Below are 57,671 nucleotides of genomic sequence, written 5' to 3'. Positions count from 1 at the left end.
TCTAACATTAAAGCTATTTACGATGATAAGCCTATAGAACTTTATATTAAACACGCGCCACAATTGGACCGCACCATTGTTTCTGACCCCTTCCGAATTAAACAAGTGCTCTACAATTTAATTGGAAATGCCTATAAATTCACGGAGGACGGAAGTATCACCATCAGCACACACTTACATTCTAAAAACAATGTCCATACGGTGAGTATCAGTGTCTCCGATACGGGAATTGGCATCAGCAAAGAGAAACAGGAAGATATCTTTAACGCTTTTACCCAAGTGAATCAAACTAAGGCATCAAAACATTCCGGTTTCGGGCTTGGGCTTGCAATTTCTAAAAAGTTAATGCATATCTTAAAAGGAACCTTGTCTCTAGAAAGCGCCCCCGGACGTGGTAGTAAGTTTATCATCTCATTCCCCGTAAAACTTTCTGATGCGGTCTTGGAAACTACGCCTAACATTGTAGAAACTTCGCACTTAAAACTTAAAGCCGTTATTGTAGATGATGATGTGTCTTTACGCCAATTATTGACGGATGTTTTAGGGCAACACCACATCACAACCTATACCTTTGAAGATGCTAAAGCAGCCCTTGCCGCCATGGAAACTCTTAAATTTGACGTGGTGATTACGGATATTCAACTCCCTAAAATGAATGGTTTTCATTTTATGGAAACCTTTAAGAAGCAGCCTTTCTACAAGCAACAGCCCATTATAGCAATGACTGGAAGAACGGATATTGCCACTGAAAATTATATTGAAAGTGGTTTTTCAAAAGTTGTTTTTAAACCGTTTGCTTCGCACATTTGGTTTGACATGTTGCGAGAATTATTTCCGGAGCGAATTACCAAGCCTCATGAAAGTAAAAAGAAAACTTCGTATAGTTGCGACTATTTTGACACCAATTCCATTGCTGGTTTTTTGAATTATGATGAAGAAGCACTCAAATCACTGTTAGAAATATTTTTGAAGGACACCAAAAAACATATGTCCGAATTGAAAGTAGCTCAAGCACAAAATGATCTTCAAACCATCACCGATTTGAGCCATCGAATGCTCACGATGTTTAAACAGTTGGGAGCGCATACCATTGTGCCGCATTTATCAAAATTAGAACACACGAAAGTGGTGCATACTGAACTTTTGAATGCTTTGGATGCTGAACTTGAACCGTTCTGCGAAGCCATGGAAGCCTATATCAATCTAAATTATACTCCTTGAGCTTGTTATAAAGGGTTTTTCGAGAGAAATTAAGCAATTGTGCGGCCTTGGTTTTATTATTGTTGACCTCTTGTAGGGCTTTTACAATCAATTCCTTTTCATTGTCTTTTGTAGAGAATGAGCGCGTCATAGCTTCTTTGCTCGGCGCTGACAATTCTTGAGGCAATACCTCTTTTTGGATCAGCTCGCCGTTGGTCAATAACGTAGCGCGTTTGATGACGTTGGAGAGTTCCCGTAAATTTCCTGGCCAAGAGTAGGTTTGGAAGATTTTAAGGACCTCAGGAGAAAATCCGATAATCGATTTATTCAATTGCTGATTGGCATTGTCGAGAAAAAATTCGGCATAAAGGATGAGATCATCACGACGCTCCTGAAGACTTGGAACTTTAATGGAAAATTCATTCAAACGGTGGTACAGATCTTCTCTAAAATCGCCTTGTTCTACGGCATTCAATAAATCTTCATTGGTAGCGGTCAACAACCGGATATCAACTTCAATTTCTTCGTTAGATCCAATAGGTTTAATTCGGCGTTCCTGGAGCGCACGTAAGAGCTGAATTTGATTTTCATAAGTTAAATTCCCAACCTCATCCAAAAAGAGTGTCCCGTGATTAGCAGCTTCAAAATGGCCCTTTTTATCGTTAATAGCCCCCGTAAACGAGCCTTTTTTATGTCCGAAAAATTCGCTAGCCGCAATTTCTTTTGGGATGGCGCCACAATCCACCGCAATAAAAGGTTGTTGTTTTCTTGAACTGCTTAGATGAATGGCTTTGGCAACCACTTCTTTTCCGGTACCACTTTCGCCAGAAATTAACACTGACATATCCGTTGGGGCCACCAAGTTTACATGATCATACAATACTTTAGAGGCGCCACTAATTCCTTTAACCAAATTGGTAGGTAATTTCGAAGACTCTGAAGGTACAAGCGGTGTCTGAATAGTAGGCTTGTCTTCTGTGCTTGGTTTTTGAAGGGCGTTTTTAACCACTTGCAGCACTTCTTCCGGATTGAAAGGCTTTGAAATATAATCGAAAGCGCCTTCTTTCATGGCTTTAACTGCGGTGGATACTTCAGCGTATCCCGTCATTAACACCACCGGAATGGAGGCATCTTTAGCTTTAATATGATTTAAGAGTGAAATTCCATCGCCATCAGGAAGTCTAAGATCAGCAAAAACCAAATCGAACGTACTCTCCTTTACTTTTAGTTTAGCATCTTCGAGGGTATAAGACAAAATAACAGCATGGTGGTGACGTTCTAAAAAACGTTTCAACATTTCAGAAAAGCTCACATCGTCTTCAACCAAAAGAATGGTACTCATGGATTCCTCATTTGTACAAAAATATCAAGTTAATTTCAGTAAACCCTTTAAAAAAAACATAAAAAAAGGACGTTTTAAAAAAACGTCCTTTTCCTGCTCTAAAGTGGATACCTTATTATTTCTCGATCCAGTTTCCATCTTTGTCAGCATATACTGTTGATGCCGCTCCATCAACTGTAAGTTCTAACTTATATTCAAGCTTAGCGTTAACATAAGCTTTATCTAGAGTGGCGGTCTGAAAATCGGCAGCTAGTGCATCTTTCACCGCTTGTGGAAGCTCTTCTGCTTTGATCTCTTTGTACTCCTCTTGAGTTGTCATTACAACTTCATCACTTTGAGAGGTTGCTATTGCAGGAGCTGCAAATGATGACAATCCTCCTAATACTATTGCTGCTGATAAAATTACTTTTTTCATAATATTTTATTTTTAATAGTGTGTTTTAAATCTGTGTGCTCGTTAAATCTTAGAATAAAAACTTATTCTTTCTCAATCCAATTCCCATCTTTGTCAGCATATACTGTGGTTGCTGTTTCTTCAATCGTAAGCTCTAATTTATACTCAAGCTTCTCATTCACATAGGCTTTATCAAGTGTAGCAGTTTGAAAATCGGCCGCTAAAGCATCTTTCACCGCTTGTGGAAGATCTTCCGCTTTAATTTCTTTATACTCCTTTTGCGCTATCATAACAACTGCATCAGTTTGGGGTTTTGTGAATGCAGGAGTGGCAAATGATGATAATCCTCCCAATACTATTGCTACTGATAAAATTACTTTTTTCATAATATATGTATTTTAAAGTTTGTATTTAATACTGGTGTTCTCCTAGTCTAAAATGAAATAAACATGCCAGTACCCCTCAATACACGTCCAAATAATACAAGTTTATAATTTTCAATGCTTTATATGATATATCAGCTTAAGTGGAACATATCAAACTGTATAAACTGCACAGTTTTTAGCCTAGGTTCGTGTAAATGTTACCCAAACTATAAATTTTGACAATTTGAATATCACCATCTTATATAATTGACCACATTCATTCCTAGATATTCCATTTCCTTCAGAAAAAAACTTTGTATTTTTGCAGTTAAATCAAACAACAATGGCTGAAAAGATTCTAATTATTGGTGCCTGTGGTCAAATTGGCTCTGAGTTAACATATAAGTTGCGTAGTATTCACGGAAATGACAATGTCATTGCCTCAGATATTAATTACAGCAATTTAGACGTGGTCAATTCGGGTATTTTTGAAATTGTTGATGCACAAGATTACGGTTCGATTCTCCTTTGTGTTGAAAAGCACCGCATAGACACCATCTATTTAATGGCGGCTATGTTGAGCGCTACTGGAGAAAAGTATCCAATGAAAGCGTGGGATTTAAACATGAGTTCACTTTTTCATGTATTGAACTTAGCCAAGGCCAAATTTATCAGTAAAATATTTTGGCCATCGAGTATCGCCGTTTACGGACCAACAACACCTAAGGACCATACACCACAACATACCATTATGGAACCGAGCACAGTGTACGGCATCACTAAACAAGTGGGTGAGCGTTGGTGCGAGTATTACTTCGATAAATATGATGTTGATGTGCGTAGCATGCGTTACCCGGGAATTATCAGTTGGAAAACGATGCCAGGAGGCGGCACTACAGATTACGCAGTAGAGATTTATCATAAAGCCATTACGGATGGACACTATGAAAGTTTCCTTTCCGAAGAGACAGAATTGCCAATGATGTTTATGGATGATGCTATTGATGCCACCATTCAAATTATGAATGCGCCTGCGGAACAATTATCGATACGCTCTTCATATAACTTAGCGGCCATCAGTTTTACGCCTAAAGATATTGCTGAGGAAATTCAAAAGCATATCCAAGATTTTAAAATAACCTACAAACCGGATTTCAGACAGGACATTGCCGATACTTGGCCAAGATCTATTGACGATAGCGTGGCCCAAAAGGATTGGAACTGGACCCCTAAGTTTGACCTCACAAAAATGACGGACGAAATGCTCACCGAACTAGGCAAAAAATACGCCACTGAAAAATAAATAATTCACCTTAATATATAGAGAAGCACTTAAAATTTATTTGAAGTGCTTTTTTAATGCAATGTCAAGAGGCGATCTTTAAAAAAAAATAGATCATATAGGGTCCACCCATTCAAATCGCATGGGAGAGAAAGATAACTCCTATAGGATCGTAACAGCTTCATTAACATTCTTTAAGAGAATTTGATGAAATTGTTAATCCTATCCTAAATAAGAATTCTTTAAGAAAATCTCGGCTTTATATTTGTAATTTAGGTATCAACTTAAAAAACAAAAATTATGAAAACCTCATTAGAAGAAGCCAGAGAACAATCACATAAAGATACCGTTAACGTATTACAAAACATCATCGAGAAAAACTACGATGCTGAAAAAGGATATAAAAAAGCGATGCAGGATGCCAAAACACCAGCATTAAAGAATTTTCTAAAAGAACAAGCCGTCCAACGCAGTCATTTTGCTACTGCTATTGACCAAGAATTACGTCAAATGGGAGAAAAGCCAAAAGATAGTGGAAGCGTTACCGGAACCTTACATCGTGCGTGGATTGACATAAAAAGCTCCGTAGCAGGCAATGATGATGAAGCTGTACTGGAAGAAGTGATTCGTGGCGAAAAAGCAAGTGTGGATGAGTATGAAGATGTGATGAAAAATAACACCTTAGCACCAAATGTAAACACGCTCCTGCAATCTCAATTAAGAGATATTCAAGGCACCTTAAACCGGGTGAAAACCTTGGAAGATATTCAGGGCTAATAAAGTAATTGGTCTCTATATAATTTAATTTAAAACCCCGTATGATAATACGGGGTTTTCGTGATTTTAGGCGTTACATGTTCTGCATCTAAAACGTCACAATTAAAGGAAATCCGCTAAAAAAAAGTGTCTTGCAAGTCAGGGAAATAATGTATTTTTAACATCTCGCAGAACCATACCAAAACCCCAATATCTTAACGCAGCATTTAAAATCTCGAGTCAATTATATCTCATGGAATTACAAAAATTACACTTGATGCTTGCTGATGATGATAGTGATGACTGTGAGTTTTTCCAAGAAGCGGTAGATGAAATTTCTGAAAAATGTAATCTGACCATTGTCAATAATGGCGTAGAACTCATGAAATTTTTGGAATCTGAAACTGCAAATCTTCCACATATTATATTTCTTGATCTCAATATGCCTCGAAAATCAGGCATGGAATGTATGGCAGAAATTAAAGCCTCAGCCCGGTTAGACCACATTCCAATCATTGTGTATTCAACTTCGCTAGATCAGGCGGTGGTCAATGAATTGTACCAATTAGGGGCGCTTCATTACATCCAAAAACCTGCCGAATTTACGAGCATCAAAAAAGTTATTGAAAAAGCTTTAATTCTATTTAAGGACGCTAAATTACCATCGCGATCTAAAGAACATTTTATTATACAACCTTAATCAGTGCATGGGTATTACAAATACGACACATAAATTTTTAAACGGTGGTGGTGAAATGGGGAAACTCATTAGAGCCAAAGACTGGAGTACTACTCTATTAGGAATGCCAGAACAGTGGCCGGAAAGTTTAAAAACTATGGTGAGTGTCATGCTCGACAATCCTTTTGCAATGTACATTGCATGGGGCAAAGACTACACCCAAATATATAATGACGGCTACCGCCCTATTCTGGGTTCTACCAAGCATCCAAACGCTTTAGGTATTGGCACAAGAGATACTTTTTCAGAAATATGGCATATTATAGGCGATATGTTTGAAGGCGTTATGCAGGGTAACGCCATTGGCTATCAGGATTTGATGTTGCCTTTAAACCGCAATGGCTATATGGAAGAATGTTATTTCGATTTTGCGTATAGCCCTATAAGAATGGCATCAGGAGAAGTTGGCGGCGTTTTAGTAACCGTTATTGAAACAACTGATAAAATGAAAGCGGCCGCTGAACTAAAGCAACATAAAAATGAAATAGATTTTGTTATTGAGAACACCCAATTAGGCACATTTGATTACAATCCTTTAAACAATAAATTTTCTTGCAATACCCGATTAAAAGAATGGTTTGGTTTGCCTGCAGACGCTGATATAGAACTGTATCATGCCATCAATGCAGTTACAGAATCTGATAAAACAAGGGTTATTGATGCTATTAGTGAAGTTTTAAATCCCAATTCCAAACGCAGTTACGATATAGAATATACTATTAAAAACCCCCTTTCAAACAAACAAATCATCGTGCATGCCAAAGGTAGAGCCTGGTTTAATGAAGCCAACCAAGCTTACCGTATGAGCGGGACTTTAGAGAATGTTACCGAGCGTGTATTATCCAGGAAAAAAACAGAAGAAAGTGAGCGTAATTTAAGACTAATGGTGCTCCAGGCACCTGTAGCTATTGCGATCATGCGAGGTGACCATTACCAAGTGGAAATTGCGAATAAATTAGCTCTCAATATTTGGGGACGCACCGAAGAACAGATTCTTAATAAGCCACTTTTTGAGGCTATGCCGGAACTTGAATCTCAAGGTATTAAATCTTTTATAGACGAGGTTGCCACCACTGGCAAACGTTTTGAAACTATTGAAATGCCTTTAACTTTCACTGCAAATAATGAACATATCACCGTTTATATCAATTTTTCGTTTGAAGCGTTATTCGATATTGACGGCAACATTAATGGCGTTATGGCTATTGGCATTGATGTTACCCCACAAGTGCAAGCTCGGAAGAAAATAGAAGAGAGCGAACAACATATGCGCGCCTTGGTTGAGAGTGCGCCTTTCCCCATTGGAGTTTTTGTAGGCGAAGAGATGCGAATTTCCTTAGCCAATCAGTCCATAATGGATGCATGGGGCAAAGGACATCATGTAGTTGGAAAAAGGTATTCAGATATTTTACCAGAATTGGGTAATCAAGATGTTTTTAGCCAAATTAGGAACGTGCTCCATACCGGAATCCCGTTTCATGCAAAAAACCAACAGATCGATCTTATAACTGACGGAAAATTAAATGAATATTATTACAACTATAGCTTTACACCTTTATTTGACACCACAGGCAATGTACATGCTGTAATGAATACTGCTGCTGATGTAACTGAGCTTCATCTCGCCAAACAAAAAGTAGAAGATAGTGAGAAGAAGTTTCGCGACTCGGTAATGCAGGCCCCGCTGGGTATTGTTATTTTCAGAGGTGCAGATAATGTTATTGAAATGGCCAATGAAAATTATTTGCAGTTAATAAATCAAAGTAACAAAGAATTTGTGGGTCGGCCACTTTTTGAGTCTTTACCGGATGTAAAAGATACGATGGCTCCAATAATTGCTGAGGTCTATGAAACGGGCAATGCCTTTTATGGTTATGAATTTGCCATTATATTAAATCGTAATGACAGTCTTGATACAGGGTACTACAATTTTGTTTACCATCCGTTAAAGGAAAACAATATTATTACAGGCATCATGGTAGTAGCGACTGACGTTACGGCAACGGTGAAAGCCAAACACCTCATTGAAGAAAATGAAGAAAAATTAGAATTGATTATTGAGGCAAGTGATTTGGGTGTATTTGATGTTAATATGAAAACTGAAGAAGTCATTGTCTCAGACCGTTGTTATGAAATTTTAGGCTTTCCTATTAAAAATCATTTATCCCGACAGGATCTTATTTCCCATCATCATCCAGATGATCTCAGTTTAAGAACTAAAGCCTTTGACGACGCTTTTAAAACTGGAACCCTTCATTATCAAACTAGAGTCATCTATGACGATAAGTCACTCCATTGGATTGATGCAAAAGGTAAGGTATATTACGATGACAAAAATCAACCTGAACGTATTCTTGGCACCGTAAGGGACATTACGGAAGAACGCTCTTTTCAACAGCAATTATTGGAGCGGGAAGAGAAATTTAGACTTTTGGCTGATTCCATGCCCCAGCACATCTGGACCTCAGATCCACAAGGTAATATGAATTATTTTAATAAATCAGTATTCCATTACTCTGGTCTCACTTCAGAGCAGTTAGATAACCAAGGCTGGATTCAAATTGTGCATCCGGATGAACGCGAAGAAAACCTCAAGGAATGGACCAAAGCTGTGAGAGCAGGACATAATTTTTTAATGGAACATCGGTTCCGAAAGCATGATGGTGAGTACCGTTGGCAACTCAGTCTGGCGATACCTCAAAAGGACAAAGATGGAAATATAAAAATGTGGGTGGGGAGCAGTACGGATATTCAAGAACAAAAAATATTCACTACCGAGTTGGAAAACAAAGTGCAATCAAGAACCCGGGAGTTGCAACAGAAGAATCTCGATCTCGAAAAGATGAATAAGGAGCTGCAGTCATTTGTTTATATCTCAAGTCATGACTTACAAGAGCCCCTTCGTAAAATACAGACGTTTTCATCGCGGATTTTAGAAACGGAGCATGAGCGTTTGTCAGATACTGCCAAAAGACATTTTTCTCGAATGCAAAAGTCGGCGCAACGTATGCAAAATTTAATTCAAGATTTGATTGCTTATTCTAAAACCACGGTAGAAGAATCGAAATTTGAAGAGACAGATTTGCAAGAGGTTATTGATGAAATTAAGGAAACCCTTAGTGAGGAGCTGGAACAAAACGACGTCACTTTAAAGCTCCGTAACATTTGCGACATAAAAATTATTCCGGTTCAATTTAAGCAAGTTGTGCACAATCTCATAAGTAACTCGATTAAATTTGCCAGACTGAACCATCCGATTGTCATTGAAATAAATTGTGATGAAGTTGATGGTAAATCGGCGGGAATTGATGGACTAGATCCTGATCGGCATTATTCACATATTCAGTTTGTCGATAATGGGATTGGTTTTGAACCTGCCTACAAGGAAAAAATATTTGAAGTGTTTCAGCGTCTGCACAGTAAGGACGCTTATACCGGAACTGGCATAGGTCTTGCTATCGTTAAACGAATTATTGAAAATCATGAAGGTTTAATTTTAGCGGACGGGCGTTTAAATGAAGGGGCTACATTTAACATCTATATTCCAGCTTAATGCCAGAATAAAGAGTATTTTAAACGGCAAACCACTTGCAATCCAGATCAGAAGCTTAAAATTATTGATCTATTGATTATGTAATTATATTATGAAAATTTTTATAAAATTTGATTTTACCCAATTCTGTTCGAGAATCCTCGACGAGAAGTTGGATGAACTGAACATTAAATACCGAATGTTAAATTTTGGCGAGATTGAGTTTTTAGAAATTGTCTCTCCAGAAAAATTGAAAGCTTTTGATTTGATCCTAAAACAATATGGCATTGAAAAAATAGAGAACCAAAAAGTTATTTTAGTTCAGAAGATTAAAGATAGTTTAATTGATATGGTTTTTAACGCTGACGATACTAATAATGTTAAAAGTTCCGTCTATTTATCAGAAAAACTTGGGCATAGTTATGGGTATTTAGCGAACCTCTTTTCTGAAGTAACCTATACATCCATTGAAAATTTTGTTATTCTGCAACGCATTGAATACGCTAAATCCCTTATTACAAATACAGATTTTTCCCTGACTGAAATTGCGTTCAAATTACAATATTCCAGTGTGGCGCATTTAAGTACCCAATTTAAGAATACAACGGGAATCACCCCAACTACATTTCAGCGCATTATTGCAAAAAGAAGATCATTAAAAAACACTAAAGAATAATAAGCAAAACCATGCGAGAAGATTACACCTATGTTGTACTGGCAGATGACGATGAAGATGACCGTCTATTTTTTATAGAGGCCTTTGAGGAGCTCAAAATACAAACAAAAGTTGAAGTTTATAAAGACGGTATTGAGCTGATGTGTGCCTTAAACCAACCGGAAGCTGTGTTGCCAAATATTCTTTTTTTAGATTTAAATATGCCAAAAAAATCGGGATTGGAATGTCTAATAGAAATCAAGGAAAATAATCGGTTTAAAGATATTGCCATTGCCATTTACTCCACTTCTGCTTCAGAGGAAGATATTGAAAACACTTTTGTGCAGGGCGCCAATATTTACATTAAAAAACCAAGTGCGTTTAATGATCTTAAAAAAATTCTATCAGATGTGGTTACCATTAACTGGCAATATCACACCAACGGATTGAATAAAGACAATTTTTTATTACGCTTATAATTATGCCATTTAAATTCATTTCAAATTCTGAACGCTTTCTAAAAATTATTTTTGGGGTCAGTTTGTTTGTGGTTTTAGTTATGGGCGGGGTGGCTTATAGATATATCAAGGAACTATCCAATTCCATCAATGATGTGCAACACAATTATCAGGTGCATATTGAATTGGAAAAAATGCTATCAGCGCTTAAGGATGCTGAAAGTGGAAAAAGAGGGTTTATTATCTCACAGGATAGCACCTTTTTACTCCCGTTGTTGTCCAGTAATCAGCAAATAGAAAACAGTTTAGAAGAACTAAAGAAACTCACCTTAAAAGACCCTCAACAACAAGAGAACATCGCTGAACTGAAAGAGAAAATAGACAAAAGCTTGGCCATCTTTGAGAAGACCCTACAACTTTCAATCGCTAATAACCCTGATTCTCGAGAATTTATAGCAGGATTTAGAGAGGGCAGACAAACTATGAATAGTGTGCGGTTTAAAATTAATGAAATGACCGCGCACGAAAATGATGTTCTGGGATTGGCAAAGGAAAAAAGTGTAAGACGTCTTTCTAATGCCCCAATGTTATTGTACTATGTACTCATTCTGTCACTTTTAATTTTATTGTTGACCTATCTTCAAATCAGTAAGAATTTAAAAGTTTTAAAGGTAAAAAACGAACTTTTGGAAACCTTTAAAAAATCAACCACCCAATCAGAAGTGATCAGCAAACACGGCAACTGGATTTGGCATGTAGAGGAAGACGTTTATGAGTATTCAGATAATTTATTTCGCTTATTAGGTGAAGAGCCTCAGTCTTTTGAACCTAACCTGGAAAATTATTTGAGTTTCGTCCATCCGGATGATGTGGAAAAATTGTCAGAGCATGTGTCTCAAATGATTGAACATGAAGACTTGCCTTTCATTCATTATAGAATCATTCAAAAGAATGGCAGTATCAAGCATTTTAAGGCATATGCCAAAATTCTGGTCGATGCTGACGGATATAAAAGATTATTGGGGACCACTGCCGATATTACAGACGAGATTGAAAATTACCGTCTTATTGAGAAGAGAAACCTCGAATTGGAACGTAGTAATAAAGAATTGTCCTCTTTTAATTATGTGGCCAGCCACGATTTACAAGAACCTCTGCGCAAAATTCAAACCTTCTTATCCCGATTGGAAGATAAGGAGAAAGATAATCTATCAAACAGTGGAAAACTATACATTGAGCGCATTAAAGCCTCCTCTTCACGAATGCGTTCTTTAATTGACGATTTACTTCAATTTTCGCGAACCAATAAATCAGAAGAAGCATTAGAAGATTCCAACATTAATATCTTAATTGAAGCTGCTAAGACTGACTTGGCTGAAATAATCGCGGACAAAAAGGCGCGTATTATTGTAGATGACATTCCGTCCATGCGCGCTATTCCCTTTCAAATAAAACAATTGTTTTTAAACCTGCTCAGCAATTCCTTAAAATATAGCCGCGAAAATACCTCTCCATTCATAACCGTAAGTTACTCAAAAACCAATGCTTCAGATGTACCAAAAGTAAGTCACACCAAATATAATGTCTTTCATACTATTACTATAATGGATAAAGGTATCGGATTTGATCAGGATTATGCCGAAAAGATATTTGTACTCTTTAACAGACTCCATAATAAAAATGAATATTCTGGTACGGGCATCGGCTTATCTATTTGTAAGAAAATTGTCGAAAATCATAATGGGTACATTATAGCCAAGGGAGAGGTGGGGGTGGGCGCAACCTTCACCATATATCTCCCCATTACCTAACGTGATTGCCACATTGCCGCATAAACCACCCAAAATCATGAATTTAGGGTGGTTTTTTTATGCTTTTATGGGAATTGTATAACCGATTCTGAAAATGATGTAAAAGAAAACCCTCGGGATAGAGGCATCTTTGTATTGTACTTGATAAGTAACTAATATGCACGAGGAATTTAAAATGAAGACGTTCTTTTATACAGTATCTGTTCTCATGATTATTGGATGGGCCTTAAGCTACTTTGTATACTCTTTACAACCTTCAGTCCACCTCTTACTGCTTTTAGCTATTGTGGCGGGATATATAGGAATGAAAAGAAAAGATTGAAGTTATAAGATACTAATACATATCATAATACCCACCAAAGACCAACTCATATGAAAACCAATCAAGAATCTGAATTAAAACAGTATGCAAGAGTAGCACGTGTTTTTCCAAAAATCAATATGAATGCTACCAATGCAAAAATTAGAGTTTTGGCCAAAGCCGAGCCTCAAATTTAAGACCAACACAAAACACAATAATTAACCACTAAAACCATCACATCATGATTAATATAGCATCTAAAGTCAACGATTTATATTCCTTTTTCGAAGCACTCAAAAATGAAATTGGTGGTACGCTAGCGCAAGCCAACAGCGAGTGCAAACTAAATATAAACAACGATATAGCACGTGGTAGCATACGCTCCATTGCTTTAGAAGACGGTCTAACGGTATTAGAATTTGATATTACCGCATTTGAGAATATCCAACTTACTATTGACACCCTAGTAGGATCAAATGTCAATTTTATGTACTGTTCAAAAGGGAAACTTTCACATACTTTTGAAGAGTCGACTACTACGACAACTGTTGACGCTTTTCAAACCAGCATCATCGCTAACATTATTTCGGGTCAAAACATCATTTTATTAGAAAAAGATATTGAAACGGTAGCGACACTTATCTCTGTTAATACTTCTCACGAAGGAAATAGCAGCTCTCAATGGGGCAGCAGTTTAAGAGATGCATTTATCTCTAACAAAACTGAAGATTATGTGTATGTTGGATCATACAACCTTAAGATTGCCGAAAACATTAAACAACTACAATGCATCAAGCAAGATGGTTTAGTGCGTCAGTTGTTGACTAAAGGTATCGTTAATGTCATTTTAGCGCTAGAGATCGATCACCATAACAAGGATATCGAAAACTTAGATATGGAACCAACGTCGTTGACTAAAATGGAAATCGGCTTAATTGCAAAACTTACAGAATACATTAATGAGTTTCCAGATTTAGACCATAAAGTCGAAAACTTAAGTGATAGAGTTGGTTTATCTGCCGCTAAATTACAAGAAGGCTTTAAGTTTCAGCACGGGTTGACTATTTGTGAATACATTCGTTCTGTAAGATTGACAAAATCTGAAGAATTAATTATTAATACTGATTTGAATATTTCAGAAATTGTTTACAGTGTTGGCTTTACCAGCAGAAGTTATTTCTCAAAAATCTTTAAAGAACGTTACGACTGTACACCAAGCGATTACAAAAAAAGTAAGTTAGCTGTTTCAGCATAATATATATCAAGTAGTACTTAAAAGAATTTAAGTACTAATTAAGAAAAGCTCTAATGAAAATTAGGGCTTTTTTGTGTTTATAATACTTGGGGCTTTATGTTTTAGTCGTGGTGTAAAAAAAAAATAAATGGGAGAATACTGAAACGGCAGTAAACTGTGTGCCATGACTACTTCCATAACTGTTTCATTCATAATGCACTTCAACATTATAACAAGGAATTTATGGAGATTGCAACAAACTGTGGAATCAATAAATCAATCAGTAGTTATCTCGCTGAACATAGTTTTGCAAACTGCTTAAAACAAAGAGGAATCGCTATATACATCATCAGTGAATCTATGTGACATCAATATCTTGCTGTCACGCAATCTTATCTCAAAGAATTTTGACAATTCCTTTTTTGGATGATGCAATCAAAATATTGGTGTGAGAATAAATTATATTATTAAATTCATCTTATCTCGTTTAGCATCGAAATCATTGTAGAATAATGTCACTATCAATATTCAACTTTTGATGTAGAGCTTTGGCCACATTCAATGTGATTTCCCTTTTACCATTCAAGTATTCACTTACTCTTGATGCACTGGTGTTCAAAAGCGTGGCGAGATCCTTTCTTTTTAAGCCCATTTCAAACATGCGCAATTCAATCATTTCTTTTAAGGTTGGAAGACCTATAGAAAAATGCATTTCTTCATAGTGTTCAATAATATCACTGACCTCTAAAAGCTCTATAATACGAGGATCATCTTCAGGTGCATCATTTCCAACCTCTTTCAATAGTGCCTCTAACCGAATATTAGCTGCAATGTATTCTTTATGTGTAACTGATTTCATGATTTTTATAGTTTATCGATATTCTTTATTTTGTCGTAATCTTTATGACTACCTACCCAACGTATATAGACGCGTTTAATTTTAAACATAACTATTCCGACAATCCTGTAATGGTTTCCTTTGACATTAAAAACATATCTGTCATTTCCAACAGCATCAGCCGAGTTAAATGTGTTTTTTAAATCCGCAAAATTATTCCATTCAGCTTTCTTCGTTATCTTATACCAATCTCGCAATGCTGTTGCAGCATTGGTGTCTTTCGAGAAATAGTCTCTTAACTTCTTGAAGGAAATGATATGCATGTAGAAATGCAACTAATTATAAACCAACAAAGATAAAATAAATATTACATATTTGGTAATTTACTTACATTTATTGTAATTTAATACTATGGTTCAATGGCTTGATAAACAAAAATCACTTTAAGTTCAATGCGTATTAATCACTCTAAATAGTCACATCAAAGATTAATATACCGGCTGCAATAAGCTACATCATTTTTTAATATGAATAAGGGGTTTACTTAAAACTCAATGTTATTCTAAATATCATCTCGTTACATCTAAAAAACTGGAATTCGTTGTGCATTGAAGAATAAAAAAAAGGCGAGTTTGATGAATTAAGAATTACAGAGAGCACTTTAGAAGTCCTAAAATGGAGGTTTTATAGGTATGATTTAAAAGGGCAATGGCAATTATCAAAGCCAAAGATTCGGAACCACCCCAAAACAAAAAAGAGCTACATTTTCATGTAACTCTTTGTTTGCTCCTCCTCTTGGGCTCGAACCAAGGACTGGTATAAAATGAATTACAACAACTTCAGCTTTAATTTGTTCTATTGGTATCCGAATTGTATGCCTTTTATTTGTTTTTATTAATTATTAATAAAAGAGTTCTCTATTATTTCGGCATAGGCACTTCCATAGCCAACCCTACCTTCCTTCTTCTTCTCAACTTTATGCACTTTAAGAAAATCTTCTAAATTTTTATCCCTAGTACTCCCTGACAAATGCATAAATGGCAAAACGGGAATTTCATTAAATTCTTCCAAATATGTTTTATTGTAATCAATTCCATTACCTAATTTTACATATTTTTTTGAAGTTAATTTTAAAAAAGCTATACTACCAAATGTAATGATAACATCAGGTTTTAAGAAATCGATTTCTTTTATTAAAATAGATCTTTGATTCTCCACTGATCCTTGTTGTTTTGGATAGTAATTATAACTTCTTGTCATTTTAGGATTATCCACGTAAAAGAAGGATTTATAAATATCTGTGAGATACACAAAATGATTGGCACTTAAAGATTCCACAAATGCCCAATAAGCTTTTGTTATTCCATTACGAGCCGTTTCAGAATGGAGTGCATAAGGTGTGCTAATTAAAACATTTTGATGAATATTAGCCTTCTTAAAATCAGTTTTGTTTCTTAATGGATCTACACCAACAATCATGATCCTTTTTATGTTGGCTTTTAAATCTCCAAACCAAAACGGAAAATCAACCCCTAGCAAATAGCTGTTGTGGGGAACGCACTGTAATGATTGCATTAGACTCCTATCAAAAACACTATTACTCGCTTTTTCATTGTTTTGCCATTTCTTATAAATATCATTTAAATCATTCTTAGGAATATCAATGACATTCTCACGAATCGTTTGCTTTACAAAATTTTCAATTTCATTGTCAGTCATATTCAGATTGTTCTTTTACAGTGTTTATCAAATTGAATCTATCAAAACTTGGATAGATATTTATTAAAAAATATTAAATACTGTTAGCGGCAATTTATTCAAAGGATATGTAATTCTAAAAAATGAGGCGAATTGCCAATATGCCAACTTTTTTGATAGCATTTTGAGATTAACCTATATTTTCATTAACAGTGTCAATGAGGGATACTATTTTCCGCACATCATCATCTTCAAATAACCCAATTACACCACTATCATTGGCTTCGTTGAAGGGAGGTTTGGTAAGTAGCTTTTTATCAAGTGTGCCATTGACGTTTAAATAGTTAATCAGTGTTTGAATAAAAGTAATCTGAACTGGTTTTAAATTTTTGTCATCAATAAAGTTGGCAAATAGGCTATTTACTGTTTCAATATCCAACCCAACAACAGATCTTATAAATTTACCTAAGGGCTCCTCTCCATATTCTTTAATATACTCTTCCTTGGATCCTAACTCGTCATTAAATAAAAATGATTCCAACAATTCAAGCTCCTTAGGAGTGATTGCAATGTTCTTGTGTAATTTATCAATTACTAAATGTGATTTATTCTTTCTAATAAATGATTCCACTCTGTCCCGATAACTCTTCAATCTTGTGTAAGCAGGCATGATATCATGTTCTGTAACTCTATCTTCATGTAAAACATCCTTAAAATTGGTGTAAATAATTTTGACCTCTTCTTTTTCAATAAATTTCAATAAGTCACGAATTTCAATACGTATATCTTCAACAGCCTTGACATTGATATTTACCCAAAATTCCTCGTCTTGAATTTGATTTATTGTAGATAATTTTTCCTTAATCTTTGGAATATTTCTTTTCCTGTAAAGACTTTTACCTATTCCATATATGTTTTTTATATAGCGATCTTGCAAACTCATATTCCCAACAAGCATTGCTAATTGTAGATTTAAAATGAGTAAATCAAAACGCTTTGCACGTTCATTTACATCATTTGTATAGGATGGTAATAATGACAAATTATTCGAAATATCTGCATTATCAGTTAATGACAAGTTATCCCATCGAGTTCGACTTTGAAACTCCTTTACTAACCTCCAGTGTTTTCTCACTTCAAAACGTTCTTCATCTAAATCTGCAATTAAAGTGTAAAGCTGGTTCGTGTAATTCTGAGCCAACTCATCCTCTTCAATTGTTGCATCTGAATTATCCCTAATGGTAGTAATAATATTCAGTTTAAGGTCAAAAACTTGCTGTGATAAGGCTTTAGAACTACTCGCATTAATACCATCAGGATGCTCACCAAAAAAGGAAAAATTATCACAGATATCAAAAATTATAAAATGCTCTTTATCTATGCCTGGACCAAACAAATCTGGTCTTAATCGTGTTCCTCTGCCAATCATTTGCCAGAATTTAGAATAAGATCTTACTTGTTTAAAGAAAACTAAGTTGACAACACGAGGTGCATCTACACCTGTATCTAACATATCTACAGACACCGCAATTTGGGGTTCTAATTCTATTTTATCTTGACAAAAATTTTCTAATAAATCCTGTGCTTTACTTTCGTAATTATCAATAACTCTTAGAAACTTGCCTGAATATTCTGGATAATTCTTATTAAAGCGTTCTTCAATAAAAATTGCATGTTTATGGTTTTTTGCAAAAATGATTGTTTTACCTAATTTATCGCCCCCCTCAACTTTTATTCCATTGTTCATTAGGTAATCCAATACCTTATCTATGGTATCAGCGTTAAATAAGAACTTATTAATTTGCGATTTTTCTATGACATAATCTTCCTCTTCGTTTAGATCAACGTCATCGAAGGTGTCCTCAAATTTCGCCTTATCATCTTCGGAGAGCTCTTTGTATTTTATACCTTCATATATGAACTTGACAGGAACTTCTATTGCCCTAGGAGGCACAAGAAATTTATCTTTTACAGCTTGATTTAACTCATATGCGAATGTGGGATTATCATCTTCAATTTTAAATAAGGAATAGGTATTAATATCAATATCTTTCTTAGGCGTAGCAGTTAACCCAATTAAAAGACCATCAAAATAATCGAAAATGGCTCCGTATTTTTTATAAACAGAGCGATGCGCTTCATCAATAATTATCAAATCAAAATGTCCCACGCCATAAAATCTGCCGTCTTCATTTTTATGACTATCTATACGATTCATTATGGTCGGATAAGTTGAAAACACCACACGCGTGCCATTATCTTCTTTTTCTTTAGTCAAGTCTATAGCACTCAAATGAGGTAAGTGCTCTTTAAAGGCATTTTTAGCTTGTGTAACCAACGCATTTCTATCTGCTAAGAACAGAACACGTTTTACCCAATTGGTTTTGGTAAGCATATCTACAATAGACGCTGATATTCTGGTCTTTCCACTTCCTGTTGCCATCACTAAAAGTGCTTCTCTGGACTTACCTTTTAATTCTCCCTGGCACGTTGTAACCAATGCTTCGCTAACACGTTTAATAGCTTCTAATTGATAAGGTCTACCAGTAATATCAAGATTGACTTGAAAGTTTCTTAAGTCAGTTCTTGTTTCTCTTCTGGCAATTAGATATTGCAATTCGTCTTTTGTATAAAAACCGCTTACTTCTCGTTCTGGATAAAAAGTGTCATCCCATAAATGTGTTTCAAATCCATTACTGTAGAAGATTACAGGACGTTGCCCTGTCGTTTCTTCCAAACAATTTGCATATAAAAAAGCTTGATGCTTTCCTTGTTTAGAGCTACTCATGGTCTTTTTTGCTTCTATTACAGCTAATGGCTTTCCATCATCACCCCAAAGCACGTAATCAACATATCCTTTCCCTGAAGTATTGGTCGAAATTGGCATTCCAATCACTGGAAATTCATTTTCTATGCCTTTACGCAGATTCTTCCAACCAGCTTCCTGCAATAAAACATCAATTAACAGCTTTCTTGTTTCCTGCTCTGAATTCAATTCAGGAATAGCCTCTTCAAATTTGATGGCTTCTTGACGCTTGTGTTTACGTTGCTTAAATTCTTTTTGTTGCTGCTTTAATTGAAGTTTTAAAAGTTCATTTTCATTTTGGAGAGACTCTTGCCTTTCTAATTGCTCTTTAGACTCTAAAATAAGTCTATCAATTTTATCTGATTTTGCCTGAAGAGCCTTTGATGATAAATCATTGGTATCTCCTTTCTTGATTAAATCCTCATTAAACATCGGAATTTCAAGATTCCCTGCACTGTAGTATTTACTAACATATGACAGAAACCTAAAAATGCTCCGCAAAGACACCAAAGCTTGGTTTTGCGTTACTTTATTTCCGTGAGCAGCCATATTACCTGATTTTCTTATCAAGTTAAGCTCCGTAAACATGGTTGGTTTTATACCATTTCTAAATTCAGGATGATGCAAGAGTGCTGATAAAGTATTATCGTAAGGTCTTACTAATTCGGGATCATTATCAAAAAGCCAGTTGATTGCAAGTTCTAACACAATCCTGCACTGCAACGCAGCATATTTAGGTGCAGTTATTGCAAACTTTTCAGCCTCAATAGATTGGACATATAACTCCGGAAATTCATCCTTTATAAATTCAAAATTACTCATAGACTTGATTTAATCACAAACTTTAAATGTAGGAAATATTGACTTATGAAAATCCTTAATGAATGTCAATCTCTAATTTTCAAACTCTTGTTTATTTTTGCTCGTTATTCTGAGGACTTTTAGAAGTTGATATTATCATAAGCTTTACAATACAACATTACAATCAATGTGTGCAAACAACCCACACATATCCATATTATCTAATTAATTTATATGAAGAGATTAGCATTTAAAGGGTTTCCATGAAAATCAATGTGTTTTAAATTTATTGAATTTAGTTTTTAGAAGTCCTGCTATGGCAACTTCATGAAAATATAATTCGTAATTGCTTTCCACTGGGTACAAGGCTACTTTAAAATTCCTGACTCTTTCTCTTTCCATGCTTAAAAGGTCAGTTGGCAGTTGCGCTCTACCTAAATTAAATTTACTTTCGAAATTTTCATGATTGGCCAGAATATAGGCCAAAGTACACTCATTATGTTTTTTTCCAAAACCATGTTGTCTCAACCTCCTATAGATTGTTCTAGAGATTCCAAGATACATGGGCAAGACACTATCTTCAGACTTTTCACCAAAGACATACAAGCCTTTGAACTCATTTAAAATGTCCTTATTTGGATACAAACGACTGTTTGGTAAATATCCAAATTCATTAAATAATTTTTTTTGAATATGATATCTTGAATTCTTTTCAAGATAAAGCTCATTTATTGTTGGACAGTCAATAGCATTTAATCGCGTTTTAAGCTTTATAGAAATGCTTTTACTTTCTTCAAGAAGGTCATTAAGACTTTCAGTATAAGGATCTTCCCAAACATTCATATATTGATTTTTAATATACTTTTAAACTATTCAATTGCGATTCTATTAACATTCTATCAACATCCTATCAACATTTCATTATTTATTTCACGGCTTTATGTTGATAGAATAGGTTGTCCATCTCTTTTCTCCAGATTTTAGAATCAAATCATTTTCAATCATTTCGTCTAATTTGGATTTAAGAGTTCTTTGTTTAATCTCTTCCCCTATTCTCTTATGTATTTCACTAATAGGGCTTTCTGGATAATTTTTTAAGTCTTCATAAATCAGTTCTTGAAGACGGTGTGGCTCTATTCTTTTCAGATTGGTTTTTTCTACAAAATCTGTAGTTCTTAAAAATTCAGGATTTACATAATAAAATGTTCCCTTAGTTTTACCCTTTGTGAGTATCAATTCAAACTCTAGCAAACGCCCTAGCCATTGCTGTAAACCATTAGGTTTATTAACATTCAAATCTTTTGACAGCTCAACCGCAAAAACACCATCATTCTGAGCAATTAATCCTAATACTATTACTTCGCGTTGCCTTAACTGTAATTCTTTTGAAGCTCTGTCCATTAATTTTAGAACGTCCTTACTTATAATTTGTTTTTTTACCGTCACAACTACTCTATCCTCTCCTTCAATAACTTCCGGCACTTCCTTTCCATTCCCTAATAATACCTCATAAACTTTATCATAGCCACTGCCTTCCTTTTCCATAAGTTTTAAATCATAAAACAATTTGGCAAGTAATTGGTTTCGCTGCACGGATTTTGTCAAAATGTTGCTTGGGGTTACTCCTAAAGGCAACAAACCAGGACTATGTATCTCCAATCTATCGTGATGCAGATTTATAAAAATATCGCCACGCATTGTATAGTTTCTATGGGCAAAGGCATTTGCAATGAGCTCTCTAATTACCTCTGGAGGATAATTGTAAATATTTTTTCTAAAAATACCATCCGATACTTCTGTAAATTCATTCCAATCTGGTATTTGCGTTAAAATATCAGAAATGAGCTCTTTGGGATTTTGCGAAAAATCATCCCAAACTTTTTTATAGATTTTATTCTCTTCTTCGTTATATTTAATAAACTGTATAGAGGGCGCATAATGTAAAATGGCTCTATCTCTACGTTTACCGATCCACAGCACACCTAAATTGGTCAAAAATCCATTATGAGTTAAAAAATAATAATCTGTAATTTCTTCTGTCGTCATCTCTTTCACAAAAGCACTAACACGTTCTGAAGACTTGATATCTTTTAAAAAAGCGGTAAACTTTTCGATATCACAATCCCCAACAGGAATCTTTCGTACTGTTTTTTCTTCCCAAACGAATGCACTTTTCTCTGAAAACAAACGCTCTATTTGATCTGGAAGCACGGGCCTACACTCGTCCGAAACTCTCATATAATAACGACCATCAGTAGTACTTGCAACAGACTGCGTACTTCTAAATACTGACAACTCTATATATTGACCCCCATTTTCTGCGGTTATAATTATAGGGGAAATGCCAACCTGCAATGTTAAAGATGGGATACGCTTATTAATTTGCTCAATTAAAGATTTTGAGACTATTTGAGTTGCATTTGGTAATTCTTCATGATCCTCAATTCCAATTAATATCTTGCCTCCGTGAGCATTTGCAAAACAAACACAATCCTTGGCCAATTCTTTCCAATCTGCATTTTTACCAGAGATTATACTCAAAGATTTTTTATCTAAACCGCTATTTTCTTTCATCAAATAAAATTAAATAATTTTCCACTTTTGAGTTTATTTTATTTTAGACAGATAATGGTCTAAATTCAATCATTTTAAATGCTATTTTCAGATGTTATGAATTACTCATTATTTCCATATTCTACAAAGTTCTAATTTGCGTTAAGCATGGTTCCAAAGTTAAAACATGTAAAGCAGCTCTCTGCTTTATTCCTATTCTGGTGTCTTCAAATGAATTCTTATTTAATTGGATACATACTAAGCTTTTCTCATAAATCTTGTATTCCATATGATTACTCAGAGATTTAAATTTTGTGGTTAGGTCTTTATTTAAATTTGGCCGAGAGTTTAAAAAGGTTTTGTCAAAGCCTATAAAAATTTGATCTTTCGAAAGTCGAACAACAATTCCTTTATTGGCCCCTTCTTTAAACACTACCTTTCCAATATTCGTTGATGCGCTTGGATATAGTAATTGCAAAAGCCTACTTCTCTCCGATTTATAATGAGAAATCCGTTGAAAGGATTTATTTGGTTGCAGAAAGATTTTTGTTACCATTCATCTTATTTTATCAACCTTATTTAGATTAAATCATTATAACTTTCACTTAATCCCAACCATTAAATTTTCTATACTCCTTTAAGTATTCCAATCTACGCTTAATTTCCTGTCCTTGAGCAGCATAAGTTTCTGCATCTTTTTGTGTGATTTTAATCTCATCATCCGCAACTCTTCTAAAATTTTCAACCATTTCGTCAAGTTGATATTCTAATTCTTCAATACTCTTGTCGTTTTTTAAAATTTCATCAAATTCTTTTAGGGTTCTCATTTTATACATTTTATTTAATTAACTCCCCTTTAAATGCTTTTTGCAATAAGCTATTGAACAATTCTTCTGATTTTACAAGGCTTTGTTGTAACTGTTTCTTTTGAGCTGTTATAGCTTGTATTCTTTCTGCAAATTGGTTTTGGAGATTTATCGGAGGTACTAATAACTCAATCGCATTCAACCCTTTGTTGTTGATACCTGATATAGTAGATCTTGTAACATGTTTCAATACATACCTCTGTCTAGCTCTTTGATTATTTAAAAAATAAAAAAGAAAAGTTGTATTGATAATATCCAGATCTGGTCTTAACCTGATTAAAGAGGATTCATATATCAATGGCTCGTCATATTCAGGAACTAGACAAGGCTGTGCAGCTCCTTCGTAATTTAATGATCTTCTTGACAAAATTAAGTCTTTAGATTTTATTTCATATTTCAGAATAAGCCTTTCATCGGCTTTTACTCGTTTTAAGTTTCCAGGTTTCACAATTTGATAAAAAGCATCAGACATATGAATCATTTGAATACCATCTCTGATGTAATCCTGTCTTGGCGCATAGTGACCATTTTGAGATTTAGTCTCTAATATCTTTTCAATAGTTGAAAGTCTCCAACCCATAGAGTTTGTAGCAGGATCTCCAAACATATCCAAAAACAACGATTGCGTAAGAGCATCATAATTTTCAATGAGCTGTTTGTCTAATTGTTGCAGTTTGTCTGCTTCATCTAAAATTCTAGTTATCTTCTTTTGCGTTTCGAGGGGAGGGAGTGGGATTTTCAGGGTTTTCAAGTACTTAAAATGTCTGCTATAACCTGCGTTAGGAACATTTATACTCAAAAAGAAATAATATAGAAATTTCGAATTACAGTTGCTTTTCTTAGGTTGTAATATTTTAGTCCCATCAGCACCCATTATGAATGGAAAATCAATATATTTAAATGCTCTAGTGTGGTCACCGAACACGACATAAGGCGGCTTAGCTTTAACCATAAAATCAGGGTCACTGTAATATCCCGCAATGAGATCTTTTCCTTGATCCACTATTGCAATATCACCCTCATCTAAAAAATTAGATTTAGCTAGTTTTTTATTTCCCCCAGAATTATCGGCAACTACATCACTAAAATTTTTAACAGCCCATGATGAGGGTAATAATTTAAGATTATTTAAATTCTGAAGTAAATTAGATTTATTCATTTCAACATCTCTTTTAACGCAAATAAAGCTTGATTTCTTTCTATGTCTAGTTCTTCTATCTCTTTAATAATACAAGCTGGTAACTCAAATTCAATCTCTTTGTAAATAATTTCCTTATAACTATTTATAGATAAGTCCCAGTCATTAATTTTAATCGCCTCAAAAGGAACCATAAAACTTTGGTCAGTGCGCGCTCTCTCGGCCTCAGCATCTAAACTGTAATATCGCTTTAAGATGTCTGGAATATCGTTCTCTTTTACCGCATTACGCTTATCGTCTAAACTATATCCATCAGCTTTCATGTCGTAAAACCACACGTTATCTGTACCCCCGGAATTGGTTTTAGTAAAGAATAAAATAGCTGTACTGACACCTGCATAAGGTTTAAAAACTCCACTTGGCATAGAAATAACTGCATCTAGCTTTTGATTCTCTACAATTTCTTTACGGATACTTTTGTGCGCATTAGAACTTCCAAATAAGACGCCGTCTGGTACAATAACAGCCGCGCGTCCTCCTACTTTTAAAGTACGTAATATGAGGGATAAAAAGAGTAATTCTGTTTTTTTAGTTTTCGTAGTTTGCAATAAGCTACTTTCTACTTCGTCATAATCTAAACTCCCTTTAAATGGTGGGTTTGCCAGAATAAGGGTATAAGCATCCACCACGTTACCGTTGGCTTCACTTAAAGCATCAGTACCTGTCAATGCAGGGGTTTCCATACCATGCAACTGCAAGTTCATAGCTGCAATACGCAACATGGACGGGTCAAATTCAGTCCCATGAAACATATTACTATTAAAATGCTCACGAAAGGTTTTGTCGTTAAACCAATCGTTATGATTATCAAAAACATACTCGCCTGCACTTACCAAAAAACCTGCTGTTCCACAGGCTGGATCACAGATAATATCATCTTGCTTAGGTTGCGCCATGGCAACCATCATGTTGATGATATGACGTGGCGTACGAAACTGTCCGTTTGTACCTGCCTCTGCTATTTTAGAAAGCATGTATTCGTATAGGTCACCTTTAGTATCACGATTACCCAATGGTAATTGGTCTATTTGTTGCACTACCTTATCCAAAAGCTTTGGGGACTGAATCATGAAGATGGCACCTTTCATAAACTTGGCAAATTCGCCACCTTTAGCACCAATAGTTTTCATGAAATCGAAAGCTGTAATATCATCCAATTCACGTTTTGGTCTTGTAAATAGATCAAACATGGTTTCAGGATCTTTATGCTTGAAACTGCTCCAGCGTAAAGGTTTTTGCTTTTCAGTATATATTGGTTTTTCAAGTGGAAGACCCAATAAGGAGGCTTCCTTTTCTTGTTGAATCTGCTTGTCGTCTAATTGTTTTATAAATATTAGAAATGTGAACTGCTCAATAACTGTTAGTGGATTGGATATACCACCTGTCCAGAAATCATCCCAGATTTTATCTACTTTACTTTTAATTTCTCCTGTAATCATTTGTAATTTCCTTTATTTTTAATGGGCTTGTAAATATAATTTTAATGTGTGTGGTCTAGGCTTAAAAGTCCTGTAGAGTATTATTTGTTTTCATGATAGGTCTTTCTAAACCACAACAAAATTTCTAATAACCCTTGTCTTAAAGATTCTATGGTATAATTTGAAATCATATAACCACCATAGTTTTGATTATCCAAATAATGAATATACGAACCACAAGTTTTATAAATATAACTTTGCAACAATTCTATTTCGTGACTTTGATATATTGTAGACTTAGGCTCATACTTTCTCAAAGTGGAATTCCAAGTCATATTTCCAGATAAATGTTTTAATTCATCTGTAAATCGCGATAGGTTTGATGGAATAACATTAATACCTTTTAGTTTATTAAAACAACTCTCTTGAATACTACGAATGTTAGTCAACATACCTTTAAATTCTGTATTATTCTGTGGAAGTGACTGTATTAAAAGCTGTAAAACATTATCCTCTACATTTGATGATAAGTAACCATCTTTGAAAATCATGAAAATTTCGAGATTATCGTGTCTTGCTTGAGTAATAGGCTGGTTATTAACCGCTTTTTTTATCTCATTACATAATTCTGGAAAATCTTCATCTTTATTTTTATTAAAGATTTTTCCGTTTGCAAAAGCTTGGTCTTTAAATAAATTAACCAAAACATTATTGTCTTTAACAAAATTTGGTTGTCCTGAGTAAATAAACCAGGGTATTATGATGTTGCGTTCTTTTATTAAACCTAATGTTTTAGCAACTTCTCCGAAAGCCTCGTCAGTGACATCATCCTTTGATTGATCTTCATTTTTCAAAAACAGCCCATCTAACAAAATAGCATCATAGAGCTTAGGATCCTCATTTAAAGCTTTTAAACCTTCCCGTGCATTGGAATACCCAATCAGCTGGATATCGTTTAATAAAGCCTCCTGCTTAATTAATTCCAACGTTTCGTGCTCATCGTCAAACCATAAAACTTTATACATCATCTTATTTATTTATTTCAAATGGAAAAGATAACTCAATTGCTGTAGCCCATTCATTATTAATTCCTTCAGCACCTGTCTCATCACTGAAACTAAGTTTTCCTCCATGTTTTTTCATTATTTCATTCATTAACCAACCCCCATAACCTTCACCTCCATTTGCCCCATGTTTACTCCCCTTTCTGGTAAAGGATTCCCAAGAATAATTTTCTGGCAAGGGAATACCTGTATTGGTAAAGTCCACTTGAACCTCTAGGTCTTTAAAATCATATATGAATAGAATCTCGTTTTTGTTCAAGTGAGATATTGTATTATTAAAACCATGCTTTTCTGCATTATCTAAAATATTATCAAAGAGCCGTCTCAACAATTCCTTATCACCATTAATGTAGATTTCTTTGATTTGGTTTTCAATTAAAGCATTTTGATCAACATTTAAGTCAATTTTGAATATATTAGACGTCCTACTCTTAATTTCTTGTACATATTTAGTTGTAAACTGAATCAATCCTATGCGTTCGACATTGATATTAGAGAAATCAATGGCTTCATTCGAAATATTTACTGATTGATTTATACTATTTAAATCCCTCTCTAAAATCTGCATATAATCACCTAATTTAATATTTAAAGCATCATTTATTTTTAAATTGTACAATTCTGGAATTCGAGAAAGGATTTCATTTTCAAAAATCGATTTTATAGATTTAAAAGCCCCTCTTGCATTTTTTAAACGTCCCGCTATTTGATGACGTAAAAAACTGTTTTCATCTGCAACATCAATTCCATATGAGTGCATTAACTCCTTAACTTCACTTTTCTTTTCTTGAATTACAAAATCTTTAAAGAGATATGTTTTTTGCTTCTGTTCAGCTGGGGATGGAACTACAATCTCAATTGATAATAGCTCCTTTACTCGAATTTTTGACATTACAGTACCATCTCTTAAACGGTTCAATTGATTTTTCACATAATCTTTATGCAATTCAATTATAAGGTAATCAACATCAATAATTTCAGTTTTTACTGTGCAAGCAAACGTTAATAAATATGGGTAATATATGTTTTCATCACTGTACTTATTATAAAATGTCGGCCTAATATCATTAGAAACCAATGATAATAACAGAGACTGATTTGGGAGTAAATTGGCATTACCTCTTAAATCCCTATTTAGTAAGTTTTCGAAAGACTTTGTATAATTAATTTCATCATTAGATAAGTCGCTCATTCTCAAAAATTTCCCAGATTTCTCCTGAATCTTTTGTCTAGTTACAGGTATAACCAATTCCGATAATGGTTGTAGTTGAAGTTCTTCCTCGGGATTTAAATTGAGTTCCTCGTAAACATATCTGTGAACAGAGAGGTCATATCCATTTTCAATTATTTGTTCGACCTTAATTTCCTTTTTTAAATGAGAACTAATACTATTTAAAACATTCTTTACTTGATCTGTATCGATAATTTGAACTTTACTTGATTCTTTTTTTATGCAAGTTGTAGCATCAACAAAAATGGTACTTCCTACTTCTGATTTTGACAGAATGAGCAAATTAGCAGATACTCCTGAAAAGACGAAAATCCTTTTTGGTAGGGAAATTATAGATTTTATATGATGATTATCCACTAAATACTTCTTTAAAGCTAATTCATTTTTTTGCTTACTGAATAAAAAACCATTAGGTACTAATAAGACCATTAAACCATCATTATTGAGTTTTTTAAAACATTCTGAGATAATTAGAGAATTGGCGTTTCTTTGAGAACCATATTCGCTTACATGCAAAAAATGATTATATGCTTCATCTAATTTTAAATTAAATGGAGGATTAAAAGCAATGTGGTCATACCGTTTTTCAGACCCAACTGACCAGTTTTCAATACTGTTTGTGTGTTTAAGTAAGAAATGTTTTGGGCAGTTATACATTATCATCCTTAAGGAACCCAACATACAACTTAACTCTTCTAATTCTTCTCCATAATAAGACACATTTTGTGGGAGATTTAAAGCCAATGAAGCCAAGCCAGCAAAAGGATTGTAGTAATCTATAACTTTATCTTTATCCAAAAAATAATTGAATAACTCTGTCAACTCTTGAGGTTGAATAGCGTCACTGTTTCTTTTCCCTACGCTATTGAAGTATCCATTTAACTGATTGTCAAACAAATCTTTACCATTTTTCATCAAGTATTCGTCGCTTAGGTTAGCGTATGCATTAACTGTAGAAAACAAATAATGTCGACGTACTTTATTCAATATTGGAACCAACCAGGTATTATAAACTTTAAGTAAACTTTGATTTTGTGTTGATTCCGTAATTAATTTGATTTCATTCTTGAAATCATTTAAATTATTTGCTTCAATATTCGATACCAACAGCTTTTCTTTTCTTAAAACCAAAAGGAAACTTTGAAGAATCATCACTTCCTTCTCATCCAAGTTACTTTTGTAAAGCGCCTCGGCAGTAACTAGTGATGCTATAACATTTAGGTTAATTTTCTTCATTTAATTTTAAAATTTTTGATTTTGATAATACCAATTACTATTTTCTAATTGATTTCGGAGCAAACTTAAATTGAATGTGTGCATTCAATCTGCATTAATTATAATTATTTAGATTCTGTTGAATTCTATGTGTCAATAGTTCTTTAAAATCAATGGGGGAAATAACTCTAATATTTTCACCAAACCCCAAAATAACGCTTTCCAATTCACGATTAAGAAAAACCTCGATTGAAAATGTGTAACCTTTATCATCTTCTATAATGGTCTTTTGAGATCCATGCAGTGGTTTGGTCTTTATATAAGGTGCCAAACCAGGATTAGCAATTAATTCAATTTTCGTGATGCTATTGTCTTCTGGTATCGTTACTCCAATTACATCATCAAAATATTCTTCAAAATCCACAATTGAATTAGGCACAAATTTCTCGCCTGCTTGCTCAATTGAATCTATTCGATCCAATGCCAAATTAGTTAAATTTTCAAAATGTTGGTTTTTACCAAATAAAAACCAACGCTTATTATATTGCTTTAAATGATAGGGATGGAATATGACACTGTTGGGCTGTTCACTCTTGAAAGAGTGGTATTGAATAAGTAAAGTTTTGTTATATATGATAGCATTGAATAATTCTGATAGATGTTCAATCCCTTTTAAATACTCATTATTGTCGAAACTCATGACTTTTTCAGACTGTTTGGACAGGCTAAAAGTTTGATCCAATTTTGGCAATAACTCTTCAATCCACTCAAATTGTGGCAAGCCTTTAAATCGACCTAAAACCATCATTGCAGATTTGAGTTGCTCTGCCTCCATTTGATTCAAGGGTTGGTTATTGATTGAGAAATTTAAATCATCATATTGATAATAAACAGTTCTACCTCGCTTTGTTTTCACAATAGGAACTGACCAACCATGTTCTGATTGCATAAAATTAATATCTTCATACAATTGTCGTTTTTGTATACCATTGGTTTTAGGATCAAATTCTGATAATGCATCATTACATTCTTCCAATAAATCCTCAATGTTATATTGTTTTCCTGGATTTCTAAAGCATCTATCAAGTACCTGATAGCGAATAATGGCATGTTTGGTTATAGACATTGATATTAATTTTCAATAAATGTATCAAAATATGTGCATACCAACTGCAAACATGCATAAATAACTTTTGCTGAAGTTCGTTAGCCAAGTAATGCTGTTGTCAAAAGAAAGGTGCCGAAGCACCTTATCTTACTTGTATTTCCATATAAAACCTCCGCTTTTCTCACGTTCATTCCTACATACCCGACTTATAGATGTTTTAGATAGCCCTGTCAACTTACTTGCATCCGATACGGAATTAAACTCATTTATTAATTTCCCAGAATGAGAATATTGTAAGACTTTTTTCTTTCTTAAATCATCTGTTGGATTGAAAGGCACGCTAAAATTATAACTCCAATGATAGCCTTTACAGGTTTTATTTTGACCCATACATGCATTTCCAATACTTGTTTTAGCTGCGTTAACTGCATCTGCGGCTTCACTTAATGTTGGATAAGTATTTACTAGACTTCCATCATTAATTTTATATTGATATACAGTTTTTTTAATGCCACCTCCCGAATCCGAATTAAAGCCATTATTCTTGGAATCAAAATTTGCAATGTATTCCTTTTCCATTCTGGCAAGATTATCAGTTGTGTTAGCAGTGTCTGTTTGACTCCATTCAAAGGCATCAGGTCCATGTGTTGAAATAGCCTCATAAAATCTTCCCTTTTCGCCTCGTTTCGCACGTTCTGTATGATCCAATTCTCTTTGATGAATAGAGCCTGTTGTTGCTCCTACATAAAATTCACCTGTGATTTTACATTCTACTGTATAGATGATACCGGCTGATTTTTTATTCTTCTTCATCGCTCAACTCCTCTTTAATAGATTTTAAATAAAATTCATATCTCTCTCCAACTTTCCGATCCTCATATATAATTCCGTTATGTTTTGCATACGCTTTCATCCATTTGGTCATTTTATGGGGAGACATATTATTCCAATATATAAATTCTTCTATAAATAATTTTAAAACTATATCCTTACTAATCCATTGGTTCAATTCTACAAGACCCATTTCCATAAACATGACGAAATCCTCTGAAGTTATATTAATCAACCCATTCTTTTTAAGATTTATAGGTTTTGCATGTATTAGCCCATTGCGCAAATATATTTGTACACAATGCATCATAAATGCATAGAAATTATTCCATTCTTGATCATCCCAGCCTTCAAAAAAATAATTACCAAAATCATCTGCGGGAGTATAGGATTCACTATAATGATTAGACACTTCAAACTCACACCTCCTTCTAATATCGGTACTACCTCCTGTACCACCTACTATATGATTACTAGAAATACATATTTTAGGAGCATCACTAGGAGAAATATATACTTCTGCTTGATATTTTTTCTCAACAGTAATCCCTGTTGTAATCATAGAATATAAAGTCTCCAATGAGAAATCTTTATTTACATCATCATAAAATATCACATCTGTTGTGCGGTTTATACGTTGATTCTTAAACCAGCTATTTGATTTTATATTTTTACCATCCATAACAGAAACTTCCCTACATTTCCCAATGGCGCTTAGCAATAAACTTTTCCCTGTTCCACCATTCGCAGTACCATCAAATGAGATGTTTTCATCAATAAAAATTATAGCTCTAGCATTTCCTGGATCCTGATTCCGATGAAGTAAATATCCTACCAATGTTTTCAAAGCCAAAAACCTATCCTTGTTCTTTCCTGATAGATTATAGCAGAAGATTTGAAACTGTGAAGGGTGTTGTGCAAGCAATGGAAAACATTCCCGTTGTATAATTCGGGATTCCCAAATTTTACCTTCGATATCCTCGCGTAATATGCTTCTAGTAGATTTTTTGCCAACTTGACAACTTAAATTCTGAAAATGAAACCAACTACTGTCAAATTCATCTTTATCGTTTACCATTTCTACAGTATTCAAAAAACGAAGTTTAGCCTTTGAAATGTAACCTGAAGATCCTCTTATGAATGCCTCGTAAACATCAAGCATTTTTATTTTAATTAAATATGCCTTTACAAAATCTACAATTGCATGATCCGCAATCTCTCTAACAGTATTGCTTGATTGTTGCACCAACAGATAGTCAGTGCTTGAGGTTTCTGCCTTTGCAAAACCAGATTTTGAAATAAACTCTATGAGTTTACTTTGAATAATAGTGACTTTTCCCTTGTCATCTATGGTCCAGAACTTTAGATTGTCGCTTGTTTTTACTTCTTTTAACATTATGCTTGATTTTTAAATATTAAACATGACTTCCAACAATTGAGTCTAGGATGCATAATGCGACTCAATTATTCGTCATGCAAATATTTAAAAATCAAGCATAAACCGAGTATAGATTATGGTGCAGGGAATTGCACCTACTTGCTATCAATGCTTTAAATGTTCTAGTAATTCATTTATCTCTTGTTTTGAGGTTACATTCCAGTTAGATCTTTTTTGATAGTGAGTAAGTCTATTTCGAAAACTAGATGTTAAAGGTTTATTTTTAACAAGAAAATGCTTATTCATGAATCTTGCTAGCTCCTGCATTGTAATTGCGCTTATTTTATTTTCATTATGTAAGGTGGAGAATAATCGCGCCAAATTTTCTCGACTAATATTAAAAGACAGTTTTGCGGAGTATTTATCATTTATTTCAGCAACCTTGTCAACAATATGATCTCTTATTTCCAGGGATGCTTCATTGAGATGGTTCTTGAGTTTCTCGACTAAATGTTCTGTCTTAAAAATCGCTTTTTGAAAATCAATTAACTCTTCCTCTAATTCATCATAAAAACTTATTTTTTCTTCCAAAGTATAACGCTGCTCATTCTTACGTCTAATTTCGACTTCTCCAATAGCCTTCAACTTGGCGTCATTGATTGCCTTAAATAAGTAATCTTTATAAAAATTTAAGGATTTCAATTTTTCTTTATTATAAATTAACAATTGAGAATCGACACCAGTATATTTATAAGAATCCGGGTAATTAGTAAACTCAAAATCGAAAACTTCAATGTTCTCAAGCTCTTTCCAAATAGTACCATCTAAATTATTACCATTATGAAGTTTAATAAACTTCAATTTAATTTGGTTAAATTTTTGTTCATCCAATAAATCGTGAAGTTTCAAATTTGGTATTTCTAAAATAATCATAGTTGTAGTTTAATGGTAGTGAAAAAGGTATCTCTAGACACCTTCGCCACCCCCCAAATTCATTTTCAGTGGTTTTCTTTAAAGGCTAAACCATCTCAAAAGAACGATAATTTCATAAATAAAATTAGAAATTTCAAACAAAATACAGCATAAAGCCAATCTATAGATGTTACTTTTAGCTATTACATTATAGCAAATGGGTTAAAATATCAAAATGGTAATAGTAATAAGCCTTATTATTTATTATAAAGACTGTAACACTAGTATCAGATAGCTTTATTGCATCAACCTTAACCAGATTACCAATGGACAGGTTGCCAACATCATTCTTGACTTTTACAGTGATTGGGCAATACAACGTTTTAAGTTTTCCATACCATGTAATTACCATTATACTTCTGGGCGAACAGTATTTGAACAGTTCTGCCAATTCTTCATTTTTCATAATTTTATAATAAAGGCTCATACGAAATGAGCCTTTTAGCTATGGTTAATTAATTTAAATACCAAACAGATGTTCTGTTATTGAGTGAATTTGACAGCGCTTGAGTTATCTCGTGCGCATTGAGGCTTCTATCTAAAAAAGTGTCGATATAACTGCTTTTATTGGAACTTGTTAATAAATTGAAAAAATTCCACAGTGTGATGTCTCCATTATCTTCTCTACAAAAACTATCATCCTCGTAATACGCTCTGGCAACATTGTTAATTTGACCATCGTTTAATAAAAACGGCAAAATCTCGACTTTTTCCTTTTTGGGCAAGTAATTATAAAGCCTACATCTACCTATCAATTGTGCAAACTGCCTTTCAGAAAGCTTATGCTTTGTAAGTGCCTTCATGCTCTCTAAATGATATTGCATTTGATAAGAACCAATTGCTTCCAAAATTTGCTTTTTTAGATCTTCTAAAGACCCTACTCTCATTTCTCCAACGTATCCATCAGAAGTCACACACATGTTGCAACAGACCATATTTTGAAAGCCAATAAAAAACTTAAATTTCTCAAAAGTCTTCTTGCTGTAAAGATTTTCTTGATTGTACGCCCTTACACCCCCTAAAGTCAATTTTACTAAATTTCCATTTATCATTTCATAAACATCGGGTATTTCAATTTTAAACATCATACGCTCATAATAGATGGTCTTTTCGTGTTCTTTTAATTCCTTGACGGGTTTACCAATAGCCGAAGGTATTCTGCCCTTTACTATGTGACTTACCCTTACTTCTGGCATACTGACTGCATAATCACTAAAAATGCTCTTGGCACAATCATACGCCGTACCTATAAATTCTTGATGTGATATTGTACATTCATTATCCTTTGAAAAAACTGGAATTGTACAATCAGTTTTAAGATGAGAGAGGCTAACCTCTAAAGTGTTAGCCTCAATAAATGCTTTATTAGTGCCTACTACAATTTCTTCTTGTGGCACAATAATGCTATGCCTATTTTGCGTTTGTAATAATTCCATTTTCTTTAAGTTTTTCTGGTTCAATAATTTCTGAATTTGGGACAATTTCATAATGTACGTTTTCAATGAAGTCTTTACGTTCCATAAAATCTGACATTAATACCGTTTGATGGTTCGGGTATTTTGAATAAATATGTCGCAATCCCTCTATGGTCTCACACTCATTTATTTCTTTACGTGCTGTATCCAAGTCTGTTCCGTTATTACACCAATCCATCAGCTTTCTGCCTGTGGCTGCATTCATGATAAACTCTGGTTTATTCATAAACAAACCAGTCCTGTCCTTTGAAGATCTAACTAAATGATTTTCATTGATCAATTCAAAATTTACAGTTAATTCATACTCCCAACCTTCACGTGTAATCTCTTTTAGACCATGTTTTGTGACTTTAGTCTTTCCACTGCTATCTTTATCCATTGAGTAATCAACCTTTGTTCTGGCGGTTGTAATGACGTGACAACTGGATTCTAATATTTTATTGACAAAACCTTGATGTCTTTTAGTTACAGGAGCCCAATTTCCCGCCTAATTGATCATGAATTTCTAAGCACCCTCCTGCTCCTGTCCATTCATGTGTGATACTATCAATAATGATAACTTCCATTTTGGCTTTTTCACAAATTTCAATGGCTGCGATATATTTTTCAGGTGAAAAAGGTGCCTGTAATGTAATGGTATTGTAACGTCCCAAGTGTGAATAAAGGCTGGCAGAACCATTTTCTGTATCTATGACTGCTATTTTTGTGTAGTCATTAGTAATACCTTTAGCAAGTAATAAAGCAGAATATGTTTTGCCAAAACCTGAAGGACCTGAAAGACCAATTCTCAATTTAACTTGCTGTCTTTGTGCTTGTTGTAATTGCATAATTAATAAGTTTTATGGATTAAACCAAATGTTGGTTATGAAATATAATTGCATAAAAAAAGAGCCACTAATGGCTCTTTTGCGTTGACTGTACTGACTTTACAGCACTTCGGAATCTTCTAATACATTGGCAAGATCATGTGTCAATGCACTGTCCTGGTACTCCCATCGATGCTCTAGCTCAATGATCTCTCCTGTCTCAGGAATGGCATATTCGTAAGGATCTGTTTTAATCTTCACAATCTCTCCTGGAAATTGCTGACCAATGATCTGCTTACACGTCTCTTCATCAAAAGTTGATGGAACAGTACAGGTTTTTGCTGTAAAATACATGCGTCCAGTTTTTCTACTTTGCACTGGTGCTATTCCACCTTGCAAAACCAAAACAAAAAATGCATCCCCTGTCTTGGTTTCTCTTTTCTTAAAATCTTTAATTGTTACCATGATATGTTATTTAAATAAACAATGGCGAGGCACTATGCCCAGCTCCAACTTAGGGAGGGGTGTTCGTTTAATTAACAATCACTCGTGACTTTATAAAAATTTAAAAAAATTAAAATTATTTTACTTTAAGACTTGATTATGCAAAAATCTAGGACAGGCTGGTTATTTAGGATATTCATCAGTTCTAATAGCTGAACTCCAATGAGGCGCTATAGTGCAGATATCTATTCTGGCAATCTTATTATTGTTTTCCTCAATTAAAATTAGGGCTCCTTTATTATCTTTATTTCCCTGAGATAGAATAATACACGGGTCCTGACTATTTTCAGATAAAAAGCCAATTTCAGCATGAACAAGATTATTACTTACACGAATAGCATCAAATTTCGCTCTTAAATAGTCCATAACGTTAGCTTTACCTACAACAGGATCTAGCACATTTTGACTTTCATAAATTATATTGTCTTCCAGAATGGAATCTAATAAATCATGATCTAGCTTGTTGTAAGATTTGGCAAGTGCCCTAATTGAATCTGTCATATTTAAAGTTAATTTTCTTAGATATAGGAAGACCTAAACAATATTATCTCTCATTTTTATAGATTAAATTTAAGTTTAGAACGGTAAATTTTCTTTCACATTTCTTCCATAATTTTGATTCAATATCCTTTTCTTTTTTAATCAAATAATAATCAAATAATTACTTAATATTTTTAAATAATTGAATCTATATTGAATACGAACCATAAAGAAATTGATTCTATATCTCATTTTTATATTAAATTATTTATCATAAGTAATCAATTCAACTCCTGATTGTCCATTAATCTTAGTGTAGTTTATTCTAGTTGGGTATTTGTTCTCGTCATATTGGTAGCTAGCAGAATATAATAATTTTCCGTCTTCATACACTTTTGTCACATTATTTTGAAAAAGGTTATTCCCCATGTCATCTGCTTGTAAAACATCTAAACCAGTACAGGTATTTAAATTAATGAGACCATAACTCTGAGCCAATAAATTTAAGGGATTAGGGTTTTCATCATATTCAAATGTATAAGTTACTAAGCCCTCAGATGAATTAGATGGATAAAATCTCTTTTTACTAATGCTGCTTATTTTTCCTTCTACATATTTAAATATCAATTTTTCCGTTAAATCAGAATTCTGAATTACACATTCAATACTTTCCACCTTATTATCAGCATTATATATGAAATTATAATCTGAAAAACCTCTATTATGTTGCATTTTTACAAGTTTCTTATTCGAATACACATAATCGAAATAATTAGTGTGTATATTTTGCTTATAAGATTCTAAATCAAAAGTTTCTGGATTAAAATTATCTCCCGTTAAATTCGTACTCCCTTCATAACCTCTTGAAATTCTTCCATCATTATTATATTCATAATATAGCAATTGACCACTACAATCATCTAAATAAATATAAGTCAGCTTCCCATTTTTATAAAAAAATTGAGCACCCTTTTGATAATCCTTTGGATTTTGATGTTCTATCTTTTTAATGTACTGTTTTATTTCAATCAACGGTTTATCATCAATATCAGAAGTTTCTTTATCCGTACTACATGACATCATTAAAAATGACACTAATATTAATAAAATGCTGAAATTTAAAATTTGGTTTTTCATTCTCTAAAGTTTAAGTTAGTCTATTTGGCGATTTATAAGTGTTCTATGCGTTATAAAGTTAACACTTGAGGGTTTCCTTATTTTGTTTTCCTCAATCTAATATGTTATTTTTCTTACGAAAATATAAAATTTGATGACAGGTGCACAATTAAATTGATTTATATCTAATCTGTCTATTTTGATCCATTCCAGTATAAATAAATTAACTTCAATATTTGGACAAATCAGCAATGATTGGGTAGTGCAGAAAGTAGTTCTTATAGACTACTAGCTCATTAAGGTTTTACATTTTTTCTCAATTAGGTAAAATAAAACAGCCAAGTCTAACACATTCTACTGATTATTTTAACTTAGAGAAACTTGACATGTTTATTTACCTATTTTATTCGATTTATAATAAGAATGATGGTAATTAAATGATTTGCTTCTATTGCAAATTCTTTTTCAACTTTTCAATTTCTATACTTATTTTCCTCTGTACAATCTTACCATAACTGTCTTGAGTAATCTTCATATTGGAATGCCCAAGTAGCTCACTTACTATTTCCATTGGCACATCATTATATAACAATACTGTTGAAGCGAAGGTTTTTCTGGCAGTATGTGTGGTTAGATTTTTATCTATTCCAGTGAGCGCGGCAATTTCTTTTAAATATGTATTATAACGCTGATTGCTAATTTTAGGGAATATCCTACCAATACAATTCTGGTAAATATTTAGCACCTCTATAGCTTTTGGTAAAAGTGGCACCGAAAAAGGTTTTGATGTCTTTTCCCTCATCATCTCAATCCACAAATTACCATCAAATCCTTTAATAATGTGTTTGCTTTCTAAATTTGCAATTTCATGATACGCCAACCCCGTATAACATGAGAAAATAAAGAGGTTTTTAACCAGCTGTAATTTTGGATGATCAAACACCTTAAATTCTAAACGGCTTAATTCATCAGTATCTAAAAAAACTACAATAGGTTTTACTGTTTTCGCTTTATACAACAGAAATGGATCTTTTTCTAAGAAACCTTCTGCGATAGCAATTTTAATAGGCTTCCTGAATCTTTGAAGAGACTTGTTTATAGTGATTTGCTTTTGGTTCTTTTCAACCATTAGATAATATTGAAAATCGTACAAGAATTGCAACTGCAAACTTTTTAAAGGATAGTCACTTACTTTGAACTTCCATTTTATAAAAGATTGGACATCATTTTTTACATAATCAAACTTCTTCCATGTTACAAATTTGATTTCTTTACCAATCAGCTTTTCCTGAGACGTTAGAAACTCCTGGAAAAATTGTACCGTGTCATATTCCTTTTGAATGGTCTCGCCTTTATATTGCTTATAAACATCGCGAACGGTAAATTCATTTTGATTGATTTGAAGTTCCAAAAAAGATTGATTCAATTTCAAAGCGATCAATTGCAACTGCTTGTTTAAATAATCATGTTGGCTTGATGTTGAAAGCACCTGTTGGTTCTTAGAAACCCAGAATTTAGGGTTTACGAAAAGTCCAGTATTAAAAGCATGTCTTTTCTCTAGATATGTCAATCTACAGGACAGTGGACACTTATTGTTCTTGTTGATTTTTGCTTTGACAATAACAAAGCGAATAGATAATTTGTTTTTATTCATGACCAAAAGTTTTAGTTAAACGATTGGCATACATTTAGGACACTTAAAAAGTGGTAACCTTTTCTTATTTTATGGTAACCTAATAGGTAACCTTTTATATAGAAAAAGTTGGCAAGTTGTCATTTGATCAAATTATCTTAATAGTCCTATTGAACCTTACAAACACTGATAAAAATTGAAAACCTACCAAAAACAAAAAAGAGCTACATTTTCATGTAACTCTTTGTTTGCTCCTCCTCTTGGGCTCGAACCAAGGACCCTCTGATTAACAGTCAGATGCTCTAACCAACTGAGCTAAGGAGGAAGGTTAATTAATATAATTTAGCTTTCTTGATTTATCATGATTTTTTCAATTCCTGATTACAATGCGGCTTTTATTTATCTCTTAAAGAACGTTTCCAAAAGTTCTATCTGAACTAGGGAATAAGGTTTAATACCTTATTTTGAGGTTGCAAATATATTGCTATTTTTGACTTGAACAAAACAATTTTGAAAAATTTTTAGTCTGTTACTGCTTTAAAAATATCATTCCCATTGGCGAATAATACTAACATGATGATAATCACGAATCCGACCAATTGTGCACGCTCTAAAAACTTTTCTGAAGGTGCACGACCTGAAATCATTTCGTAAAGTAAAAACATGACATGTCCACCGTCTAGTGCAGGAATTGGCAACAAGTTCAACACCCCCAACATGATGGAAAGGAACGCTGTAATGGACCAAAAATACTCCCAACTCCATGAGCTCGGAAACACATCAAAGATGGCTTTAAAACCGCCTACACCTTTATAAGCGCCAGTACTCGGACTGAAAATCATTTTTAATTGGGTGAAATATCCGGTAATTTGGCTTGTGAATTTGTTAAAGCCAATGCCCAAACTTTCCCCAAGCGAGTATTCATTCCTTACAATATCAAAATAACCCAACTTTGCCCAATCATCCGGTGAGCCCCCAATGACAACTCCTAATTTACCCGACTCATCAACCTGTAGATCCAAACGTTTGGTTTGACCATCTCTTAAAATTTCTGCAGTAACAGTTTCCTCTTTAAATTCTTTTAAAACGTCTTCGGCTTGATCAAAATATTCCACTGATTTACCATTGATAGACTTCACCAAATCCCCTTTCTTAAGATCTGCCGATTTATTTAAAGAAGTATCGCTCACAGCCTCTACTAAAAATGGTCTCCTTAAAGTGAATAGCCCACCTTCGTGCTTATTTGTTGTGAGCTGACCTAAAAAGTCTTCTGGCAAGCTGATGGTTTGCTCCGCACCATCACGTTCAAGAGTTACCGTTTCAGCACCAATCAGATTGGTATTGATATCTGAATACTTGACTACCTTATTACCCCCAACGCTCATGATTCTATCGCCAGTTTTGAAACCTAAATCTGTTAATAATGGGTTATCAATTAAATACCCGCCCTTGATGCTTGCTACAGAAATATCAGTATCGCCATAAGTAAACGCCATCACAATATAAATCAGTAAGGCCAATACAAAGTTGACCGCAACTCCACCTAACATAATAATCAGACGCTGCCAAGCGGGCTTAGCACGAAATTCCCAAGGTTGTGGTGGTAATGCCATCTGCTCCTTGTCCATACTTTCATCTATCATTCCAGCAATTTTTACATAGCCTCCAAGGGGCAACCATCCAATTCCGTAGACGGTATCGCCAATCTTTTTCTTAAATAGACTGTATTTGATATCAAAAAACAAGTAGAATTTTTCTACGCGTGTTTTGAATAGTCGTGCTGGTATAAAATGTCCAAGCTCGTGTAATACGATAAGCAGGGACAAACTCAATAAAAATTGAGAAATTTTAATAATAAACTCCATTGATAGTATGTCAGAAAAAATTATAAGGCACAAAAGTAATCTTTTAAGTGCAGTTAGGAAACTAAAGCGATTCTAATCGCTAGTTTTTTAACACCGATTTATTAAGCTTACCCATGTTAGTTTGCAGTTCAATGATGAATAAACCTGAAGACAATGTAGTGATGTCAATACTAGGGGTCCAACCTGAAGTATACACCCGTTGACCCAAAATAGTATAGATGTTGATCCTGTCTACCCTAAGATGATCTGGTTTTTTAAGACGAATCAGATGGGACGTGGGATTAGGATATACGGAGACGTCTACATCCATCTTTTGCTGATCGATACTTAAAACGGCAGCAGTAGTTTTTGTAATAATATCAAATTCTGGATTAATCAACACATCTACCACCTTAAAATTGACTGGTTTTATAAAATGTTCTTGATTTTTGGAATGCTCTAAAACCAAGTCTAGGGTTATTCCGGAAGCGCCGATGACACGCACCGGTAAATCCGTTTCAAAGAATGAGACCGACGGATGACTTTGGGTTTGATTTAAAACGAAGTTGATTTCCTTTGAAGTTGATTGATACCACTCCAATTGAAAAGTAGGATACCCTTCACCATAAACCCAATCTTGGAAAAACTCAGATACATCTTGAGGGCTAGCGGCATTCATAATGGCCAGCAAATCTTCCGTTTTGGCATACCCGTAGGCATGGTCTGGATGATTGAGATAGGTGTTCAGCCCTTTATAGAAATTTTCGTCACCCAATTTCTTGCGCAGCATATGCAACACCATCGCAGCTTTGTTATAAGATAGGCGACCGTCAAACACCCTATTTACATTAAGCGTATCTGAATCTTTCACATACACCGCCCCTCCACTTCTGGAGGTTACAGAGTTGATTGTCTGTTGTTTCCAAGTCTTAAACGGTGTTTCACCATCTAAATGTTCCACCACCAGTCCGTTCATATAGGTTGCGAAACCCTCGTTGAGCCAAATGTCTTGCCAGCTGCCACAGGTCACTTTATTACCAAACCACTGGTGTCCTAGTTCGTGGGCAATTAAGCTCCTGTCAAAGCTGCCCATAAAGGAGACTGTGGAATGCTCCATGCCGCCATTCCAACCAAATTGGGCGTGACCGTATTTTTCATCCGCAAAAGGATATTCCCCAAAGAGCTCGCTAAATAGCTTCATAATGTCCACCGTAATTGGAGTCTGTGCCTTAACCTTGGCCAATTGTTCGGGATACACATAATTTACTATCTCAAAGGGCTTGCCGTTGTTGAGCACCGTATCTGCGTACACCGCATAATTGGTCACCGCAATGGCCACGAGGTAAGCAGGAATAGGATATTGGTGTTTAAAATGGGTTGTTTTAGTGGTAGCTGTACTGCGTTGGGATTGCTCCAAGCCGTTAGCAACCGCGACGTAAGCATCGCCGCTCGGATTCGTTTTGGGCGTCGTAATGTATACATCAATAGCGTCAATCTTATCAATCAGATCTTGCTTACAAGGCCACCAACCTTTGGCGCCATAAGGCTCAGAAAGTGTCCATAGAATAGGCTTACCATTGTGTTTGTTCACCTCAAATGATCCAAATCCGGAGCTTACTGGATTTCCGGAATAATGTATGGTTACTGAATCTAAAATTCCCGCTTGCTGTTCCTGTGATAGTTTGATGGCCAATTCATCAGATGCTTTATGGGTAAATTCTAAAACAGCCCCACGTTGCAGGACTTGCGATACCGTCATATTAGTGGCCAAATCAAAAGTAATGTCGCTCAGGGGCGCCTTCGCTTCAAAATATGTGGTCACAACACCTGTGATCTTTGCCACTGAAGGATCCACCTCCAGTTCCAATCTGTGGTATTTAACATCGTAATTGCCGGTGTTTGGGCTGGCACGAAACGCCATGCGCTTTAGGGCCGATTTCATTTCTGCTTCAACGATGGCAGTCTGCTGCTGGTTTTGAGCGTAAAGGCACGTGCAACCCAACAAAAAGAGGAAGCAGAACAGGTTTTTCATGACAGCAGATTTTAGCATTAAAAATACCTTTTTTGACGCTTATCTATCGTATTTTTGCACAGAAATCTTTCAAAACATCCTCAAAATCATTAAAAATGCTCTCATTTTTTAAGGACTATAAGTATTTTGCTATCGTATTATTGGTTCTCTCGATCATCATTGTCACCATCATATTTAATATTCTCACACCAAAAAAAGTTCTGCCCATTTATCAACCTTCAATGGTCAATTTTGAAATGGTAGACAGTACCGTACAGCACCAAAGCAAATATCATACGATTGCCGATTTTAGCCTGATCAATCAAAATGGGGACACCATTACCCAAGAAGATTATAAGGACAAAATATATGTGGCCGATTTCTTTTTTACCACCTGTCAAACCATTTGCCCAATTATGACGGATCACATGGTGCAAATTCAAGAGAAGATTATGAATGATGATGAAATCATGCTGCTTTCCCACTCCGTGACCCCTGAAATTGATAGCGTTGCCCAATTGAAGCGCTACGCCATTGAAAAAGGCGTCAAAGATGCCAAGTGGAACTTAGTTACGGGAGATAAAAAACAAATCTATGAACTCGCCCGAAAGAGTTATTTGGCGGTTAAAACTGACGGTAATGGTGATGCTTACGACATGATTCACACGGAAAACTTTATGCTGATTGATAAAAAACGTCAAATTAGAGGTTTTTATGACGGCACTAAAGCGGAAGATATTGAACAGTTGTTAGAAGACATTGCAATTCTAGAACGAGATTAGTGAAAGGCTGGAATTGAAATTGAAGTTGAAATTGAAATTGAAATGTTTTAAAAAAAGAAACTTCAAGCAATAGAAACCTGAAACACCAAAAACTTGAAACTTTAATATTTTAAGGTTGACCCTCTAAATATTTATATTTACTTTTGCTTCTTTAAAATCAATCTAAATAAGGATGCAAGTAACAGTCGCACATCTCAAAAGAGGGCAACGTGGTATCATTACTGACGTATCGTCTATACACATCCCTTTAAAACTTTTGGAAATGGGCTGTTTGCCGGGCAATTTTGTAGAGCTGGTACAACTCGCACATTTTTCTGACCCCATGTATCTTAACATCAACGGCACCCATTTGGCCATCAGAAAAGAGACTGCACTTCACATATTAATAGAGATTCTGTAAATGAGTAAGCAAATTAATGTTGCCTTAATCGGGAATCCGAATACGGGAAAAACCTCAGTGTTCAACGCCTTAACCGGATTGAATCAAAAGGTAGGAAACTACCCTGGAATTACCGTTGAAAAGAAAGAAGGTATCTGTAAACTTCCGCGCGGCGTAAAAGCGCATATCATTGATTTACCCGGGACCTACAGCTTAAATGCCTCGTCTTTAGATGAGAATGTGGTGATTGAATTGCTGCTTAACAAAAATGATAAAGACTTTCCTGACGTTGCCGTCGTCGTCAGCGATGTTGAAAATCTAAAACGTAACCTTCTTCTTTTTACCCAAATTAAAGACTTGGAAATTCCAACTATTTTGGTCATCAATATGGCGGACCGGATGAGTTACAAAGGGATTACTTTAGACATTCCCTATTTAGAAGAACACCTCAATACTAAAATTGCCTTAGTAAGTACGCGTAAAAAAAATGGCATTACTGAATTAAAGGAATTGATTACAAATTACAAGGAACTGTCAACAGCTCCTTGTATGAACGCTTCTGCAATTGACCCCGAATATTTTTTAAATTTACAAAAGGCATTTCCCAATCAATTGCTCTACAAATTGTGGCTGGTCATTACCCAAGATGTTAATTTTGGGAAGACTGACAGGAACGAAATTGACGCCGTTGCAGAATTTAAGACAAAGTCTAAAGCCGACCTGAAAAGACTTCAGCAAAAAGAAACCATAAAACGGTATCAATTTATAAACAATACCCTTAAGGAAGGCCAAACTATCGATTTGAACACGGCCAAAGATCTACGCATCAAATTGGACCGTATTTTAACCCATAAAATTTGGGGTTACGTCATCTTCTTTTTGATTTTATTGACCATCTTCCAGGCCATTTATGATTGGTCGAGCGTGCCGATGGATTTTATTGATTCTTCCTTTGCGGCGCTGAGCGAATGGACTAAGAATTCGCTTCCTGCTGGTGCTTTTACCAGTTTATTGGCCGAAGGCATCATCCCGGGCTTGGGCGGCATTGTCATTTTTATTCCGCAAATTGCATTTTTATTTCTCTTTATCTCCGTGCTGGAAGAAAGCGGCTATATGAGTCGGGTGGTCTTTTTAATGGATCGCGGGATGCGTCGTTTTGGTTTAAGCGGAAAAAGTGTGGTGCCTTTAATTTCAGGTACGGCCTGCGCCATTCCCGCAATTATGGCTACCCGTAATATTGAAAGTTGGAAGGAACGCCTCATCACTATTTTAGTGACGCCTTTTACGACCTGTTCTGCGCGCTTACCTGTGTATTTAATCATCATCTCGCTGGTCATTCCTGACGGACGCTTTTTAGGGCTCGGCTACCAAGCCATGACCTTAATGCTGCTGTATTTGATAGGCTTTGGTGCCGCCTTAGTATCCGCCATGCTATTGAATAAAATCTTGAAAATTAAAAGCAAAACCTTTTTTGTGGTAGAAATGCCAAATTACAAATTGCCGTTATTTAAAAATGTGGTCTTAACGGTAATTGAAAAGACCAAATCATTCGTCTTTGGGGCAGGTAAAATCATCTTGGCAATTTCCATTGTACTTTGGTTTTTGGCTTCCTACGGACCTGGTGAAGAATTCAATAACGCCGAAGAAATCATCAAAACAGAATATGCTGACCAAAACCTCAGCGCTGAAGAAATACACGAACACGTGGCGTCCCAAAAATTAGAACATTCATTTCTAGGTATTACCGGCCACGCCATTGAGCCCGCCATCAGACCGCTGGGTTATGATTGGAAGATTGGAATTGCCTTGGTCAGTTCTTTTGCCGCGCGTGAAGTTTTTGTAGGCACCTTGGCGACCATTTACAGCGTGGGAAGTGATGATGAAGAAACCATCAAAAACCGCATGGCAGGAGAAGTCAACCCTATTCTAGGGGGTCCATTATTTACCTTTGCTTCAGGAATTTCCTTGCTCCTGTTCTACGCTTTCGCTATGCAATGTATGAGTACTTTGGCCATTGTACAACGCGAAACAAATTCGTGGAAATGGCCTCTTTTGCAACTTGTAATTATGAGTGCTTTTGCGTATATTATAGCATTGATTGCTTTCCAACTTTTAAAGTAAGAAGCATCATTTAGGAGCAGCCATTATATCGCCCTGAACAATGAAAATCAAACCATTATGAACGACACAATTCAAACCATATTAGCCCTTACAGCTCTGGGACTTGCGTTAAGTTTTTTGATCAAGAAATTCTTTTGGAAGAAACCTAAGGCCAAAAAAGCTTTTAGTGACGCTCATGATTGTGACAAGTGTCATTGATTGTTATTTGGGCGTTGCGTGATTCCTTTTGTGATGGGATCTTGGGTATGATGGGATTCCTCCTTACGACGGAATGACAATAGCAACAGAGGATGACAAATTAACGGAATGACAAATTAAACACCAATTCATAACTTTGAGTTTGCGATTTAATTTTCTTTGAGATATAAGTTTTTCCCTACTACTTGAGAGACCATCAATTCTCGTCCATCAATCGCAATTTTTATGGAATGGTCAAAGGGCTCCTTGTGTAACACCTTTATGGTAGTACCAAGGGCGATGTCATTGTTGTCTAAATATTTAAGGAAATCGACAGAACTGTCGTTAACACCCACACACACATAACTCCCACCCTCTTTGGCATTAGAAAGACTCGTTTTTTCAACGTGCTCAAACTTGCCGTGTTTATCCGGAATAGGATCGCCGTGTGGATCATGTGTCGGGAAATCTAAAAAAGCATCCAATTCGTCGATGAGTTTCTGAGATTTGATATGCTCCAATTGTTCTGCGACATCATGAACCTGATCCCAAGTAAAATTAAGTTTATCCACCAAGAACACTTCCCAAAGACGGTGCTTTCTGATAATATTTAAGGCCACCAGCTTCCCTTCAGCCGTTAAACTTACGCCTTGGTATTTTTTATAGTTGGCATAATTTTTTTCTGCCAATTTCTTAATCATATCTGTGGCAGACGAGGCTTTCGTATGCATCGCTTCCGCTAAAGCATTCGTGCTAACAGTCGCAGAGCCTTGTTTGCCCAAATGAAAAATCGCCTTTATATAATTCTCTTCCGTGAGTGTGATCATGTTCTTCCTGTATTCAAACAAATATAAGCATATAAACTGGTGAACTTATTTTTTAGACCTATCTAAATAAAAATTTCAGTTAAGTGTAGCTTTACAATTTTTTTAGTACCTTCGTAAATTATATTTAGACTCATGAAAAAATTGGTTTTCATTCTATTAACCGGGATGGGCGTGGATGCCGTCAATGCGCAGGAAAACACGTTAGTAGAGCCTTTAATTACTGACCGCCCGGATGCGACCGAATCTGCCACAGCCTTGCCAAAAGGAATTCTTCAGATAGAAACAGGGGCCTTTTATGAATCTTATAAAGAACATAAAATAAGCACGACAGTTTTTACATATAACACGACCCTTATTCGGTATGGTATAATTAGTAATGTAGAACTGCGCGTCGGTTGGAATTTTGAAGAGGAAAGCGTTAAACATAAGTCAAACTCACAAAATGAGAACTCCAGAGGGTTTAGTCCATTACTTTTGGGGTTTAAAACAACAATAGTACAAGAAAATGGTTGGCGTCCGGAAATTGGCTTTTTGGGCCACTTATATCTACCATTTCTGGCTAGTAAAGATTACAAGCCAGAAACAACCGGTGCTAAATTTGTTTTTGCCTTTAATCATACTTTAAGTGATAGATCTAATTTAGGATACAATATTGGAGCGGAATGGAAAGATGATTCTTCAGAAATCGCCTATATTTATACGGTTGCTTTTGGATTTGAAATCACCAAGCAACTCGGAGCATTTGCAGAGGTGTATGGAGATTCGCCTGAAAATAGTACGGGAAGTCTTCTCTGGAATTCGGGGTTGACTTATCTGATTTCAAACGATTTGCAAATAGATGCTTCAGTGGGCAGAGGTATCACTAAAGGACAAGACCTTTTACTTAGTGCAGGGCTAAGTGTAAGAATTCCAACCAATAAGAGAAACAAATGAAAAATATTTTAGTCATATTATTAACGTTTTCAACTTTAGTCAGTTGTAAAAATAATACAAATGATAACGGCAACCTCAACATCGTCACCACCACCACGCTCATTACGGATCTAGTGACACACATTGGCGGCGACAAGCTCAATATTCAAGGGTTAATGGGTACTGGCGTTGATCCGCATCTGTATAAAGCCAGCGAAGGAGATGTGACTAAACTAGTAAATGCCGACTTGATTTTTTACGGTGGCCTACATCTAGAAGGCAAACTTGTTGAAGTTTTTGAGAAGATGCAAAGTCAGAATTTGCAAACCATTGCCGTATCTGACGCTCTAGACCCAAAAACCTTGATTGGATCAGATAATTTTGCTTCCAATTACGATCCTCATATTTGGTTTGACGTCAAGAATTGGGAACGTATTACAGCTTATGTGGTCAAGAAACTTTCAGAAACCGATCCTGAAAACAAAATCATATTTGAAGCTAACGGAAGGAAGTATCTCGAAGATCTAAAGGCCTTGGACGCGGAAATCATAGCGACAATCAACACCCTTCCACGAGAAAAACGCATTTTAGTTACCGCCCATGACGCCTTTAACTATTTTGGCAAAGCTTACGGATTTGAAGTGGTGGGCCTACAAGGGCTTTCTACAGCAACGGAAGCTGGGGTAATGGATGTTCAGAATTTAGCAAATTTTATTATTGCTAAAAAAATCAAAGCCATTTTTGTGGAAAGTTCTGTCCCCAAACGCACTATTGAAGCTTTGCAGGCTGCGGTAAACTCCAAAAAATACACTGTTGAGATTGGAGGCACGTTATTTTCCGATGCATTAGGCAACGATGGCACCCCGGAAGGGACGTATATTGGCATGTTTAAACACAATGTCAACACCATTGTTAACGCGTTGAAATAAGTGGCTTAACATTTTGAGTTATTTGAAGCTGTTCCTGCTATCCGCTGTACCCGCCTGAACGGACGGGCAGGTCTTTTTTGATGAAAAATCAAAAAAGGATGCCGCTACTATCAGGGCTAAAACGGGCCGTTACACTGTAAGTATTGACAAAATTTTAAAAATCAGGTAAAGCCAATAAATTTGAACTCGGCATTATTTAAACATAAGGGGTTTATAAGACATGAAACAAATGGATACCATAAAAAATGCACATTCCAAGGATGAGGCTCCAGTTTCCACCGGAGTATTAGCCGTTAAAGTGGACGATTTAACCGTGGCCTATAATTACAAACCAGTGCTTTGGGATATTGATCTGGAAATTCCGGAAGGCGTCTTGATGGCTATTGTAGGCCCTAATGGGGCTGGTAAGTCTACGCTCATTAAAGCCATTTTGGGCATCCTGAAACCTATTGCTGGCAGTGTCAGTATTTATGGAAAGCCTTACCACAAACAACGGTCGTTGGTAGCCTACGTACCACAGAAAGGCAGCGTAGACTGGGATTTCCCCACCACCGCACTAGATGTGGTCATGATGGGAACCTATGGCAAATTGGGTTGGATTAAACGTCCAGGCGTCAAGGAAAAGAAGGCGTCACTAGAAGCTTTAGAGAAAGTAGGCATGCTCGCATTTCAGAGCAGGCAAATCAGTCAGCTCTCTGGCGGACAGCAGCAGCGCATCTTTTTAGCAAGAGCCTTGGTGCAGGATGCTTCCATCTATTTTATGGACGAGCCTTTTCAGGGGGTGGACGCTACCACGGAAATCGCCATTATCAATATTTTAAAAGAATTGCGAAAAGCGGGCAAAACCGTCATTGTGGTGCATCACGATCTCCAAACGGTACCCGAGTATTTTGATTGGGTGACCTTTTTGAATGTTAAGAAAATTGCCACAGGTCCGGTGATGGATATTTTTAATGACGACAACTTGACCAAGACCTATGGAATTAATTATAAAGTGAGTGTGCAAAAATAAGTTGGCAGTCGGAAGTATGCAGTTGGCAGCTAGTCTTAGTAATAAACAAAAATTCCTTCCCTTTTTTCAAGGTAAGGTGGCTTTAAGCTTAGGGAAAAGCTTAATGACGGAAGGGTCAACACCACTTAAATTTCTGCCTTTTTAATAGATAACAGTAAACCAATAAAATTCCTAGTATTCAGGAACAACTTATGAACTTACAAGAGTACTTTTCTTTAGTGTTTAGTGATTATACACTACGCACCATCACGTTAGGCACTGCCATTTTGGGCGCGGTTACCGGTATGCTCGGTAGTTTCGCAGTATTGCGAAAACAAAGTCTACTGGGCGATGCCATCTCTCATGCCGCCCTCCCAGGAATTGCCTTGGCCTTCCTGATCACTGGTGCTAAAGACAGTAATACCTTATTAATTGGCGCTTTGGTCAGCGGACTGCTCGGTACGTTCTGGATCAGAGGCATCATCAGTAAAACCCATTTAAAATCGGATACGGCTTTAGGTTTAATTCTCTCTTTGTTTTTTGGATTTGGAATGCTCCTGCTCACCTTCATTCAAAAGCAACCCAACGCCAATCAGGCAGGATTGGATAAGTATCTTTTCGGGCAAGCCGCAACCTTAGTAGAAAGTGATGTGTGGCTCATGGCCATCATTACCGGCATCTGTGTCGTGGTCATGTTCTTATTTTGGAAAGAATTCAAACTTCTACTTTTTGACGCTGACTATACCAAAACCCTAGGGTTTAACACCAAGATTATTGATATTCTTATCACCACATTCATCGTCTTGGCCATTGTTTTAGGCTTACAGACGGTAGGCGTTGTGCTGATGAGCGCCATGTTATTAGCACCCGCTGCTGCTGCACGGCAATGGACAAACAGTTTAAGCACGATGGTCTTATTGGCGGCTATTTTTGGAGCATTTTCCGGCGTGTTCGGCACCGCCATTAGCGCCAGTCAGGACAATCTTTCCACGGGACCAGTCATTGTTTTGGTGGCTTCCGTGTTTGTCATTTTTTCTTTTGTTTTTTCGCCCAGCCGGGGATTGCTGTTTCGGCAGATTAGGTTTATTAGCAACCGACGAGATTTAGAATTTCAAAAAACACTCTCGTTTATGTACCACATTGCTGAAACACACGACGATATTTCGCATCCACATACCATAAAAATTCTCAATAACTTCCAAGGGTTTACGCGCAAAACACTTCAAAAATTAGTAGATAAAAATTACGTGACTATAGACGGCACCATGTGGAGCTTAACGGAAGAAGGATTTAAGACCGCGGCCAACCTATACAACCAAAACATCAAAACACATGAATAGCGCCCAGTTTGAAATACAGCTTATTGCTAGTTTGGTGGCCATCGCCTGCGCCATTCCGGGAACCTTTTTGGTGCTTCGTAAAATGGCTATGATCAGCGACGCTATCAGCCATTCCATATTGCCTGGCATTGTGGTTGGGTTTTTTATCACCCAAGACCTCAACTCGCCGTGGCTTATCTTATTAGCGGCTTTTACAGGCGTTATTACCGTGGCTTTAGTAGAACGCATACAGAAAACCGGACTGGTTAAAGAAGACACTGCTATTGGTTTAGTGTTTCCGGCCTTATTCAGTATCGGCGTCATCATGATAGCAAAAAATGCAAACGACGTGCATTTGGATGTTGATGCGGTATTATTGGGAGAATTGGCCTTTGCGCCTTTCGACCGACTCACCGCAGGCGGTACCGATATTGGTCCAAAATCATTGTGGGTAATTGGTACTATTTTGACCATTACCATCGGATTATTGATTGCGTTTTTCAAAGAATTAAAAGTGAGCACCTTTGATCCCGGATTATCAGCTTCGCTCGGATTCTCACCCTTAGTTATTCATTACGGTTTGATGACGGTTTCATCCGTCACTACGGTAGGTGCATTTGATGCGGTAGGCGCCATATTAGTGGTCGCGTTAATGATTGCCCCCGCGGCCTGCGCGTATCTATTGACTACAGATTTAAAAAAAATGCTCGGACTTGCCGTGTTTTTTGGAGTTTTTAGTGCCATTTCGGGATATTGGATGGCGCATTGGCTAGATGCTTCCATTGCCGGATCTATTACCACCATGCTTGGTGTGGTCTTCTTACTCATTTATTTATTTGCTCCTAGCAAAGGCTTAATTGCCGTAATGTATCGTGATAAACAACAGCGCATTGAAGTGTCTCTCCTCACCTTCTTACTGCACCTGAAAAATCATAGCGAAGTGCGAGAACGACACGTTAACCATCTAAACGAACACATCAATTGGCAAAAAGTGAAAAGTGAAACAGTGTTAGACCTGGCCTTAAAAAACAATATGATCCTCATTAACCAGAACATCGTCTCGCTTACGGCGAAAGGTGATGAATTCACCTCACAAGCCATCGATTACATCATCACCAATGAAGATGCCCAAATTGAGGATATGAAGGAGGATTTCTTTTTGTTTAGAGGCTAGCGTAATCAGCACTTTTGTAAACAATTAATTCGCTAACTTTGATTACTAACTAAGATCATATTATGAAACGAGCATGCCAAAAGCTTTATCACCTGGGGAAGTGATTAATAGCGAACAGCATGTGTCCATTATAAAACGATAAAAATACACACATGAAACACTTCCTTTTTTGCATCATTTTAGTAATTCTTACTGCCTGTGGCACTTCAAAAACTATCGTTGATAAGCCTATAACTTTTAATGAGGAGCGCATTCAACTTACTAACGAATATATGGCTTCGCGATACGGATTGGAACAAGATACGCCTACCATCACCCCTAAAATGATTGTGTTACATTGGACGGCCATTCCGACACTCGAAAAATCTTTTAATGCCTTCCATCCCATCACGTTACCAAGCAGACCGGATTTGGTGAATGCCAGCGACTTAAATGTGTCTTCACAATTTTTAGTAGATGTAGATGGGACCATTTACCGCCTAATGCCAGAAACCACCATGGCACGCCACGTTATCGGTTTAAACCATACCGCTATTGGGGTTGAAAACGTAGGGGGTACTGAAGAGGTGCCGTTAACCAAAGCACAAATTAAAGCCAACATTTGGTTGGTGAAGTATTTGGCTGAAAAATATCCAATTGAGTACTTAATAGGACATTATCAATATACTAATTTTGAAGGTCATGAGTTATGGTTGGAGGTTGATGAAGGCTACCGGACTCAAAAAACAGATCCAGGAGAAGACTTTATGAAGGCGGTTAAAAAAGGCACTCGCAAACTCAATTTAAAGTCAGCACCTATTAAAACTTTATAGTAATTATGAAATACATACTCTCATTAGTCCTCGCAGTATTATCATTCTCAGTAACCGCGCAAATCAGTGACATGACCACTAGTCTTTATGACAGCTATTCAAAGTATAAAGAGCCGAGTTTAGACAAACGTCGGATGAAACATGATGAAATCCAGCCGCTCATCAACAACCTAAAAAACAAACCCGCCTACACTGTTCAGAAAGTCGGTGAAAGCATCAAAGGAAAAAGCATTAGCTTAATCAGTATCGGTACCGGCGACACGAGTGTGTTTTTATGGTCGCAGATGCATGGTGATGAACCTACTGCTACGCAAGCCATATTTGATATTTTTAACTTTCTGAACAGTCCTGATTTTAAGGCTGAAAAAGAAATCTTGTTAAGTAAATTAACGCTTCATTTTATGCCCATGTTGAATCCTGACGGGGCAGAAGTGTTTACCCGACGCAATGCTTTAGGGATTGACATCAATAGAGATGCGCTTATGTTGCAGTCTCCAGAAGGACAGATTTTAAAGCGTATTAGAGACAGTTTGGATGCCGATTTCGGATTCAATCTTCACGACCAAAGCACCTATTATAACGCGGAGCGCACACCCAAACCAGCCACTATATCATATTTGGCACCTGCCTACAATTACGAAAAAGACATCAATGAGGTGCGGGGTAAGGCAATGAAAGTCATTGTGTTTATGAACAACATCATTCAAAAATACGCGCCCGGTCAAGTGGGGCGATATAATGACGATTTTGAACCCCGTGCGTTTGGAGATAACATTCAGAAATGGGGAACAAGTGCCATTTTAATCGAGTCTGGTGGGTATAAAAATGATGTTGAGAAACAGGAAATTAGAAAGCTAAATTTTGTATCTATTCTATCTGCTTGTTATACCATTGCCAATGGCGATTATAAAAACATTCCTATTGAAGATTACGAGAAAATCCCCCAGAATGATCGCAAATTATTCGATTTGAAAATAGAGCGCTTCACCCATAAACTCTTGGGTAAAGATTATATTTTAGATATTGGAATTAACCATTCAGAAATCCAAGATAAAGACCAAACCGATTTTTACAATGTGGGCAGCATTGTCGATAAAGGCGATCTCTCCACATTTTATGGCTACGATACCGTTGATGCTACTGGTTACCGACTTATTGAAGGTAAAGTGTATCCTGACATCATTCCATCCTTAAAAGAGCTTGAAAAGATGGATATTTATAGTCTGCTAAAATCAGGCTATACCTATGTGCGCGTTGCTGATTTTCCATCCACAGAGAAAGCAGTGTCCTTACCTATTAACATATTGGATGCGGATCAAAAAGTCCCAGGATTTTACGTCAATATTGGCAACAACCCTAATTTTGTACTCCAAAAAGATGGCAGCGTGGACTATGCTGTGGTCAACGGGTTTCTGATCGATTTAAAAGCCAAAGAAAGCAATTTTAAAAATGCTATATTCTATGGCAAGTAAAACTTTCATTTAGTAATTATCCCTTAAATATTCCAGTACAGCCTGCATATGTTCTTTGACCTTATTGGAAGATGTATTGTAGTTATTGTTCATAAAGCTAAATATCAAAACCTCTCCAGAATTAGTCAGCAAATAGCCACTTAAAGTACTCGCGCTAGACAACGTGCCGGTTTTGGCAAATACGTAAGGACCATCCACTCCCGAATACCAGTTTTTCAAAGTCCCACTAACACCACCTGCCGGAAAAAAGTTGAACAGCCGTTGCCTTGGAATTTCGGCATAAAGCTTTTCCAAAACTTGAACTAAAGATAATGGAGTAAAGAGATTGTAATTACTTAACCCGGAGCCATCTCTCCATTTCGGTTTTTGTTTCAAATCTTTGAGTTGATTTTCCAGAATCGATTTCCGGATGGGGTCTGCATCTAAAGTATCAGAAATTGTTGAGGAGGCCATTACTAAAATCTGTTCTGCCAAAAAGTTGTCACTTACATGCATCATGCGCTTGAATAAACTATCTGTAGGAATACTGTAAAATACCTGATCGGTTTTAGCTGTGGTATAGGGGATAAACTCTACTCTATTAGGTAGAAGATCATTCCAAAGGGCTTTCACTATGGTTGTATCCAAAACAAATGGGACTTCTGTACTGGTCTTTCCGTCTAATTTATAATAGAAATTATTGGCATTAAAGTCGCGGCGCTTGTCCAGTAAAGTATACGTGGTTTGAGACTTTAAAAACTTCGGATAAGTATCCAAATCGTCCGTGTTTGAAATGGTAACCACATTCCCATACAAAGGAAAGGCACTCCGTTCCGTACTGTAATATCTGTCATAATCTTCCCAGGCCCAACCTGGTCCAAATTTTTCGTTGTTGTAATTATCCGTGACCAATTTGATGGCTTTATAATTTTTCATAAACTCCAAAGCCGAGCTGTCCTTAAAATACGGATGCAAAAAACTTGGATCTCCAGTTCCTTTTACAATCAATGTATCCTGATGCACAGTATATTTAAAGGCTGGAACTTTCTCGGGTAAATAGTGTAGACCCGTATATAACGTAAAAATTTTGGTATTGCTCGCCGGTGTAAAATAGCGCTCGCCGTTATGATTAATGATCGTGTCCTTAGTTCTTGGATTGTAAACCAAAAGACCAGTAAATTGATGGTCAAAGAAATTTGAAGTCAACGATTTTTCCAGCTGCTTGGAAACTTTAGCCGATTTACAGTTTGAGAGTAGTAAAGAAAGAAATATAACAAAAATATAGCGAACAGATTGGGACCCCATATCTATAGGATAAAAACTATTTGAACAACCGGTATTTTTCATAGACATTACGTTTAATTTACAATTTCTAAAGTTATCTTTTATTTTGGAACTAAAATTATACATAAGTTAGATCTTAATGATTCATGACGGTTTAATAATTGAATACAAATTAGTCATATTCTGTTTACTTAAATAGACGACATCAGCAGGTGTTCACTACTTTAATGGAATAACCATTCTATATCAGAATAAATGGCAGGATATAGCTAAGAGATCTTTATATAGACAATTGTAAGAGTCAAAATAAATAAAAAGCCGATTAGATATCTTCACAGATATCTAATCGGCTTTTTAGTGCTCTTTCCATTATCAGGTAGATTTACATTTAATGTGTATTACTTATCCCACCAAATCTTGGTCAGCAAATCCACATCTGGTATGTTAGCTGCATTTCTTTCATATTCTGCATCGGGATAATCAAGACGTCTAATAAATTGCCCACCCAAATTAGTATTATGATTTACTGGAATAGTAAAATCTTGATAATCGTAGTTATTTCTTCGAGCGTCCACCCATGATTCAGGATTTAAAAAGA

General features: G+C 35.6%; 53 protein-coding genes and 1 tRNA gene (2 of these 54 only partly in view). 21 read left to right on the top strand and 33 right to left on the bottom strand.

What is annotated here, in order from left to right:
- Positions 1-1,221, top strand: the 3' portion of a protein-coding gene (locus ES711_RS08755) for a hybrid sensor histidine kinase/response regulator (RefSeq protein ID WP_146892669.1). Its footprint begins 1,218 nt before the window's first position; the window shows 1,221 of its 2,439 coding nt (coding positions 1,219-2,439); its start codon lies off the left edge, out of view; it ends in the stop codon at positions 1,219-1,221.
- Here ES711_RS08755 and ES711_RS08750 read toward each other — a convergent pair.
- From ES711_RS08750 to ES711_RS08740, 3 genes are all read right to left on the bottom strand, one after another.
- Complete coding sequence (locus ES711_RS08750; RefSeq protein ID WP_146892667.1) at positions 1,199-2,542, bottom strand: sigma-54-dependent transcriptional regulator; 1,344 nt, start codon at positions 2,540-2,542, stop codon at positions 1,199-1,201. The genes ES711_RS08755 and ES711_RS08750 overlap by 23 nt on opposite strands.
- Positions 2,543-2,657: 115 nt before the next feature.
- On the bottom strand, positions 2,658-2,957 hold the full coding sequence (locus ES711_RS08745; RefSeq protein WP_146892665.1) for a hypothetical protein: 300 nt from the start codon (positions 2,955-2,957) through the stop codon (positions 2,658-2,660).
- 62 nt (positions 2,958-3,019) lie between these two features.
- A complete protein-coding gene (locus ES711_RS08740; protein ID WP_146892663.1) occupies positions 3,020-3,322 on the bottom strand; it encodes a hypothetical protein in 303 nt (100 codons plus the stop codon).
- A gap of 322 nt (positions 3,323-3,644) precedes the next feature.
- On the opposite strand from ES711_RS08740, the gene ES711_RS08735 reads away from it, so the two are divergent.
- The 10 genes from ES711_RS08735 to ES711_RS08700 all read left to right on the top strand — a co-directional run bounded on the left by ES711_RS08735 (position 3,645) and on the right by ES711_RS08700 (position 14,090).
- A complete protein-coding gene (locus ES711_RS08735; RefSeq protein ID WP_146892661.1) occupies positions 3,645-4,604 on the top strand; it encodes an NAD-dependent epimerase/dehydratase family protein in 960 nt (319 codons plus the stop codon).
- 279 nt (positions 4,605-4,883) lie between these two features.
- Positions 4,884-5,360: a ferritin-like domain-containing protein gene (locus ES711_RS08730; RefSeq protein WP_146892659.1), complete on the top strand. Its 477-nt coding sequence runs from the start codon at positions 4,884-4,886 to the stop codon at positions 5,358-5,360.
- Between the two features lie 232 nt (positions 5,361-5,592).
- Positions 5,593-6,039, top strand: a complete 447-nt coding sequence (locus tag ES711_RS08725; RefSeq protein WP_146892657.1) for a response regulator — start codon at positions 5,593-5,595, stop codon at positions 6,037-6,039.
- Between the two features lie 7 nt (positions 6,040-6,046).
- Entirely contained in the window at positions 6,047-9,631 is a 3,585-nt protein-coding gene (locus tag ES711_RS08720; protein WP_146892655.1) for a PAS domain S-box protein, read from the top strand.
- A gap of 91 nt (positions 9,632-9,722) precedes the next feature.
- Positions 9,723-10,286 carry a helix-turn-helix domain-containing protein gene (locus ES711_RS08715; RefSeq protein WP_146892654.1) on the top strand — a complete coding sequence of 188 codons (564 nt, stop codon included), beginning with the start codon at positions 9,723-9,725 and terminating at the stop codon, positions 10,284-10,286.
- A gap of 11 nt (positions 10,287-10,297) precedes the next feature.
- Positions 10,298-10,744, top strand: coding sequence for a response regulator (locus ES711_RS08710; protein WP_146892652.1), 447 nt, complete (start codon positions 10,298-10,300; stop codon positions 10,742-10,744).
- Positions 10,745-10,746: 2 nt separating this feature from the next.
- Complete coding sequence (locus tag ES711_RS08705) at positions 10,747-12,534, top strand: sensor histidine kinase (RefSeq protein ID WP_146892650.1); 1,788 nt, start codon at positions 10,747-10,749, stop codon at positions 12,532-12,534.
- A 157-nt stretch (positions 12,535-12,691) separates the two neighbouring features.
- Positions 12,692-12,856 carry a DUF5670 family protein gene (locus tag ES711_RS16570; protein ID WP_317129861.1) on the top strand — a complete coding sequence of 55 codons (165 nt, stop codon included), beginning with the start codon at positions 12,692-12,694 and terminating at the stop codon, positions 12,854-12,856.
- Between the two features lie 50 nt (positions 12,857-12,906).
- Entirely contained in the window at positions 12,907-13,032 is a 126-nt protein-coding gene (locus ES711_RS16565; RefSeq protein WP_262713420.1) for a hypothetical protein, read from the top strand.
- A gap of 44 nt (positions 13,033-13,076) precedes the next feature.
- The gene (locus tag ES711_RS08700; protein ID WP_146892648.1) at positions 13,077-14,090 is read left to right on the top strand and encodes a helix-turn-helix transcriptional regulator; all 1,014 of its coding nucleotides are present in this window, start codon (positions 13,077-13,079) and stop codon (positions 14,088-14,090) included.
- Positions 14,091-14,568: 478 nt separating this feature from the next.
- On the opposite strand, the gene ES711_RS08695 is transcribed toward ES711_RS08700, so the two are convergent.
- From ES711_RS08695 to ES711_RS08570, 27 genes are all read right to left on the bottom strand, one after another.
- The gene (locus tag ES711_RS08695; protein WP_246139155.1) at positions 14,569-14,928 is read right to left on the bottom strand and encodes a helix-turn-helix domain-containing protein; all 360 of its coding nucleotides are present in this window, start codon (positions 14,926-14,928) and stop codon (positions 14,569-14,571) included.
- A gap of 5 nt (positions 14,929-14,933) precedes the next feature.
- Complete coding sequence (locus ES711_RS08690) at positions 14,934-15,230, bottom strand: type II toxin-antitoxin system HigB family toxin (protein ID WP_146892644.1); 297 nt, start codon at positions 15,228-15,230, stop codon at positions 14,934-14,936.
- A 571-nt stretch (positions 15,231-15,801) separates the two neighbouring features.
- Complete coding sequence (locus ES711_RS08685) at positions 15,802-16,626, bottom strand: uracil-DNA glycosylase family protein (protein WP_146892643.1); 825 nt, start codon at positions 16,624-16,626, stop codon at positions 15,802-15,804.
- 169 nt (positions 16,627-16,795) lie between these two features.
- Positions 16,796-20,233, bottom strand: coding sequence for a DEAD/DEAH box helicase family protein (locus ES711_RS08680; protein ID WP_146892641.1), 3,438 nt, complete (start codon positions 20,231-20,233; stop codon positions 16,796-16,798).
- A gap of 249 nt (positions 20,234-20,482) precedes the next feature.
- Complete coding sequence (locus tag ES711_RS08675) at positions 20,483-21,055, bottom strand: hypothetical protein (RefSeq protein ID WP_146892639.1); 573 nt, start codon at positions 21,053-21,055, stop codon at positions 20,483-20,485.
- 87 nt (positions 21,056-21,142) lie between these two features.
- On the bottom strand, positions 21,143-22,786 hold the full coding sequence (locus ES711_RS08670; protein ID WP_146892637.1) for an ATP-binding protein: 1,644 nt from the start codon (positions 22,784-22,786) through the stop codon (positions 21,143-21,145).
- 121 nt (positions 22,787-22,907) lie between these two features.
- Entirely contained in the window at positions 22,908-23,321 is a 414-nt protein-coding gene (locus tag ES711_RS08665; protein WP_146892635.1) for a hypothetical protein, read from the bottom strand.
- Between the two features lie 49 nt (positions 23,322-23,370).
- The gene (locus tag ES711_RS08660) at positions 23,371-23,592 is read right to left on the bottom strand and encodes a hypothetical protein (RefSeq protein WP_146892633.1); all 222 of its coding nucleotides are present in this window, start codon (positions 23,590-23,592) and stop codon (positions 23,371-23,373) included.
- Between the two features lie 10 nt (positions 23,593-23,602).
- A complete protein-coding gene (locus ES711_RS08655; protein WP_146892631.1) occupies positions 23,603-24,790 on the bottom strand; it encodes a restriction endonuclease subunit S in 1,188 nt (395 codons plus the stop codon).
- Positions 24,787-26,268: a type I restriction-modification system subunit M gene (locus ES711_RS08650; protein WP_146892629.1), complete on the bottom strand. Its 1,482-nt coding sequence runs from the start codon at positions 26,266-26,268 to the stop codon at positions 24,787-24,789. Before ES711_RS08650 ends, ES711_RS08655 begins: the two co-directional genes overlap by 4 nt.
- Before the next feature lie 80 nt (positions 26,269-26,348).
- A complete protein-coding gene (locus ES711_RS08645) occupies positions 26,349-27,275 on the bottom strand; it encodes a hypothetical protein (RefSeq protein ID WP_146892627.1) in 927 nt (308 codons plus the stop codon).
- A 1-nt stretch (position 27,276) separates the two neighbouring features.
- A complete protein-coding gene (locus ES711_RS08640) occupies positions 27,277-29,778 on the bottom strand; it encodes an N-6 DNA methylase (protein ID WP_146892625.1) in 2,502 nt (833 codons plus the stop codon).
- Between the two features lie 94 nt (positions 29,779-29,872).
- Positions 29,873-30,883, bottom strand: a complete 1,011-nt coding sequence (locus ES711_RS08635) for a helix-turn-helix transcriptional regulator (RefSeq protein WP_146892624.1) — start codon at positions 30,881-30,883, stop codon at positions 29,873-29,875.
- Positions 30,884-31,012: 129 nt separating this feature from the next.
- On the bottom strand, positions 31,013-31,678 hold the full coding sequence (locus ES711_RS08630; protein ID WP_146892622.1) for an NUMOD1 domain-containing DNA-binding protein: 666 nt from the start codon (positions 31,676-31,678) through the stop codon (positions 31,013-31,015).
- Positions 31,665-33,092, bottom strand: a complete 1,428-nt coding sequence (locus tag ES711_RS08625; protein ID WP_146892620.1) for a primase-helicase family protein — start codon at positions 33,090-33,092, stop codon at positions 31,665-31,667. The genes ES711_RS08630 and ES711_RS08625 overlap by 14 nt, the downstream gene beginning before the upstream one ends.
- Positions 33,093-33,239: 147 nt before the next feature.
- Positions 33,240-34,007 (bottom strand): hypothetical protein, encoded by a 768-nt coding sequence (locus ES711_RS08620; RefSeq protein WP_146892618.1) that lies wholly within the window; start codon positions 34,005-34,007, stop codon positions 33,240-33,242.
- Positions 34,008-34,194: 187 nt separating this feature from the next.
- Entirely contained in the window at positions 34,195-34,473 is a 279-nt protein-coding gene (locus ES711_RS08615; protein ID WP_146892616.1) for a hypothetical protein, read from the bottom strand.
- Positions 34,474-34,501: 28 nt separating this feature from the next.
- Positions 34,502-35,482, bottom strand: a complete 981-nt coding sequence (locus ES711_RS08610; protein WP_146892614.1) for a DUF3871 family protein — start codon at positions 35,480-35,482, stop codon at positions 34,502-34,504.
- Entirely contained in the window at positions 35,457-35,900 is a 444-nt protein-coding gene (locus tag ES711_RS16505; RefSeq protein WP_246139154.1) for a hypothetical protein, read from the bottom strand. Before ES711_RS16505 ends, ES711_RS08610 begins: the two co-directional genes overlap by 26 nt.
- A gap of 82 nt (positions 35,901-35,982) precedes the next feature.
- Entirely contained in the window at positions 35,983-36,348 is a 366-nt protein-coding gene (locus tag ES711_RS16500; RefSeq protein WP_246139153.1) for an AAA family ATPase, read from the bottom strand.
- Positions 36,349-36,447: 99 nt separating this feature from the next.
- Positions 36,448-36,792 (bottom strand): hypothetical protein, encoded by a 345-nt coding sequence (locus ES711_RS08600; RefSeq protein ID WP_146892612.1) that lies wholly within the window; start codon positions 36,790-36,792, stop codon positions 36,448-36,450.
- A 162-nt stretch (positions 36,793-36,954) separates the two neighbouring features.
- Positions 36,955-37,332 (bottom strand): hypothetical protein, encoded by a 378-nt coding sequence (locus tag ES711_RS08595; protein WP_146892611.1) that lies wholly within the window; start codon positions 37,330-37,332, stop codon positions 36,955-36,957.
- Between the two features lie 243 nt (positions 37,333-37,575).
- Positions 37,576-38,448: a hypothetical protein gene (locus ES711_RS08590; RefSeq protein WP_146892609.1), complete on the bottom strand. Its 873-nt coding sequence runs from the start codon at positions 38,446-38,448 to the stop codon at positions 37,576-37,578.
- A 427-nt stretch (positions 38,449-38,875) separates the two neighbouring features.
- Positions 38,876-40,081: a site-specific integrase gene (locus ES711_RS08585; RefSeq protein WP_146892607.1), complete on the bottom strand. Its 1,206-nt coding sequence runs from the start codon at positions 40,079-40,081 to the stop codon at positions 38,876-38,878.
- Positions 40,082-40,311: 230 nt separating this feature from the next.
- Positions 40,312-40,385: transfer RNA gene (locus tag ES711_RS08580), tRNA-Asn, on the bottom strand.
- Positions 40,386-40,581: 196 nt separating this feature from the next.
- A complete protein-coding gene (gene rseP, locus ES711_RS08575) occupies positions 40,582-41,925 on the bottom strand; it encodes an RIP metalloprotease RseP (protein WP_146892605.1) in 1,344 nt (447 codons plus the stop codon).
- 79 nt (positions 41,926-42,004) lie between these two features.
- The gene (locus ES711_RS08570) at positions 42,005-43,936 is read right to left on the bottom strand and encodes a M1 family aminopeptidase (protein ID WP_146892604.1); all 1,932 of its coding nucleotides are present in this window, start codon (positions 43,934-43,936) and stop codon (positions 42,005-42,007) included.
- A gap of 95 nt (positions 43,937-44,031) precedes the next feature.
- Here ES711_RS08570 and ES711_RS08565 point away from each other — a divergent pair, with 95 nt between their 5' ends.
- The 3 genes from ES711_RS08565 to feoB all read left to right on the top strand — a co-directional run bounded on the left by ES711_RS08565 (position 44,032) and on the right by feoB (position 47,197).
- On the top strand, positions 44,032-44,697 hold the full coding sequence (locus ES711_RS08565) for an SCO family protein (protein ID WP_146892602.1): 666 nt from the start codon (positions 44,032-44,034) through the stop codon (positions 44,695-44,697).
- Between the two features lie 172 nt (positions 44,698-44,869).
- Positions 44,870-45,097 (top strand): FeoA family protein, encoded by a 228-nt coding sequence (locus tag ES711_RS08560; RefSeq protein WP_146892600.1) that lies wholly within the window; start codon positions 44,870-44,872, stop codon positions 45,095-45,097.
- A complete protein-coding gene (feoB, locus tag ES711_RS08555) occupies positions 45,098-47,197 on the top strand; it encodes a ferrous iron transport protein B (protein WP_146892598.1) in 2,100 nt (699 codons plus the stop codon).
- Positions 47,198-47,544: 347 nt separating this feature from the next.
- Here the strand turns inward: feoB and ES711_RS08545 are convergent, their stop codons facing one another.
- Positions 47,545-48,201: a metal-dependent transcriptional regulator gene (locus ES711_RS08545; protein WP_146892595.1), complete on the bottom strand. Its 657-nt coding sequence runs from the start codon at positions 48,199-48,201 to the stop codon at positions 47,545-47,547.
- 132 nt (positions 48,202-48,333) lie between these two features.
- Here ES711_RS08545 and ES711_RS08540 point away from each other — a divergent pair, with 132 nt between their 5' ends.
- The 7 genes from ES711_RS08540 (at position 48,334) to ES711_RS08510 (ending at position 55,810) form a co-directional block, all read left to right on the top strand.
- Positions 48,334-49,134, top strand: a complete 801-nt coding sequence (locus ES711_RS08540) for a transporter (protein ID WP_146892593.1) — start codon at positions 48,334-48,336, stop codon at positions 49,132-49,134.
- On the top strand, positions 49,131-50,042 hold the full coding sequence (locus ES711_RS08535; protein WP_146892591.1) for a metal ABC transporter solute-binding protein, Zn/Mn family: 912 nt from the start codon (positions 49,131-49,133) through the stop codon (positions 50,040-50,042). The genes ES711_RS08540 and ES711_RS08535 overlap by 4 nt, the downstream gene beginning before the upstream one ends.
- A gap of 229 nt (positions 50,043-50,271) precedes the next feature.
- The gene (locus ES711_RS08530) at positions 50,272-51,054 is read left to right on the top strand and encodes a metal ABC transporter ATP-binding protein (protein ID WP_146892589.1); all 783 of its coding nucleotides are present in this window, start codon (positions 50,272-50,274) and stop codon (positions 51,052-51,054) included.
- 191 nt (positions 51,055-51,245) lie between these two features.
- Complete coding sequence (locus ES711_RS08525) at positions 51,246-52,373, top strand: metal ABC transporter permease (RefSeq protein ID WP_146892587.1); 1,128 nt, start codon at positions 51,246-51,248, stop codon at positions 52,371-52,373.
- Positions 52,366-53,526 carry a metal ABC transporter permease gene (locus ES711_RS08520; RefSeq protein ID WP_146892585.1) on the top strand — a complete coding sequence of 387 codons (1,161 nt, stop codon included), beginning with the start codon at positions 52,366-52,368 and terminating at the stop codon, positions 53,524-53,526. Before ES711_RS08525 ends, ES711_RS08520 begins: the two co-directional genes overlap by 8 nt.
- Before the next feature lie 152 nt (positions 53,527-53,678).
- The gene (locus tag ES711_RS08515) at positions 53,679-54,338 is read left to right on the top strand and encodes a peptidoglycan recognition protein family protein (protein ID WP_146892583.1); all 660 of its coding nucleotides are present in this window, start codon (positions 53,679-53,681) and stop codon (positions 54,336-54,338) included.
- A 5-nt stretch (positions 54,339-54,343) separates the two neighbouring features.
- On the top strand, positions 54,344-55,810 hold the full coding sequence (locus tag ES711_RS08510) for a M14 family metallopeptidase (protein WP_146892581.1): 1,467 nt from the start codon (positions 54,344-54,346) through the stop codon (positions 55,808-55,810).
- A gap of 9 nt (positions 55,811-55,819) precedes the next feature.
- Here ES711_RS08510 and ES711_RS08505 read toward each other — a convergent pair whose 3' ends face one another.
- Both ES711_RS08505 and ES711_RS08500 read right to left on the bottom strand, forming a co-directional pair.
- A complete protein-coding gene (locus tag ES711_RS08505; protein WP_246139152.1) occupies positions 55,820-57,136 on the bottom strand; it encodes a D-alanyl-D-alanine carboxypeptidase/D-alanyl-D-alanine-endopeptidase in 1,317 nt (438 codons plus the stop codon).
- 335 nt (positions 57,137-57,471) lie between these two features.
- A protein-coding gene (locus ES711_RS08500) for a SusD/RagB family nutrient-binding outer membrane lipoprotein (RefSeq protein WP_146892579.1) crosses the window boundary here: on the bottom strand, positions 57,472-57,671 show its end. It continues 1,207 nt past the right edge of the window; only the last 200 of its 1,407 coding nucleotides appear in the window; its start codon lies off the right edge, out of view; its stop codon occupies positions 57,472-57,474.

Origin of the sequence: Gelidibacter salicanalis (genome assembly GCF_007997285.1) — a bacterium.
Lineage (GTDB): Bacteria > Bacteroidota > Bacteroidia > Flavobacteriales > Flavobacteriaceae > Gelidibacter > Gelidibacter salicanalis.
The sequence above is the reverse complement of the archived record's forward strand: the minus strand, read 5'-3'. Positions and strand labels throughout refer to the sequence as shown.

What these genes read in the sequence shown, in the direction of transcription:
- ES711_RS08750 (WP_146892667.1), bottom strand. Translation starts at nt 2,542, where the DNA reads ATGAGTACCATTCTTTTGGTTGAAGACGATGTGAGCTTTTCTGAAATG.
- ES711_RS08745 (WP_146892665.1), bottom strand. Translation starts at nt 2,957, where the DNA reads ATGAAAAAAGTAATTTTATCAGCAGCAATAGTATTAGGAGGATTGTCA.
- ES711_RS08740 (WP_146892663.1), bottom strand. Translation starts at nt 3,322, where the DNA reads ATGAAAAAAGTAATTTTATCAGTAGCAATAGTATTGGGAGGATTATCA.
- ES711_RS08735 (WP_146892661.1), top strand. Translation starts at nt 3,645, where the DNA reads ATGGCTGAAAAGATTCTAATTATTGGTGCCTGTGGTCAAATTGGCTCT.
- ES711_RS08730 (WP_146892659.1), top strand. Translation starts at nt 4,884, where the DNA reads ATGAAAACCTCATTAGAAGAAGCCAGAGAACAATCACATAAAGATACC.
- ES711_RS08725 (WP_146892657.1), top strand. Translation starts at nt 5,593, where the DNA reads ATGGAATTACAAAAATTACACTTGATGCTTGCTGATGATGATAGTGAT.
- ES711_RS08720 (WP_146892655.1), top strand. Translation starts at nt 6,047, where the DNA reads ATGGGTATTACAAATACGACACATAAATTTTTAAACGGTGGTGGTGAA.
- ES711_RS08715 (WP_146892654.1), top strand. Translation starts at nt 9,723, where the DNA reads ATGAAAATTTTTATAAAATTTGATTTTACCCAATTCTGTTCGAGAATC.
- ES711_RS08710 (WP_146892652.1), top strand. Translation starts at nt 10,298, where the DNA reads ATGCGAGAAGATTACACCTATGTTGTACTGGCAGATGACGATGAAGAT.
- ES711_RS08705 (WP_146892650.1), top strand. Translation starts at nt 10,747, where the DNA reads ATGCCATTTAAATTCATTTCAAATTCTGAACGCTTTCTAAAAATTATT.
- ES711_RS16570 (WP_317129861.1), top strand. Translation starts at nt 12,692, where the DNA reads ATGCACGAGGAATTTAAAATGAAGACGTTCTTTTATACAGTATCTGTT.
- ES711_RS16565 (WP_262713420.1), top strand. Translation starts at nt 12,907, where the DNA reads ATGAAAACCAATCAAGAATCTGAATTAAAACAGTATGCAAGAGTAGCA.
- ES711_RS08700 (WP_146892648.1), top strand. Translation starts at nt 13,077, where the DNA reads ATGATTAATATAGCATCTAAAGTCAACGATTTATATTCCTTTTTCGAA.
- ES711_RS08695 (WP_246139155.1), bottom strand. Translation starts at nt 14,928, where the DNA reads ATGAAATCAGTTACACATAAAGAATACATTGCAGCTAATATTCGGTTA.
- ES711_RS08690 (WP_146892644.1), bottom strand. Translation starts at nt 15,230, where the DNA reads ATGCATATCATTTCCTTCAAGAAGTTAAGAGACTATTTCTCGAAAGAC.
- ES711_RS08685 (WP_146892643.1), bottom strand. Translation starts at nt 16,626, where the DNA reads ATGACTGACAATGAAATTGAAAATTTTGTAAAGCAAACGATTCGTGAG.
- ES711_RS08680 (WP_146892641.1), bottom strand. Translation starts at nt 20,233, where the DNA reads ATGAGTAATTTTGAATTTATAAAGGATGAATTTCCGGAGTTATATGTC.
- ES711_RS08675 (WP_146892639.1), bottom strand. Translation starts at nt 21,055, where the DNA reads ATGAATGTTTGGGAAGATCCTTATACTGAAAGTCTTAATGACCTTCTT.
- ES711_RS08670 (WP_146892637.1), bottom strand. Translation starts at nt 22,786, where the DNA reads ATGAAAGAAAATAGCGGTTTAGATAAAAAATCTTTGAGTATAATCTCT.
- ES711_RS08665 (WP_146892635.1), bottom strand. Translation starts at nt 23,321, where the DNA reads ATGGTAACAAAAATCTTTCTGCAACCAAATAAATCCTTTCAACGGATT.
- ES711_RS08660 (WP_146892633.1), bottom strand. Translation starts at nt 23,592, where the DNA reads ATGAGAACCCTAAAAGAATTTGATGAAATTTTAAAAAACGACAAGAGT.
- ES711_RS08655 (WP_146892631.1), bottom strand. Translation starts at nt 24,790, where the DNA reads ATGAATAAATCTAATTTACTTCAGAATTTAAATAATCTTAAATTATTA.
- ES711_RS08650 (WP_146892629.1), bottom strand. Translation starts at nt 26,268, where the DNA reads ATGATTACAGGAGAAATTAAAAGTAAAGTAGATAAAATCTGGGATGAT.
- ES711_RS08645 (WP_146892627.1), bottom strand. Translation starts at nt 27,275, where the DNA reads ATGATGTATAAAGTTTTATGGTTTGACGATGAGCACGAAACGTTGGAA.
- ES711_RS08640 (WP_146892625.1), bottom strand. Translation starts at nt 29,778, where the DNA reads ATGAAGAAAATTAACCTAAATGTTATAGCATCACTAGTTACTGCCGAG.
- ES711_RS08635 (WP_146892624.1), bottom strand. Translation starts at nt 30,883, where the DNA reads ATGTCTATAACCAAACATGCCATTATTCGCTATCAGGTACTTGATAGA.
- ES711_RS08630 (WP_146892622.1), bottom strand. Translation starts at nt 31,678, where the DNA reads ATGAAGAAGAATAAAAAATCAGCCGGTATCATCTATACAGTAGAATGT.
- ES711_RS08625 (WP_146892620.1), bottom strand. Translation starts at nt 33,092, where the DNA reads ATGTTAAAAGAAGTAAAAACAAGCGACAATCTAAAGTTCTGGACCATA.
- ES711_RS08620 (WP_146892618.1), bottom strand. Translation starts at nt 34,007, where the DNA reads ATGATTATTTTAGAAATACCAAATTTGAAACTTCACGATTTATTGGAT.
- ES711_RS08615 (WP_146892616.1), bottom strand. Translation starts at nt 34,473, where the DNA reads ATGAGCCTTTATTATAAAATTATGAAAAATGAAGAATTGGCAGAACTG.
- ES711_RS08610 (WP_146892614.1), bottom strand. Translation starts at nt 35,482, where the DNA reads ATGGAATTATTACAAACGCAAAATAGGCATAGCATTATTGTGCCACAA.
- ES711_RS16505 (WP_246139154.1), bottom strand. Translation starts at nt 35,900, where the DNA reads ATGGATAAAGATAGCAGTGGAAAGACTAAAGTCACAAAACATGGTCTA.
- ES711_RS16500 (WP_246139153.1), bottom strand. Translation starts at nt 36,348, where the DNA reads ATGCAATTACAACAAGCACAAAGACAGCAAGTTAAATTGAGAATTGGT.
- ES711_RS08600 (WP_146892612.1), bottom strand. Translation starts at nt 36,792, where the DNA reads ATGGTAACAATTAAAGATTTTAAGAAAAGAGAAACCAAGACAGGGGAT.
- ES711_RS08595 (WP_146892611.1), bottom strand. Translation starts at nt 37,332, where the DNA reads ATGACAGATTCAATTAGGGCACTTGCCAAATCTTACAACAAGCTAGAT.
- ES711_RS08590 (WP_146892609.1), bottom strand. Translation starts at nt 38,448, where the DNA reads ATGAAAAACCAAATTTTAAATTTCAGCATTTTATTAATATTAGTGTCA.
- ES711_RS08585 (WP_146892607.1), bottom strand. Translation starts at nt 40,081, where the DNA reads ATGAATAAAAACAAATTATCTATTCGCTTTGTTATTGTCAAAGCAAAA.
- rseP (WP_146892605.1), bottom strand. Translation starts at nt 41,925, where the DNA reads ATGGAGTTTATTATTAAAATTTCTCAATTTTTATTGAGTTTGTCCCTG.
- ES711_RS08570 (WP_146892604.1), bottom strand. Translation starts at nt 43,936, where the DNA reads ATGAAAAACCTGTTCTGCTTCCTCTTTTTGTTGGGTTGCACGTGCCTT.
- ES711_RS08565 (WP_146892602.1), top strand. Translation starts at nt 44,032, where the DNA reads ATGCTCTCATTTTTTAAGGACTATAAGTATTTTGCTATCGTATTATTG.
- ES711_RS08560 (WP_146892600.1), top strand. Translation starts at nt 44,870, where the DNA reads ATGCAAGTAACAGTCGCACATCTCAAAAGAGGGCAACGTGGTATCATT.
- feoB (WP_146892598.1), top strand. Translation starts at nt 45,098, where the DNA reads ATGAGTAAGCAAATTAATGTTGCCTTAATCGGGAATCCGAATACGGGA.
- ES711_RS08545 (WP_146892595.1), bottom strand. Translation starts at nt 48,201, where the DNA reads ATGATCACACTCACGGAAGAGAATTATATAAAGGCGATTTTTCATTTG.
- ES711_RS08540 (WP_146892593.1), top strand. Translation starts at nt 48,334, where the DNA reads ATGAAAAAATTGGTTTTCATTCTATTAACCGGGATGGGCGTGGATGCC.
- ES711_RS08535 (WP_146892591.1), top strand. Translation starts at nt 49,131, where the DNA reads ATGAAAAATATTTTAGTCATATTATTAACGTTTTCAACTTTAGTCAGT.
- ES711_RS08530 (WP_146892589.1), top strand. Translation starts at nt 50,272, where the DNA reads ATGGATACCATAAAAAATGCACATTCCAAGGATGAGGCTCCAGTTTCC.
- ES711_RS08525 (WP_146892587.1), top strand. Translation starts at nt 51,246, where the DNA reads ATGAACTTACAAGAGTACTTTTCTTTAGTGTTTAGTGATTATACACTA.
- ES711_RS08520 (WP_146892585.1), top strand. Translation starts at nt 52,366, where the DNA reads ATGAATAGCGCCCAGTTTGAAATACAGCTTATTGCTAGTTTGGTGGCC.
- ES711_RS08515 (WP_146892583.1), top strand. Translation starts at nt 53,679, where the DNA reads ATGAAACACTTCCTTTTTTGCATCATTTTAGTAATTCTTACTGCCTGT.
- ES711_RS08510 (WP_146892581.1), top strand. Translation starts at nt 54,344, where the DNA reads ATGAAATACATACTCTCATTAGTCCTCGCAGTATTATCATTCTCAGTA.
- ES711_RS08505 (WP_246139152.1), bottom strand. Translation starts at nt 57,136, where the DNA reads ATGAAAAATACCGGTTGTTCAAATAGTTTTTATCCTATAGATATGGGG.